A 57,671-nucleotide genomic window follows, 5' to 3' on the forward strand; every position below is an offset into this window, starting at 1 on the left:
GTCTTCGACAACGGCCGCTGGAAGCTCTCCAAGGAGACCGTCTGCCCGCTGCTGAGCCAGACCGACGTGCAGTCGCCGCTGTGCGTGTCGCCGTCGAGCAAGGCCAAGAGCGCGACCTCGAGCAAGAAGGCCGCGGGCTGATTCCGGTCAGCCGCTGACCGGAGCACACCCATTCGCCCTCGCCAGGCGCGGAGTCATTCCGACTTCCGCCAGGCGAGGGTGAATTCGTTCTGCTGCAGGATGGGCCGGTTGGGGTCGTCGCCGGTCAGTTCGCGGCCGCCCTTCATCGTGAGGTCGCCCGAGACCGGCAGCAGCGAGCGGAGATCGACCGTCAACGAGCCCGAGCCGCTCATCGAGAACTTCGCGATGTGCAGCTTCGCGTCGGACCCCGGGATAGAGAAGACCGAGTCGACCGGTGTCTCGTCGACCCGCACGTCGAGTTTGAGGATGTCGCCTTCGCGAGCGGTCAGTGTCACGGTCATGGTCTGGGTGACCGTCGCGGCCGCGGACACCGTCCGCACCGACTGCCATCGGGCACCCGGGGCCACCGGGGTGGTCGGCACCGGCACCGCGTAGTCGAGCGCCCCGACGAGCGACTGCTCCAGCGCGCTGCGTGCGGGTGACTCGGACGATTCGTCTGGCTTGAGGCGCAGCCGGGTGGGCACCAGGCCCGGGGCGTACGAGATGCCGCCCGTGGATCCGTCGAGCGCGCCGAGCAGGCCGTCGAGAGCGGTGTCCTTGCTGGTGGGCGTTCCGATGGAGAACTCGAGACTGCTCGGATCGTCGCACACGGCGCGCGCGGTGATCGGAGTGACGAGTTGCTGCTCGGTCTTCTGCACCTGATTGGTGTTCTCCGTGCGCGAGGTCGGTGCCACGCTCGCCTCGAGCGACGAGGTCTCCAGCGTGACCCGCTGGGCGGCATCGGTCCTCGGCGAGACGGTGAGCGGCTGCGCCGGACCCTCGCCGGGGGAGAGGACGGTCACCTCGGCGTCGGGCACGGTGATCGACCGCGCGCCGTCGGACTTGCTGGCCGGCGTCGTGGCACACGGACCGTCGCCGGAGGCGTCGTTCGACGACGAACACGCCGCGGCGCCGGACGCCAGAACGACCGCCGCGGCGGCCATGCCGACGGCGCGGCGGGCAGTGGTGGAACGCGGGGAAACCGGAGACGAGACAGTCACCCGAGCCAGAGTAGTGCGGGCCGCGGGCCGTCCCGACGAGGCGGGGTGCGACGCCGCCGCGGCCGATGTGGAGAATTGAGGTCATGAACCAACCTGCGGCGCAGCGCGCCGGAGACCCGGCGCGCCGCCGCGGAGTCGGGCTGATCCCCGTTCTCATCGCGGTGGCGGTCGCCGCGTACCTGATCGACGTCCTCAGCAAGGTGCTGGTGGTTGCGAAGATGGAACCCGGTGAGACGGTGTCGGTGATCGGCGACTTCCTCACCTTTCACCTGGTCCGCAACAGCGGCGCGGCGTTCTCCATGGCCACCGGCTACACGTGGGTGCTGACCTTCGTCGCGCTGGCCGTCGTCGTGGTGATCGCGCGCTACGCCAAGCGGCTCGGTTCGCTGGGCTGGGTGATCGGCCTGGGCCTGGTGCTGGGCGGGGCGCTGGGCAATCTCACCGACCGGATGTTCCGCGATCCGGCGCCGCTGCGCGGCCATGTGGTCGACTTCATTCAGGTGGGCAGTTGGTGGCCCACCTTCAACATGGCCGATTCGGCGGTCGTCTGCGGTGCGGTTCTGTTGGTCGTGCTGACCCTGCTCGGTTACGACTACGACGGATCCCGCACCGGATGGGCGGCTCGGCACGGCAGTGAGAAGCACCCGGCGGAGTCGGGCGAGGACGAGGAGGAGCACGATGCGTGACTCGCGGGCGATGCCGGTCCCCGACGGTCTCCACGGGATGCGCGTGGACGCGGGCGTGGCGCGCGTGCTCGGTCTCTCGCGCACGGTGGTCGCGACGCTCGCCGACGCCGGCGACATCACCGTCGACGGCGTCCCGGTGGGCAAGTCCCACAAGCTGGCGGCCGGATCGTGGCTCGACGTGCTGCTTCCCGAGCCGGAGCAGCCGCTCACGGTGGAGCCGACACCGGTCGAAGACCTCGAGGTGCTCTACCACGACTCCGACATCATCGTCGTCGACAAGCCCGCGGGCGTCGCGGCGCATCCGTCGCTCGGCTGGTCGGGGCCGACCGTCATCGGAGCGCTGGCGGCGGCCGGCTTCCGCATCTCCACCTCGGGTGCGCACGAGCGCCAGGGCATCGTGCACCGCCTCGACGCGGGCACCTCGGGGGTGATGGTGGTGGCCGCGTCCGAACGCGCGTACACGCTGATGAAGCGGGCGTTCAAGGAACGCACCGTCGAGAAGCGGTACCACGCGCTGGTGCAGGGGCACCTCGATCCGCCGTCCGGGACGATCGACGCGCCGATCGGTCGACATCCCGGGTCCGATTGGCGTTTCGCCGTCACCGCGGGCGGTCGTGAATCCGTGACGCATTACGACACCCTGGAGATGTTCGCCTCGGCGTCGTTGCTCGACGTTCATCTGGAGACCGGACGCACGCACCAGATCCGTGTGCACTTCTCGGCGATGCACCATCCGTGCTGCGGCGACCCCACCTACGGCGCCGATCCCCGGCTCGCGGGCCGGCTGGGGCTCGAACGGCAGTGGCTGCACGCCCGGATGCTGGCCTTCGCGCACCCCGCCGACGGTCGTCGCGTGGAGTTCACCTCGGAGTACCCGGCCGATCTGCAGCACGCCCTGGACGTTCTCCGGGAGCCGTGAGACGAGGAGGTGATCGGCCCTCGCGCGGGGCCGCTCGTCTCATCCGTCACAGGTCCGCGTGCCACGGCGGAAGTGTCAGAGGTCTTCTCTACAGTGGAGTGGTCTCAAGTTGGTTCGATCGCCTCAAGGAGTCGCCGCGTGTCCGGGTCGTTCGTTCATCTTCACAATCACACCGAGTACTCGATGCTCGACGGTGCCGCGAAGATGTCCCCGTTGTTCGCCGAGGCCGAGCGCCTGGGCATGACGGCGATCGGGATGACCGACCACGGCAACATGTTCGGTGCGAGCGAGTTCTACAACACCGCGCGCAAGCACGGCATCAAGCCGATCATCGGCATCGAGGCGTACATCGCACCGGAGTCTCGTTTCAACACCAAGCGGATCCAGTGGGGCACGCGCGACCAGAAGTCCGACGACGTCTCCGGTTCGGGTGCGTACACGCATATGACGATGGTCGCCGAGAACGCCACCGGGCTGCGGAACCTCTTCAAACTGTCGTCGCTGGCGTCGATCGAGGGACAGCTCGGCAAGTGGGCGCGTATGGACGCCGAGATCATCGCCGAGCACGCCGAAGGGATCATCGCGACCACCGGCTGCCCGTCCGGTGAGGTGCAGACGCGGCTGCGGCTGGGCCACGAGGCCGAGGCGCTCGAGGCGGCGGGCAAGTGGCAGGAGATCTTCGGCAAGGAGAACTTCTACCTCGAGCTGATGGAGCACGGCCTCGAGATCGAGCAGCGCGTGCGGTCGGGGCTCCTCGACATCGGCCGCAAGCTCGGCATCAAGCCGCTGGTCACCAACGACTGTCACTACGTCACCCGCGATCACGCCAAGGCGCACGAGGCGCTGCTGTGCCTCCAGACGGGCAAGACGCTGTCGGACCCGACACGGTTCAAGTTCGACGGCGACGGCTACTACCTCAAGTCGGCGGAGGAGATGCGAGCGCTGTGGGACGACGTCGTCCCCGGCGGCTGCGATTCGACGCTCGAGATCGGCGAACGCGTGCAGTCGTACGAGGAGGTCTACGCGCACCACGACCGGATGCCGATCTTCCCGGTGCCGGACGGCTACACGCAGGAGACGTGGCTGGCGCGCGAAGTGATGGCCGGTCTGGACCGCCGGTTCGACGGCAATCCGCCCGCGGACTACATCTCGCGCGCCGAGTACGAACTGTCGGTCATCAACCAGATGGGTTTCCCGGCCTACTTCCTCGTCGTCGGCGACCTCATCCGGCACGCCCTGGAGGTCGGGATCCGCGTCGGGCCGGGACGAGGCAGCGCCGCGGGATCGCTGGTGGCCTACGCCCTCGGCATCACGAATATCGATCCCATTCCGCACGGTCTGCTGTTCGAGCGGTTCCTCAACCCCGAGCGTGTGTCGATGCCCGACATCGACATCGACTTCGACGACCGTCGCCGCGGTGAGATGATCACCTACGCCTCCCAGAAGTGGGGCCACGACAAAGTGGCTCAGGTCATCACCTTCGGCACGATCAAGACCAAGGCCGCGATCAAGGACTCGGCCCGCGTCCAATTCGGTCAGCCGGGCTTCGCGATCGCAGACCGGATCACCAAGGCGCTCCCGCCGCCGATCATGGCCAAGGACATCCCGGTCTGGGGCATCACCGATCCCGAGCACGAGCGGTACTCGGAGGCCACCGAGGTCCGCACGCTGATCGAGACCGATCCGGACGTCAAGCGGATCTACGACACCGCCCTCGGCCTGGAGGGGCTGGTCCGCAACGCGGGCGTGCACGCCTGCGCGGTGATCATGTCGAGCGAACCGCTCACCGACGCGATCCCGGTCTGGAAGCGCGCGCAGGACGGCGCCATCATCACCGGTTGGGACTATCCCTCGTGCGAGGCCATCGGTCTGCTCAAGATGGACTTCCTCGGGCTGCGCAACCTGACCGTCATCGGTGACGCGATCGAGAACATCAAGACCAACCGCGGCATCGACCTCGATCTCGACAAGCTGCCGCTCGAGGATCCGAAGACCTACGAGCTGCTGGCGCGGGGCGACACGCTCGGCGTCTTCCAGCTCGACGGCGCGGCCATGCGCGAACTGCTGAAGATGATGCAGCCCACCGGCTTCGAAGACATCGTCGCCGTGTTGGCGCTGTACCGCCCGGGGCCGATGGGTGTGAACGCGCACACCGACTACGCCAAGCGGAAGAACGGTCTGCAGGACGTCAAGCCGATCCATCCCGAGTTGGAGGAGCCGCTCAAGGAGATCCTGGCGGAGACCTACGGCCTGATCGTCTACCAGGAGCAGATCATGCAGATCGCTCAGAAGGTGGCGGGCTACTCGCTCGGACAGGCCGACCTGCTCCGTCGCGCGATGGGAAAGAAGAAGAAGGAGATCCTCGACGAGGCCTACGACGGTTTCGCGGAGGGGATGAAGAACAACGGCTTCTCACAGGGGGCGATCACCGCGCTGTGGGACACGGTTCTGCCGTTCGCCGGCTACGCCTTCAACAAATCGCACGCCGCCGGCTACGGGCTGGTCTCGTTCTGGACCGCCTATCTCAAGGCCAACTACCCGGCCGAGTACATGGCGGGGCTGCTGACGTCGGTCGGCGACGACAAGGACAAGGCGGCGATCTACCTCGCGGACTGTCGCAAGATGGGCATCACGGTGCTGCCACCCGACGTCAACGAGTCGCGTGCCGACTTCGCCGCGGTGGGGGAGGACATCCGATTCGGTCTGGCCGCGATCCGCAACGTCGGGTCCGGAGTGGTCTCCTCGATCATCTCGGCGCGCGAGGAGAAGGGCACCTACACCAGCTTCTCGGACTACCTGGGCAAGATCGACGTGCAGGCGTGCAGCAAGAAGGTCACCGAGTCGCTGATCAAAGCCGGCGGTTTCGATTCGCTCGGTCACGACCGCAAGGGCCTGTTCCTCGTTCACTCCGAAGCGATCGACGCCGTGCTGTCGACCAAGAAGGCCGAAGCGGTCGGCCAGTTCGACCTCTTCGGCGGTGTCGGAGACGACGACGGCGGTGCCTCGGACGTGTTCGCGGTCAAGGTGCCGGAGGACGAGTGGGAGACCAAGCACAAGCTCGCTCTCGAACGAGACATGCTGGGCCTGTACGTGTCCGGCCATCCACTGGCAGGACTGGAGCACGCGATCGCGGCGCAGACCGACACCTCGATCACCGCGCTCCTCGAAGGGTCGGTGGCCGACGGCGCGCAGATCACCATCGGCGGCATCATCTCCTCGGTGACCCGACGGGTGAACAAGAAGGGCGAGCCGTGGGCGGCGGTCCAGCTCGAGGACATGGTGGGCGGCGTCGAGGTGTACTTCTTCCCGCGCGCGTACGTCGCGTACGGGATGGACCTGGTGCCCGACAACATCGTCCTGGTCAAGGCCCGTGTCAACAAGCGTGACGATTCGACGATGATCAGCGCCAACGACCTCGCGATTCCGGACCTGTCAGCGGTCGGCACCACCAAGCCGCTGAATCTCACGCTGTCGGCCCGCGTCTGCACGCCCGACCGGGTCAGCGCGCTCAAACAGATCCTCGTGCGTCATCCGGGGACCTCCGACGTTCATGTGACGCTGGTCAGCGACCGGAAGCAGACGCAGTTGCGGTTGATGGACTCACTGCGCGTGGCGCCGTCGTCGGCCCTGATGGGGGATTTGAAGGCACTCCTGGGCCCGAGCTGTCTGACCTGAGCAGGGCAGGCACGAGACCGAGATTCGGTTCACCGAATCTCAACTCGTCGACTGAGCTACACTGTGGATATGACCACGCTGATCCGACAGGCACCTCAGCCCGCAACTGTGCATCGCGCCGTGCAGGTCCCGGTGTTCGGGGTGCCGTGGCCGCTGTACAAGCTGGCCGCTGTGGTCGCCGGCGTGGTCGTCGCCGCGCTCGTGTTCACCTTCACCGGCTCCGGGACGGCGTCGATGTGGGCCAGTGCAGTCGCGGTTATCACGGTGTGGTGGGGCGGCTATGTGCTGCTTCGTGAACGGTGGGACGATGGAGAGCGTGACTTCATCGCCGAACACCGCTCCCGCCGCTGATTCGACCCTCACCCCGGCGAGCATTGAGGCTGCGGCACGTCGTCTGGACGGCGTCGTACGCCGGACACCGCTGGAGGACTGCCCCCGCCTGAGTGACGCCACCGGTGCGCGGGTGCACCTCAAGCGCGAGGATCTGCAGACCGTCCGCTCCTACAAGATCCGCGGCGCCTACAACGTCATGGCGCAGCTGAGCGCAGATGAACTGGCCGCAGGCGTCGTCGCGGCGAGCGCGGGCAATCACGCACAGGGCGTCGCGTTCGCGTGCGCCACCATGCAGGTCAAGGGTCGGATCTACGTACCGACGACCACTCCCAAGCAGAAGTGCGACCGGATTCTGTGGCATGGCCGAGGGTTCGTCGAGCTCATTCCGGTCGGTGAGACCTACGACGCCGCGGCGGCCGCGGCCCAGAGCGACGTGATCCGCACGGGCGCCACGTGGATCCATGCCTTCGACGACCCGCGCACGGCGGCCGGGCAGGGCACGATCGGCAAGGAGATCCTCGAGCAGCTCGGAGCCGATCCCGACGTCGTCGTGTTGCCGGTCGGCGGTGCGGGCTGCATGGCCGGAATCGTCACCTACCTGCGTGCGGCGTGCCCCGACGTCGCGATCGTCGGCGTCGAGCCGCGCGGTGCCGTGTCGCTCGCGGCCGCGCTGGTCAACGGTGCACCGTACACGCTGCCGACCGTCGACTCCTTCGTCGACGGGGCGGCGGTGCAGCGCATCGGCGGCCTGGGGCACGGCGTGATGGCGGCCGCCGGGGCCCGGGTGGTGAACCACCCCGTGCTCGCCGACGTCACCTCGCACCCGCGGGTGCCGGTGATCGAGGCCTCGGAGATCGACCTCGCGCCGGGCAGCGTCACCATCACGAATGTGAGCGAGGGGGCGATCTGCTCGACGATGCTCGAGCTGTACCAGAACGAGGGGATCATCGCCGAGCCCGCGGGCGCGCTCGCGGCGACCGCGGTGCGCGAACTCGATCTTCCCGCCGGTGCCACCGTGGTCGCACTCGTCTCGGGCGGCAACAACGACGTCTCCCGCTACGGCGAGATCATCGAGCGGTCGTTGGTGCACCGCGGTCTCAAGCACTACTTCCTGGTGAACTTCCCGCAGGAGCCGGGCGCGCTGCGCCGCTTCCTCGACGACGTCCTCGGTCCCGACGACGACATCACTCTGTTCGAGTACGTCAAGCGGAACAACCGCGAGACCGGGGCGGCGTTGGTCGGCGTGGAACTCGGCGACCCGTCGGATCTGTCCGGGTTGCAGGACCGGATGAAGCGCTCCCGGCTGGACGTCGAACAGCTCGAGCCGGACACTCCGGCGTACCGCTACCTGACGTAGGCGGACCCAGCGCGACGGCGGTCGCTCCCGGCAACGGCGGGAGCGGCCGCCGTCGTCGTCTCGACCACCCGAGCACCCGGTTACCGGCGTCGTGGGAGGGTCACCTGCCTATTTCCTACATAGGTGAAGTTATGTGTGGCGCCTGGCACACTTTCCCGAAATCGCTGTGTATATTACGACCGAACACCCCCTCGGGGGTCGGGCCGGCGGGGGGGACGCGGCGACTGTCGACTCCCCACCGCACCCGCAGAGGCGAAGAGGGCGAAGGCAGGGGATTGAGCACAGACACGGTGGACGCGCACCCACGTGCTGCTGCGCGTCGTTGGTCCGACAGCGGCGCCCGCAAATGGTTCGACGAGCACATCAAGAAGTCCTTCGAGACCTTCGGCCGTCAGCTCGCGATGTTCGTCGAAGTGTTCAAGGTCCTCATCGAAGACATCGTCAAGAAGCGCTTCCCTTTCGGCGAGTTCATCCGGCAGTGCGCGTTCATGGCCTCCACGTCGGTCTTCCCGACGCTGCTCGTGGCGATCCCGATCGGCGTCATCGTCTCGATCCAGGTCTCGAACATCGCCGGCCAGATCGGCGCCACGTCGTTCTCCGGCGCCGCGACCGGCCTCGGCGTCATCCGGCAGGGCGCGCCGCTGGTGACTTCGCTGCTGCTGGCGGGTGCGGTCGGCTCGGCCATCGCTGCCGACCTCGGCTCGCGCACGATCCGCGAGGAGATCGACGCCATGCGGGTGATGGGAGTCAACCCGATCCAGCGTCTGATCTCGCCCCGGCTGCTCGCCACGATGGTGGTCTCGTTCCTGCTCTGCGGCTTCGTCTGCTTCGTCGGCTTCATCACCGGCTACCTGTTCAACGTCTACTTCCAGGGCGGGACGCCCGGCAGCTACACGGGGACGTTCGCTTCCTTCGCCGGCGTGCCCGATCTGTTGTTCGCCCTGGTGAAAGCCGTGATCTTCGGCGCCATCGTGGCGATCGTCGCCTGCGACCGCGGCCTCACCACCAGCGGCGGCCCGGCCGGTGTCGCGAACTCGGTGAATGCGGCGGTCGTCAACTCGGTGATCCTGCTGTTCACCGTCAACGTGGTGCTCACCCAGGTGTTCGCACTCGTCGTGCCGGCGAAGGTGGTGTGAGATGGCCGCGTCACGCTACGTACCGCCGCTGCTCAAACCGCTCGGCTGGCTGCGGAAGCTGTGGGAGGCGCCGCGCGACGGCATCGTCGCGATGGGGCACCTGATCACCTTCCTCGTGAAGTCGATCGGACTGGCGCCCATCACCTTCACGCACTACCGGAAAGAGGTCTGGCGACTGCTCTCCGACGTGGCGTGGGGCAACGGCGCGATCGTCGTCGGCGGCGGAACCGTCGGCGTCATGGTGATCCTCGGCGTGATGGGCGGCGCGACCGTCGGCATCGAGGGCTACACGGCGCTCAACCTGCTCGGCATGTCGCCGATCACCGGCGGACTCTCGGCGTTCGCGACCACCCGTGAGATCGCTCCGCTGCTGGCCGCGACGGCGTTCACCGCACAGTCGGGCTGCCGGTTCACGGCGCAGCTCGGGTCGATGCGGATCAGCGAGGAGATCGACGCGCTCGAATCGATCGCGATCCGGCCGCTGCCTTATCTGGTGACGACCCGGATGGCCGCGGCGGTCCTGTCGATCATCCCGCTGTACGCGATCTCGCTGGCCGCCAACTACATCGCCTGCCAGTTCATGTTCCAGATCCAGTCGGGACAGGGATCGGGCACCTACCTGCACTACTTCGACGAATTCATCCTGTCGCGCGATGTGGTCTTCTCGTTCCTCAAAGTCATAGTCTTCGTCCTGCTCACAACCTTCATCCAGTGCTACTACGGATACTTCGCGTCGGGCGGTCCGGAAGGCGTGGGCGTCGCGGCCGGGCATGCGATCCGGCTGTCGATCATCACGATCGTCTTCGCGAACCTGATCCTCACGCTGGTGTTCTGGGGCACCTCGGCCGGCATCAAGATATCGGGGTGACGGATGCGAATCGATACTGGTGGGCGCGATCCGTCGCTCAAGACGTACTTCCTGCGGGGACTGGCGTTCCTCGCCGTGGCGGTGGTCGTGTTCGCACTGCTGCTGGCCCGGTACGAGGGCAAGTTCGACGACCGCACCGAGGTCACCGCGGAGCTGACCGACGTCGGCGACGGACTGGTTCCCGGCGCCGACGTCCGCTACAACGGCTTCATCGTGGGGTCGGTCGATTCGATCACCCTGGTCGGCAGCGGTGACAACCCGACGAAGGACGTCGCGTTGATCCTGAACCCGGACCAGGCGTCCGGCATCCCGGCGAACACCACCGCGCGCACCGTTCCGTCGAACCTCTTCGGCGTGAACTCGGTGGAGCTGATCGCGCCGGCGAATCCCGCCTCGGAGTCGATCAGCGGCGGCGACGTGGTGAAGGCCGACACCTCCGAGCCGACCATCCGGCTGCAGGACGCGCAGAACGAGCTCCGCTCGCTGCTGCGGAGTGTCCCGCCCGAAGATCTCGGCATGGTGCTCGGCACCATCGCCGACGCGCTGCAGGGCGGCGGCGCGACCTTCTCCACCTTCGTCGGTGTCCTCGACACCTACTGGAAGACCATCAACGCGCAGTTCCCGCCGGGCGCACCGTCCGGTTTCGAGAACTTCGACCGGGCGATCCGCGGTCTGGCGCAGTCGACCCCGCAACTGCTCGACGCGCTCGGCAAGTCGGTGGTTCCGGCGATGACGATCGCGCAGAACGCCGACCAGCTGACCGCACTGCTGTCGGCCGGCCAGGGGATGCTCGACCAAGTGCACACCCTCTTCGCCAAGAACGGCGACGGCGGCAAGCGGATCGTGCGTGATCTGAACACGATGCTCGGAGCGATCACACTGGAACCGAACTCACTGCCCGAGGCGCTGCAGCAGCTCTACGTCCTGGCGGGCAGGGTGCTCGGAGTCTTCACCGGCGTGAACGGCCACGTTCAGCTGAACCTCGGCGTCAGCTTCAGTGCGTTCGCGCAGTACACGCGCCAGAACTGCCCGGTGTACGACGGCGGCCCCTACGGGACGGCCCGTGGTCCGGGATGCGTCGGCCCCGGGACCGGCACGGGCCCGACCATGTCGGGACCGTTGACGGTGTACCCGCCGGGAATGAAGCGGGCCGCCGCCCAGAAGCCGGTCAGCGCTGTGACGACCGGAAAGGACGAGAAGACGCTCAAGGGCGCGCTCGGACGGAAGCCGACCTCGGCCGACAGCCTCATGCTCGGCCCGCTGGTCTCGGCCGTGACACCGCAGGAGGGAGGCCGGTGAGCGCCGCTAAATCGACCATCCGCAAGCCGCTGATCGGATTCACCCTGTTCGCGATCGTCGCGCTGGCGATGACGTATCTGATCTGGTCCACGCTCGAGCGCTCGGTGAGCGGGCCGACCAGCGGGTACACGACCACGTTCAACGACGCGTCCGGGCTCGCGGAGGGCGACGACGTCAGAATGGCGGGCGTGCGCGTCGGGCGCGTGGAGAGCATCGACCTCGACGACGGCAGGGCCCTCGTCAGGTTCGAGGTCCAGCACGATCAGAAGGTGTACGCGAACACCCGGGCCGCGATCCGTTACCAGAACCTGATCGGTCAGCGGTACCTGGCGCTTTCGCTGGACGGTCCGACACCGCAGGCTCAGCTGAGCGAGGGCTCGGCGCTGCGTCTGCCGGGCGAGGACTCGTTCGACGTCACCAAACTCCTCGCCGGATTCCAGCCGGTCTTCGACACGCTGACACCCGAACAGGTCAACACGCTGTCGGAGAGCCTGATCCAGGCCTTCCAGGGCGACGAGGTGTCTCTCTCTCGCACGATCGCCGAGATCGGGCAGGTGGCGAGCGACATGGCCGACCGCGACCAGGTGCTCGGCGCGATCATCACGAACATGGGGGTGGTGATGCGCGAACTGGCCTCACAGGGCGACCAGGTGCAGACCCTCCTCGACAGCACCGGAAAGCTGATCGAGGGTCTCAACGGCAACTCTCAGCAGTTCGGCAAGGCGATCGATCAGCTCGGCCAGACCACCACCGGTTTCGCCCAGGTGTTCGCGCAGAACCGCGCGACCCTCAAGTCGGCCGGCACCGCCGCCGACGACGCCACCGGCAAACTGATCGCCAACGGCGCCAAGATGGACCGGCTCGCGGTCGAGCTGCCGATCTTCCTCGGACACTTCCCGAATGTGATGATGCAGGGCAACTACTTGAACATCTACGCGTGTGACCTCGACATCTCCATCGGCGACGTCCTGTTCCCGCCCGGCCTGATCAACAAGATCGGTGGCACCAACCACTCGGTGGTGTGCCGATGAAGAAGCGTCTCGCCCGGTCGTTCCACGGCAACCGCCGGCTGTGGTACGGGATCCTCGGTGTCGTCGTCATCGCGATCGTCCTGGTCGCCGTGGTCGGGCTGAGTTCGGCCGGACTCGGTAAGCGGACGTACACCGCAGACTTCGAACAGGCGGGCGGAATCCGTCCCGGTGACAAAGTCCGCGTGGCGGGCATCGACGTCGGCGAAGTGTCGAAGACCGAACTGGCCGGAGACCACGTCGAGGTCGCCATGAAGGTCGACAAGGACGTCGAGGTCAAGGACGACGGCTCCGCCGAGATCAAGATGTCGACGCTGTTGGGGCAGCGGTACGTCGACATCGTGCTCGGGCAAAGCGACAAGGCGACGCCGAACGACCGGATCCAGCACACGTACGTGCCCTACGACCTCCAGCAGACCCTGGCCAAGGGCACCCCGGTGCTTGCGGGCATCGAACCGAATGACCTCACCAACAGCATCCGCACGCTGAGCACGCAGCTGGCGGGTGCGCCCGCGATCATGGGACCCACACTCGATGCGCTGACCCGGATGTCGAACGTGCTCAACAATCGGCACGATCAGATCAACCAGCTGCTCAAAGACACCGATGCGGTCACCAAGCAGGTCGTCGACAGTCAGTTCGCGCTGTCGATCATCGTCGGCCAGGGCGCCCAACTGGCGAACAAGATCGTGGCTCGCGAACAACTCGTGACCCGGATGCTCGACGGCGTGGCCGCCCTCACCGATCAGGCGTCGGCGGTGGCCGCGGAGAACGGCGACCAGTTCGCACCGGTGATGGCGAACCTCAACACGATTGCGAACGGACTCGAGAAGAACCGCGACAACCTGCGCAAGCTGCTTGACGTCCTGCCGGTCACCGCCCGGTTGACCACGAATCTCACCGGTGACGGGCCCTATGCGAACGGCTACCTGCCGTGGGGCCTGTTCCCCGACAACTGGCTCTGCGCGGCGCGGGTGGTGGACGGATGCTGAGGATGTCCCGGATCAAGAGCGCGATGGCCGCGGTGGCGCTGGTCGCGGTGACGGCGACGACCGTCAGCGGCTGCTCGCTGATGCCCGCCACCTGGACCGCGGCGCTGGGCCAGGCCAACACCGTCACAGCCTATTTCGACGACGTGTCGGGAATCTTCACCGGCAACGACGTCGCGGTTCTCGGAATGCCGGTCGGTCGCATCACCTCCGTGGAGCCCCAGGGCACTCGGGTGAAGGTCACGATGACCGTCGACAACAGCGTCGACGTGCCCGCCGATGTGACGGCGGCGATCGTCAACACCTCGATCGTGACCACGCGGCACATCGAGCTGTCGCCCACCTACACCAAGGGACCCAAGCTCGGCGACGGCGACGTGATCCGCCACACCGAGGCGCCGGTGGAGATCGGCACGCTGTTCGATTCGATCGACAAGATCGTCAAGGCCATGTCGGGAGACCGGCCCGGCGAGGGGCCGATCGCCGACTTCGTCGACGTGACTTCGGGAATCGCCTCCGGCAACGGCGAGAAGCTGCGGCAGGCGCTCGATGCGCTCTCGAAGGCGGGCAAGCTCGGCGCGGACAACGGTGACGCATTGATGTCGATCATCAAGTCGCTGAGCACGCTCACCACGGCGCTCACCGACAACTATCCGAAGATGCAGCAGTTCTCGTCGTCGATGACGCAGGTCTCGGACATGCTGGGCGACCAGTCGGTCGGCCTCGTCGCGTCGCTGCACGACCTGAACAAGACCCTGCAGAACACCTCCGAGTTCCTCGCCGCCAACTCGGGTGCGATCAGCGGTGCGACCGGCAGGATGGCGTCGCTGGCGGCCAATCTGTCGGACTTCTCCCGCGAGGTGGTGGAGACGATCGATGTGGCGCCCCTGCTGTTCCAGAACCTCTCGAACTCGATCTCGGCCGAACAGGGTGCGTGGCGGACCTCGGTCTTCCTTGACAAGTCGCTGCTCGACAACCAGATGCTCAACAAGTTCTGCAATGCGATCAACCTGAACCAGAAGGGCTGCGACACCGGTCAGCTGAAGGACTTCGGCCCCGACCTGGGCATCTATTCCGGACTGTTGGAGCTGAGCAAGAAATGACCAGGATTCGCAAGGCCGGTCTCGCGGCGGTCTCACTCGTCACCACGGTCAGCCTCACCGCATGCGGCGCCGTCCCCGGCGTCACGGTGGAGCAGATCCCGCTGCCCGCCCCGGGCGGGATCAGCGACTCGATCACCGTCCACACCTCGTTCGAGAACGCACTCAACCTGCCGAACAAGGCCAAGGTCCGTCTCGGCGGCCTGGATGTGGGCGAGGTGGAGTCCATCGTCGCGAAGAACTACCGCGCCGAGGTCACGATGAAGGTGGCGAAGGACACCGAACTGCCGATCGGCACCGGAGCCGAACTGCGTCAGGCGACACCGCTCGGCGACGTCTTCGTCGCGCTGCAGCCGCCGGCGGACACCTCGAAGGGGATGGTGCGCGACGGCGGCACCCTGGCCGGCCCCACCTCGGCGGCGGCGACGGTGGAGGACCTGCTCGTGAGTCTGACGGGTCTGGTCGACTCGGGTTCGGTGAGCTCCCTGCAGCGGATCTTCACCGAGCTCAGCACCGCCATCGGCGGCAATGCTCCCGAACTGCACGGCGCCATCGAGGGATTCACGACCGCGATCGACAAGTTCAACAAGAACTCGGCGGCGGTCGACCAATCGATGGCCGTCACAGCGCGGTGGTCGAAGGAACTGGCGAACGGCCGCAACCAGATCGCCGCCGCGATCAACAAGCTCCCCGCGGCGATCAACACGGTCAACGACCAACTCGGCATGATCCTGACGACCCTCGACAAGACGAACAAGGTGACCGCCGCGACCAACGATTTCCTGAACACCGAGCAGGCCGACTTCGGCGAGATGCTCGGCCACCTCAACACCACGCTGGTGGCGCTGGAGAATGCGGCGCCGATCTTCGGGCCGCTCGCCGACCGCATGGCCGAGCTGAACCCGAAGTGGGTCAAGTCGACGTCCGGAAGTGCGGCGGCGGTCTCGGCCAAGGTGTACTGGCTGACGCCGGGCGCCGGATTCGATTCGGCGTCGCGGTTGCCCGAAGGCGCGGACGTCACCAACGGCATGCACAGTCTGGAACAGACACTCGCCCGCATCATCGCTCGTCTCACCGGAACGAAGGGATGCTGCTCATGATGCGATGGCTGCGCAAACGCAAGATCATGATCGGCAACCTGGGGCTGGTCGTGGTGATGCTGGTGGGTCTGGCGTTCCTCGCCTTCAACAGTCTCAGTTGGCGTCCGTGGCAGAGCACGTATCAGGTCATGGTGCATTTCCCGGTCTCCGGCGGCCTGCAGGACACCAGCAAGGTGATGCTGCGCGGCGCCCAGATCGGCGAGGTCCGTTCCATTCAGGTCACGCCCAAGAGCGTCGACGTGACTCTCGATCTGCGCGACGACTACAAGATCAACAAGGGAGCGACGTTCTCCGCACTCGGCCTGTCGGCAGCGGGCGAGCAGTACGTGAACATCACCCCGACCACCGATGACGGCCCGTACTTGCAGGACGGAGATGTGATCCAGGTGGGCCAGACGCACGTGACGGCGGCCTTCCCGGGGATGCTGCAGTCGACGCTCGACGTCATCAGCCAGATCGATGCGCCGAAACTCACCGCGACGCTCAAGGAACTCGAGATCGCACTCAACGACCGCGGGCCCAACCAGCTCAAGTCGGTCTTCAACTCCGGAGGCGTGATCTTCGCCGATCTGGCGAAGGTGCTGCCGGAGACCACCACCCTGATCAAGAACTCCGGAACGATCCTCAAGACCACGGCGCAGGTCCAACCGGATCTCGGACGCCTCGCCGGCGGGCTCGACTCGCTCTTCGACGCGACGGTCGCGGCCGACAAGGAACTGCGGACGCTCCTGGGGAACGGACCGGAACAGTTCACGAGCCTCGCCGGATCGCTGGCGACGATCACCGATCCGCTCAGCGACGTTCTGACCCAGTTCCTCGACGTCGCGCGACAGGGTGCACTGCGCGCGCCGGCGCTGGCGACCCTGTTCCCCGCGATCCGGGACGGGTCCATTCAGGCACAGAAGATGTTCCACGACGGCGCCTGGTGGGCGCTGGCATCGGTGTATCCGCGGCCGTCGTGCAACTACCAGATCGCTCCGGTGCGTCCGACCAAGATCCTCGAACTCACCGTGCCGAAGAATCTGTACTGTGTCACCGAGGATCCGACCATGCAGGTCCGCGGGGCGGCGAACGCACCGCGACCGAAGGGCGACGACACGGCGGGTCCGCCTCCGGACTACGATCCGAACGCCCGCACGGTACCGCTCGACAAGTGATGAAGGATTTATGAGTTCAGACGACTCGAAAGACATCTCGGACGCCCGGCCCGACGACGCAGATGCCGACGACACCGCCGTTGCCATGGACGCCTCGGAGTCCGGCAATGCGGCCAAGCGCGCCGAGCGGAAGGCGGGCAGGGAGAAGGCCGACAGCGTCTCGGTGACGATCTCGATGCGCCGGGTGAAGCAGGCGATCGTCGGACTGCTCGTCGTCGCCGTGATCGCCGTGATCGCGGTCGGCGGATGGCAGTTGTACGAGAAGGACCAAAAACTCGCGGCGTTCGACGACAGCAAGGCCGCCGCGTCGAACTTCGTCGGCACGTACTTCCAGGCGATGAGCGGTCCCAATGCGGACGCCAAGTCGCTGCGCGACGCGGTGGGCCCGCTCAGCACCGGTGAGTTCAAGAAGCGACTGGACTCGGACGCGGTCGTCAGCACCGAGTTCATGAAGGAGAACAAGGTCGAGAACATCAAGACCACGGTGACCTCCTCGATGGTCGAGTCCTTCAGTGCCGATCAGGCGACGGTGGTCCTCGGTGTGGACGTGACGGGCACCAGCGCCATCAGCACCACCGGAGGCAAGAATGCGATCCTGCTCCAGCTGAACATGAAGAAGGTCGACGGCGACTGGCTCGTGAGCGCGATCGAGGCAGGTCCCGGAGTCACCGTCGGCTCTCAGCAGGCGCAGCAGCAGATCCCGACACCCGCCCCGACGCAGACGCCCGCGCCGGTCCCCGGCGGATAGCCACCCGGATAGCCGTCCCGCGGCGGCTCAATCCGCCGGTTCGAGGACGGCCAGCGGACCGTCGCCCAGGAGGACGTCCGCACCGACGGTTCCGGTGAACACCGCGCCGGTGACGGCATCGCGCCAGGTTCCGGCGGGCAGTTCCACCTGGGCGGCAGCTCTGGTCTCGGCGCCGGTGAACATCAGGGCCAGCCGAACCGCGACGAGGACCACCTGCGGTTCGCCGTCGCGGCCGCGCGCGAAGCTGACGATGTGCGAGGCGCAGACCCCGCGCGCGGGGACGTCGATGAAGTCGCTGCCCGGGGCGAAGGCACCCGGATGCCTGCGCCGGACCGCCAGAGCGGTCCGCACGGCCTGGAGCTTCGGATGGTCGAGGCGCTGACCGTAATCGACAGGCCGCCGGTTGTCGGGGTCGGTCAGCGAATGGTCCCACCACTCGGTGCCCTGGTACACGTCGCCGACACCGGGCAGCAGGAGCGACAGGGCCTTGCGCGAGATCGACTCGGCGCGGCCGGCGTCGGCGATGAGTGCGACGAACGCGGCGATCAGCTCCGCCGCGAAACCGTGCTGCAGACTCGTCAGCCACTGCTGAACGGCCGACTCGGCAGCGTCGTCCACGTCGGTCCACGACGACACGATGCCGTTCTCCCGCATGGACTTGCGCGCGAACTCCGCGAGTCGACGGGCCAGGTCGGCGTCCGGCCGGCCCTCGTCGGGCCACACGCCGACCACGTTCTGTAGGAGGAAGTAGCACATCACCGGGTCCGGCGGCGGTGCGATCCGCTGCAGCTCGTCGACCAGGATCCGCCACCGTTGGGGCGTCTGTGCGATCACCGCGATCCGGGCGCGGACGTCCTCGCTGCGTTTGGTGTCGTGCGTCGACAGTGCAGTCAGCGCCCGCGGCCAGTGGGCCGCACGCTCGGTCATCCGCGCATGGAAGTCGTTGCGGTTCACGGCCGGGACCCGCGGATTGCATCCGAGTTCCTGCGTGGAGACCAGCCGTGCGGTGCGGTGGAACCCGATGTCCTCGGTGGCCTTGCCGTAGACCGCGACCGCGGCTTCGCCGAGTCGGGCGACCGCTTCCGGAGCGTAGTCCGGGTCGTGGAAGGCGTCACGGAGGACGTCGAACCCCGGTGACAGGATCGGACTGGCGTCCCGCAGCCGTTCGATGTCGGCCAACACCGTGCTTCGCAGCGAGGGGTAGTCGGGACGGGCGACCGACGCGGAGCAGATCATCAGGGCGGCGGCCTGCTGCACGAGGTGGGCGCGAACGTGCGGCGCACGCCGGCAGAGCAGATCGCCGACGCGCTGGAGTCGGTCGGGGAACAGGTCCACGAGCACGGTCTGGCGAAGTGCGCGCGCCAGAGCGCCGAGTTCGCCGCCGCCCGGGACGCCGGAGACGGATTTGAAGGTCTCGTCGAGTTCCACCATCCCCGTCGGTGCGGTGAAGCGGGCTTCGATCAGCCGGAGCTGGTCGTATCCGGTGGTGCCGTCGACGGGGAGGGCGGGGTCGAGCCGCTCGCCGATCGCGAGCCCCTTCTCTATGTAGAGGAGCCGATGGTCGCCGAGATCGGCGCGCAGCCGCCGGAGGTAACCGGCGGGATCGCGCAGCCCGTCCACGTGGTCGACGCGGACGCCGTCCACCAAGTCGTCGGCGATCAGTTCCCGGAGCCACGAGTGCGTCGCGTCGTAGACTTCCGGAACCTCCTGCCGCAGTGCGGCGAGCCCGTTGACGGCCAGGAACCGGCGGTAGCCGATGCGGCGGCTGTCGTGCCGGACGAGGCGGTACCGCTGGCGGGCGTGCACCGCGTGCGGGTCGTCGCCGGGTGACGCGGTCCCCGGGGCGGTGGGTACGGCGAGCGTGCCGAGGACCAGCCGTCCGCGCTCGTCGAGTCGCAGATCGGCGAGGTCCTCGTCGCGGCCGAGGTAGGGCAGGTTGACGATCCCGCCTGCGGCCTCGGTGTCGAGATCGAAGTACTCGGCGTACCGGGAGTCCAGGCCGTTCACCAGCACGTCCGACCACCAGGGATTGTGATCGGGGTCCGCGATTCCGACGTGGTTGGGGACGATGTCGAGGATGACGCCGAGTCCGAGGGCCCGGGCGTGCTCGCGAAGCAGCCGGTAGCCGTCGGGCCCGCCGAGAACACCGGAGATCCGCCCTGGCGGGCACCAGTCGTAGCCGTGCCGCGATCCGGGCATCGCCTCCAGGACGGGGGAGAGGTAGAGGTGACTGACACCGAGTTCGCACAGATGAGGCAGGATCCCGGCCACCTCGGCGAACGTGAAGTCAGGCGTGAGCTGGATGCGATAGGTGGCCACCGGGTCGGCGGGGGTGCCGGCCATACCTGTCCTCCGATCGCCTGCACTGGCCCCGGAGGTGAGGCGTCAGTGGATCTCCGGGCCGGTCCACGGCAGTGCCGCGGAGAGCTGACGCGACAGTTCCCGGGTGAGGCTCCGGACGTAGGTCGCGCTCAAGTGGTGATAGTCCTTGTACACGATGATGTTACCGACCACGGCGGGGCAGAAGTCGGCGGTGCAGAGCCCGTCGGAGAGGTCGAGCCGATGGAACAGCGGGTTGCGCGCGGCGTAGTCGGTCGCCGGATCGACCGGATGCAGTGCGCTGGTCCGCACCGTGCCGCACGAGCGCGCGGTGCCGCCTGCGGCGAGGCACTCGGGTGTGTTGATCGGCCCGCGGTCGTTGTGCGGCCACGGATCGTCGCGGATTCCGACGACGGGGATCCCGGCGCCGGTCAGTTCGTCGAAGATCCCGATGTACCCCTGCGGGACGTGATCGGCGGCGCCCGACGGGTCCGGCCGCGTCGAGTTCGTGAACACCGCGTCGGGGCGAGTCCGTTCGAGGTCGGCCATCACGTTGAGAATCCAGGTGCGGCACTCGGGATACGGCGTGCCCTCCAGCTTCGTCGGGTTCTCGTCGGACGTCAGCGGGCAGCCCATTTTGAGATAGGTGAGGACCTTGAATCCGTTGGCCTTGCCGATCGCGTCGAGGGCACCGATCCACATCTCGGCGTGCGAGCCGCCGGCGAGGGCGAGGGTCCTGGTGCCGTGCGGGTCGCCGTAGACGCCGATCGCGGGCTCGGTCGCGGCGAAGTCGCTCATGAATCCGTCCGGGCCGGTCTGCGGAAGGTCGTCGGCCACCGCGAGCGGCGTCGGCTGCGGGTCGAGTGCTGGAACGGGCGCGTTCTCGAGCAGGGCGCGGGCACCCGGATACAGGGCGGGGTCGAGGTTCGCGGTGTCGACGGTGACCGTCGCCATGTGACGGTCCCACGCCCGAATGGCTCCGGCAGTCCCGGCGGACATCGCGACCAGCATGACGGTCAGGATCGCGGCGTAGGTGATCCGCGGGTGCGCCGGCCACCGGATGTGCGCCATCGACGAGCGGCCGCCGCCGCGCAGCGGATCCTCCACGTACCGTTTCATCAGCCACGCTAGTCCCAGGGAGACGGCGAGGATGCCCGCGCCTTCGAGGACGTTCGCGTGCTGCGTTCCGCGCCAGGTGAGATAGAAGATCAGCAGCGGCCAGTGGATCAGATACAGCGAGTACGACAGTCCGCCGAGCCACACGGCGGGCCGGCTCGCGAGCATCCGGTTCGCGGCCGGCGCCGGGCGGTCGGAGGCCTGACCGGCCCAGATGACGAGGAGCGTGGCCCCCACCGGAACCCAGGCGAGCGCTCCCGGGTATTCGGCGACACCGTCGATCCACCAACCGCAGGTGGCGATCAACACCAGCGCTGCGACGGTGACCGCGCTGCGGATGCGGTCGGCGATGGGCCACCGCGGCATCCAGATCGCCAGGAGCCCGCCCACCAGCGGCTCCCACAGGCGCGAGCGCGTGTCGTAGTAGTTGAAGGGCTGATCGACGTGCAGCCGGTGCTGCGCCCAGACGAACGAGGCGACGGCGACGGCGGCGACGACGACCGCGAAGACACCGCGGATGACGCCTGCGCGGGTCAGCATCTCGTAGCGGCGGCCCGCCACCTTGATCAGTCCGGCGATGGCGAGCAGGACGATCAGGGCGCCGACGAAGAACTGGCCCTGCATGGACATGGACCAGAGGTGCTGCAGCGGGCTGTTCGCTGAGCTCGCGGCGAGGTAGTCCTGAGAGTTCTTCGCGAGGTAGTAGTTCTGGTAGTAGAGCGCGCTCGCGAAGGTCTCACGGCCGATGTTGAGCCAGCGGGTCTGTGCGATCACCAGGACTGTCAGGATCACGACCCCGATGAGCACCGTGTACAGCGCGGGCAGGAGTCGTTTGAGCAGACGCTGGAACCGCGGCCAGGGGTTGATCGTCTCCGCGAGCCCGAAGCTGACCGACTGGCTGTGAATGGTGTGCCGCAGGAGCGAGCCGATGAAGAAGTAGCCCGAGAGAGTGAGGAACACGTCGACGCCGCCGGAGACCCGGCCGAACCAGACGTGGAAGCATGCGACCAGGGCGATGGCGATGCCGCGGAGACCGTCGAGGTCTGAACGATAGGCGGGCACCGTCGGGGCCGTTGCCGTGGCAGGGCGATCGGTGGACGCGGGCACTGTCGTTGGTTTCTCTCTCCGGGCACGGGCCTCCCGGGCGGGTGGCCGCCTCAGTAATCTACGTGCCCGCCTGCGCCGGACGAAATCTCGGCCTGCGGCGGGTGCGGTGCGCGGGTCAGTGCGTCTGTGCGGCGCTGCGGGCCCGGGCGCCGTCGAGGATCACCTCGAGCGCGTCGTCGAACTCCGCGTCGAAGACCCGGCCGGACGGTCCGGTGACGCCGAGCCGCTCCATCTGTGTCCGGGTCTGCTCCTCGATCGTCAGACCGATGGTCAGCTGGCAGATGGCCGTCGCCAGACCCGACTGGGCCTGGCGGTCGAGGCCGCCGCGGGCGGCGATGTCGGCGATCACCGTCTCGATGCCGCGGTCGGCCAGTCCCGACGCCCAAGCCGAGGAGACCACCTCGGCGCTGTCCGGGACGGCGAGCAGCGCCTGGCGCATGTCCGTCGCCAACCGGTGCAGATCGGCGAGCCAGTCGATGTCCTCGGACGCCCCGGGAACGGTCGAGAGGATGTCTTCGGCGAGCGCGGCGAGCATCGACTGCTTGTTCGGGAAGTGCCAGTACAGCGCGTTCGGCCGGACGCCGAGATCTGATGCCAGCCGCCGCATCGTGAGATCGGCGAGGCTGTGCTCGGCGAGGATGGCCCGCGCCGCAGCGAGAATGTCCGATCTCGTGTTGCTCACACCGCCACCCTATCCTGACCTGCCCTGTACGTCGTACAGGCGTCTCCTGTACATCGTTCAGGACGTCCTGTACGGTGTCCAGGAATCGAGGAATCCGTGTGGGATGTGCAACGAACAGGAGGCCGGTATGGACCAGACCACCATCGCGCAGATCGATGCGAAGCACGTCTGGCACCCGTACGGCGGCTTCCCGTCCAGTACGCGGCCGCTGGTGGTGCGGGACTGCGCGGGCGTGCACATCCGGCTCGCCGACGGCACCGAACTGATCGACGGGATGAGCTCGTGGTGGTCGGCCGTTCACGGCTACCGTCACCCGCGACTCGACGCGGCGCTCGCCGAACAGGCCCGTCGTATGTCGCACGTGATGTTCGGCGGGCTCACACATGAGCCCGCGGCGAGACTGGCCCAGACGCTGGTGAGCCTGACTCCCGATCCGCTCCAGAAGGTCTTCTTCGCCGACTCCGGTTCGGTGTCGGTGGAGGTCGCGGTGAAGATGGCGGTGCAGTACTGGCGCAGTCGCGGGCGCAGCGAGAAGCACCGCCTGCTGACCTGGCGGGGCGGCTACCACGGCGACACCTTCGCGCCCATGAGCGTCTGCGATCCCGAGGGCGGCATGCACTCGATGTGGCGCGGAGTGATCGCCGAGCAGGTCTTCGTCCCCGCGCCTCCGGACGCGCGTGCGGGTGCGTCCGCCGACGAGGCCTACCTGACCATGTTCGACGCGCAACTCGAACTGCATCGCGATCGACTGGCCGCAGTGATCGTCGAACCGGTGGTCCAGGGTGCCGGCGGGATGCGGTTCCACTCGCCGTCGCTGATCGCGGGGCTGCGGCGACTGTGCGATCGCCACGACGTGCTGCTGATCTGCGACGAGATCGCCACCGGCTTCGGCCGGACCGGCACCCTTTTCGCGGTCGACGCCGCGGCCGTCAGCCCCGACATCGTGTGCGTGGGGAAGGCGCTGACCGGCGGCTACCTGACGCTGGCCGCCACCCTCACCACCGATGAGATCGCCGCGACCATCAGCCGCGGCGAGGCGGGAGGTCTGGCACACGGACCGACCTTCATGGCCAACCCACTGGCCTGCGCGGTCGCCTGTGCGTCCCTGGAGGTACTCGCCGAATCGGACTGGCGGACGCGCGTGCCGCAGATCGGCCGCCGGCTCAGCGCGGGGCTGGCGTCGTTGACCGAGGTGGCAGGCGTCGCCGACGTACGCACACTGGGGGCGATCGCGGTGATCGAGCTCGATCGCGAGGTCGACGTCGCTGCGGCCACCGACGCGGCGATCGCGCGCGGAGTGTGGGTGCGGCCGTTCCGAAACCTGATCTACGCCATGCCGCCGTACATCATCACCGATGCACAGATCGACGTGCTGACAGCAGGCATGACCGCGGCGGCGAGGGCGTCGGTGGAGGCGTCGGTGGAAGCAGACACCCGCGAGGACGAGGAGTTGGCATCATGAGCGCACCGTGGCTGGCGGACATCGCCGCGCGGACCCTGAACGCAGGACTGCACCGGGAACCCGTGGTGCGCCAGGCCGGAGCGACCGAGATCAACCTCGCGTCCAACGACTACCTCGGGCTGTCGAGCCATCCGGACGTGATCGCCGGGGCACACGCCGCACTCGACCGGTGGGGTGCGGGCTCCACCGCCTCCCGTCTGGTCGCGGGAACCACGCAGGCGCACATCGACTTCGAGAACGACCTCGCTGAGTTCCTGGGTTTCGAAGCCGCTCTGGCCTTCTCGTCCGGGTATCTGGCCAACGTCGGCGCGATCACCGCGCTCGTGGGCCGGGGTGATCTCATCGTGAGCGACACCGGAGCGCACGCCTCGCTGATCGACGGATGCCGGCTGTCGCGGGCGCGCGTGGAAGTGGTGCCGCGCGGCGACGCCGATGCCGTGGAGCGAGTGCTCGCCGCACGGTCGGAGGAACGCGCGCTGGTCGTGACGGATTCGATCTACAGCATCGACGGCCGGATCGCTCCGCTCCGCGAGTACTACGACACGGCCACTCGGCACGGCGCGATCATGCTCGCCGACGAGGCGCATGCGCTGGGCGTGCGCGGCCCCGGCGGGCGGGGAGTCGCGGCCGAACAGGGACTGTCCGGCGCTCCCGGTCTGGTGATCACGACGGTCGGGTCTAAGTCGCTCGGTGCACAGGGCGGCATCGTTCTCGGCACGCATCTGCTCCGCGAGCATCTCATCGACCATGCCCGGACCTTCATCTTCGACACCGGTCTCAACCCGGCCGCCGTCGGGGCGGCGCATGCGGCGCTGCGCATTCTGCGCGGCGATCCGCAGATGCCCGACCGGCTCCGCGCCGGAGTGCGCCGGCTCGCCGCCGCCTGCGGTGGCGGGATCCCCGACGCCGCAGTGGTGTCGCTGATCGTGGGCGACCCGGTGGCCGCGGTCGACGCCGCCTCGCTGTGCCGGGAGCAGGGCGTCTTCGTCGGATGCTTTCGACCGCCGTCGGTGCCCGAGGGCACTTCGCGGTTGCGCCTGACCGTCCGCGCCGACCTCGATGACGCCGACCTCGACTACGTGGCCTCGGTCGTGACCGGCGCGCTGCGCCGGGTGGTGGAGGCCGCATGACCGCGCGGATCATGGTCGTCACCGGCACGTCGACGGATGTCGGCAAGACGGTCGCGGTCGCCGCGCTGGCGGCCGCCGCCCAGGCCGCCGGACTCCGCGTCGGCGTGTGCAAGGCCGCGCAGACGGGGGTCGCGCCCGGCGAACCGGGCGACCTCGACGAGGTGCGCCGCCTCGCCGGAGAGATCCCGGTGCGCGAGCCGGCACGGTATCCCGAGCCGCTGGCCCCCGAGACCGCCGCTGCGCGGGCCGGGATGGAGCCGGTGACACTCGATGCGATCGCCTCGGCGACCGAGGAACTCGCCGCCGTCACCGATCTGGTGCTGGTGGAAGGTGCGGGCGGCGTGCTGGTGCGGCTCGGGCCGGACTTGACCGTGCTCGACGTCGCCCGGCGACTCGGCGCGGAGATGCTGGTGGTCGCGGACCCGGGGCTCGGAACGCTCAACCACACCGAACTCACCGCGCGGGCGATCGCCGCAGCCGGGGTGACACTGCGCGGTCTGGTGATCGGTTCCTGGCCGGACGAACCGGATCTCGCGATGCGGTGCAACCTCGCCGATCTTCCACGGCTGACGGGAGCGCCGATCGTCGCGACCGTCCCCGCAGGGGTCGGGCGGTCGCCGGCCGACGACTTCCGCGTCGCCGCACCGACGTGGGTCGACGCCTCGCTGTTCCGCGTGGACGCGACCTGTTCATGACGCCGAGAACGTGCCGCACAGCGCCGGCCGAGGGAGATACGCCCTCACCCGGTGCGTCACCGGCACGTTCCTAGAACTTCACACCCATTCACGAAGGAGATCTCCCCATGACCACGACCGCCGACACGTCAGCCCCGGCAGCCGCGGACACCGCCGACATCCTCGCCGTCGCGCGCGAGCAGGTCCTGGAGCGCGGCGAGGGACTGAGTCAGGACCAGGTCCTGCGCGTCCTGCAGCTCGACGACGACCGCCTCACCGAACTGTTGCAGCTCGCACACGATGTGCGGCTGCGGTGGTGCGGTCCCGAGGTGGAAGTGGAGGGCATCATCTCGCTCAAGACCGGCGGCTGCCCGGAGGACTGCCACTTCTGCAGTCAGTCGGGACTGTTCGCCTCTCCGGTCCGCAGCGCCTGGATCGACATCCCGTCGCTCGTGGAGGCGGCCAAGCAGACGGCCAAGACCGGAGCGACGGAGTTCTGCATCGTCGCCGCCGTGCGTGGACCGGACAAGCGACTGATGACTCAGGTCGCCGCGGGCATCGAGGCCATCCGCAACGAGGTCGACATCCAGATCGCCTGCAGCCTGGGCATGCTCACGCAGGAGCAGGTCGACGAGCTCGCAGCGATGGGTGTCCACCGTTACAACCACAATCTGGAGACCGCGCGCAGCCACTTCCCGAAGGTCGTCACCACGCACACGTGGGAAGAGCGCTGGGGCACCCTGAGGATGGTGCGTGAGGCGGGCATGGAGGTCTGCTGCGGCGGCATCCTCGGCATGGGGGAGACACTCGAGCAGCGCGCGGAGTTCGCCGCCGATCTCGCGGCGCTCGAGCCCGACGAGGTGCCGCTGAACTTCCTGAACCCGCGCCCGGGCACGCCCTTCGGCGACCTGGAGGTACTGCCGGCCTCGGAGGCGCTGAAGTCGGTGGCCGCGTTCCGGCTCGCGCTGCCCCGCACCATCCTGCGGTTCGCGGGCGGCCGCGAGATCACCCTCGGCGATCTCGGAGCCAAGCAGGGCATCCTCGGCGGCATCAACGCCGTCATCGTGGGTAACTACCTGACCACTCTCGGCCGGCCCGCGGAGGACGATCTCGATCTGCTCGACGACCTGAGCATGCCCATCAAAGCCCTCAATGACACGCTGTGACTCGCGCCGGTAGCCTCGAAGGTCGTGGCCCGTCCGCCGCGGCCATCAGATTCCAGGAGGCGTCGACCATGACGAGCGTGATCCCCGGTCCGCTGCAGCAGCCGCTGCGCTTCGGCGTGTACACCGGTATCGAGCTCGAACTGCAGGCCGCGGACGAGGTCCCCACAGCGGCGCGACTCGGCCTGGAGCCGCCGCGCTTCTGCGGCCAGTGCGGCCGCCGGATGGTGGTGCAGGTGCGGCCGGACGGTTGGGATGCACGGTGCTCCAGGCACGGAACGGTCGACTCCTCGGAGATGGGACAGCGATGAACGCGCGCCGGGTGGTCGCGGTCGTACTCGCGCTGTTCGCCGCGGCGGTGGCGGTCGGAGGACTGTGGGTGCTGTTGGCACCCGCCCCCGACGTCGTCGTCGAGCACGGCGGGCAGATGCGTTTCGCGACCGAGGCCGACCCGGCGAAGCTCTTCGACGGGGTGGCGATCTTCTCCTTCCTCTGCCTCGGACTGGGTGTGCTGATCGGACTCGCCACCTGGTTCGGGCTGCGCACGTCGAGGGGTATCGGCGGATTCGCGTTCGTGGTGCTGATGTCCATCGCCACGTCGGCGCTCGCGCTGAACCTGGCCGACCGTTTCGGCCGGATGTCGCACGGCGAGATCGAGCGGTCCGTACCGGGTTCCTACTCCGGGACGGTGAACCTCTGGCTCGACGGCGATGTCGGTCCGGCCTGGGTGCTGCTGCTGTGTGCGCCGACGGCCGGCGCGCTGGTCTATCTCGTATGCGTCCTCTCGAGCGCGCACGCCGATCTCGGCGTGGGCGACCTGCCTGCAGACGAGTTCGGTGAGATGCGTGAGCCCTTGCCGATCGGTGCGGTCGGATTATCCGACGGCGGCGAGGTCGTGCCGCCCTCGCAACCGGGAGACCCGAGCGGACGCTGAGGCGAGACGTGGGGAAGTGCGGTCCGTCACATGGGTGGGCGCAGCGCGGCGAATTCGTCGGTCACCCTGATCCGAGCGTCCGCGAACTCATACAGCGCGGGCGGACGGCCACCCGTCCGGCCGGTGTGGCCGACGGTTCCCGTCGCCACGACCACTCCGCGGCGTGAGAGGACCCGCAGCAGATTCGTCGAGTCGACCGGGTAGCCCAGCGCCGCTCCATAGATCTCGGAGAGTTCGGACATCGGGAACTGGCTCGGCGCCAGAGCGAACGCGATGTTGGTGTACGAGAGCTTGCCCGCCAGACGATGCCGTGCGAGGTCGATGACGTCGCGGTGGTCGTAGGCCAGTTCCGGCAACTCGTCGACGGCGAACCATGCGGCATCGGCGACGGTCTCGGCGGGGATATCGCTCGGCACCAGCGCCAGGAAAGTCGATGCGACGGTTCGCTGTTCGGGCACGCGGTCCGGGTCGGAGAACACCGACAGCTGTTCGAGGTGGGCCACCCGAGTGAGCCCGGCGCGGGCACCGAGCCATCTCAGCGCGGCCGCCCCCAGCGTCTCGCGCTCAACGATCGGTCCGCCGGGCAACGCCCATCCGGCCTGCTCGCACCGATGCAGCAGCACATGCAGCGCCGGGACGTCGACGTCGGTTTCGCGCACCTGGAAGACAGCGGTGAGCACCTCGACGCGCACGGTGGTTTCGGCCATGCGATCCAGATTAGGAGACGGTCGTTCCGCTGCGCATTCGGTCCCGGTGGACGGTCACGGGTGAGTGACCCAGGTGCTCCCGCCGCACATGATGAACAGTCCCGACGGATCCCGCGACACCCGATCGACGCTGCTGTCGCAGGGATCGCCGACATTGTGGACGCTTCCGTCGTCGTCTCCGTGCTGGAGCCAGTGCGGCGTCGGCCTACCGGAGTAGCCGCAGACCAGACTGCGGCCGGAGGCGTCTGTCTGGAAAGTGCGTACTTCCGAGTCCGAACACTCCGAACCCTCGACGACCGGCGGTGCCTCCTCCGTGACCGGCTCCTCGACAGCCGGCGGGTCGGGTCTCTCGGTCTGGGACGGCGGGGATTGCGTGACCGACACGGTGACGGTCGCCGGCGGAGCTGCGGCGTCGTTCGATCGCTGAGGGTCCATCAGGACGATCGTGACCGCGACCGCGACAGCCACCGCCAATAGAACCGCAACGGCCACGAGTATCCGCGTCACATGTCGTGTCGCCATCGATGCAGTCACCTCTTCGGCCTCGTCCCACGTGAATGGAAGCACCGTAGCCCACTGCACCGGCAGGCCTTGGCGTTCCCGCTGACAGCGCGCCCGAACGCTGTCACGACCGGGCGGGAATGCGTCGTCGATCACAGGTGTTACGATGACGAGGTGTTTTCGATCTATGGTCGAAAACCTCTGGCGCACAGCCCGCGCTCGAGACCACGCGATGGGAGAGCAGTCGTCATGACTACTGGAACCGTGATCACCCGGACCGAGACCGAACTCGGCATGCCCGACCCCCGCCACGGTATTCCGCCCGCCTACGGCGGCGTGGAGCCGACGGCCGAGTGGGCCGAGGAGATCAAGCGGCTGGCGAAGGCGCGCAACGCCTCGATCCTGGCTCACAATTACCAGCTGCCCGAGATTCAGGACATCGCCGACCATGTCGGCGATTCGCTCGCACTGTCGAGGATCGCCGCGGAGACCGATGCGGACGAGATCATCTTCTGCGGTGTGCACTTCATGGCCGAGACCGCCAAGATCCTGAGTCCAGAGAAGCGGGTACTGATCCCAGACGAGCGAGCGGGCTGCTCGCTCGCCGATTCGATCACCGCGGACGACCTGCGCGCTTGGAAGGCTGAGTTCCCGGACGCGGTCGTCGTCTCGTACGTCAACACCACCGCTGAGGTGAAGGGACTGACGGACATCTGCTGCACCTCGTCGAACGCGGTGGACGTGGTCGCGTCGATCGATCCGGACAAGGACGTGCTGTTCCTGCCGGACCAGTTCCTCGGTGCCCACGTGAAGCGTGAGACGGGGCGCGACAACATTCACATCTGGGCGGGCGAGTGCCACGTGCACGCCGGCATCAACGGCGATGAACTCACCGAACAGACCGAGAGTCACCCCGGCGCCGACCTGTTCATTCATCCCGAGTGCGGGTGCGCCACGTCGGCGCTCTATCTGTCGGGCGAGGGCGTCGTGCCGCAGGAGCGCGTCAAGATCCTCTCCACCGGCGGCATGATCGACGCCGCGCGAGCCACTCACGCCAAGCAGGTGCTGGTGGCGACCGAGGTCGGCATGCTGCACCAGCTGCGTCGTGCGGCGCCGGAGATCGACTTCCAGCCGGTCAACGATCGTGCAGCCTGCCCGTACATGAAGATGATCACCCCGGCGGCGCTGCTGCGATGCCTCACCGAGGGCAAGGACGAAGTCCACGTCGCTCCGGATGTGGCCGCCCGTGCACGGCGCTCGGTGGAGAGGATGATCGCGATCGGCAATCCCGGTAGCGGAGAATAGGCGGAGTGAACTCCTTCATCGGTCAGCAACAGGCAACCGGCGATCTGGATCTCGTCGTCGACGAGGAACTCATCGCTCTGATCCGCACGGCACTCCTGGAGGATCTTCGATACGGTCCCGACATCACCACGCTGGCGACCGTGCCACCGGAGACGGTCGCGGACGCGAAGATCGTCTCCCGCCAGCCCGGCGTGGTCGCCGGCCTGCCGGTGGTCCGGGCCGTGTTCGACGAGGTGATCGGGAGCGATAACTACGTAGTCACCGAGCAACTCGACGATGGCTCGCGCGTCGAACCCGGGTCGGTCGCTCTCGCGCTGCGTGCCCCGGCGACCTCGTTGTTGACCGCGGAGCGTACCGCCCTCAACCTGCTGTGCCATCTGTCCGGTATCGCCACGGCGACGGCTGCGTGGGTCGACGCCGTGGACGGCACGCGTGCACAGATCCGGGATTCGCGGAAGACGCTGCCCGGTATGCGCGCGCTGCAGAAGTATGCGGTCCGGGCGGGCGGCGGAGTGAACCATCGGATGGGTCTCGGTGATGCCGCGCTCATCAAAGACAATCACGTGGTCGCCGCGGGCGGTGTCGCGCAGGCGCTCGAAGCGGTCCGCGCTGCGGCGCCGGATGTTCCGGTGGAGGTGGAGGTCGATTCGCTGGAGCAGCTCGACGAGGTCCTCGAGCTCGCGCCCCAGCTGGTTCTGCTCGACAACTTCGAGCCGTGGCAGACGCAGATGGCGGTGCAGCGCCGAGACACGCGGTCGCCCGAGACGAAGCTCGAATCATCAGGCGGACTGGCACTGGACTCGGCGATGGACTACGCGAGGACCGGTGTGGACTACCTCGCCGTCGGGGCATTGACCCACTCGGTCACGGTCCTCGACTTCGGCTTGGACATGTGACCGACGGTGTTCGCGCACTCCTGTGCCCGGCCGGGTGTGTCCGGTCAGGCGGCCAGGAGTGTGTCGAGGTAGTTCTCGATCCGGGATTCGCTGGGTTCGGGCGGCGGCTGGGGTTGGTGGTCCGGGAGGAGTTCGGCGTGGTGGATTTGGTTGATCCGCCATCCGGGCGGTCTTGTCCCGTCCCTGGTGTTGCCGCTGGGTCGCCAGACGACGCGGCCGGCGTGGGGTCCGTCGATCAGGATCATCGTCTGCCATTGCCCGGGGCGGGGGCCGACGGAGCGATTGTGACGCCCGCATGCGGCGCCGAGGTGGTCGATGTCGGTGGGTCCGCCGTCGGCCCAGTCCGGGAAATGATGGGCCTGCGTCCGGGTGAACGGGGCGTCGCAGCCGGGGGCGGTGCAGCCGCGGTCGCGGGCGAAGAGCATCAATCGCTGTGCCCGCGACGCGAGCCGACGACCTCGTCCGAGGTAGAGGGCTTGTCCGGTGTGGGCGGAGAAGACGGCCAGGTGCGGGGTTGCGGTGGCGGCGACTTCGATCAACTCCGCGACCGGCACCCGGGTCCCGGTCGCGGTCAACGCGATCCCGGCCTGCTCGGCCAACTCGTGGTCGGTGACGGTGATGACCAGATCACCCGACCGCCGACCACCCCCAACACCAGTGCGGGAGGCGCGCAGCAGGGCCTGCAGACCGTCGTGGGTGCGCTGCCCGGGCGTGCGGGTATCGCGCTCGACGGCGGCGGCGAGGGCGGCCGGGTCGGCAGACTCAACGGTCCCCGACGGGGAGTCGGGGTCGTCGGGGTTGTTCATTCCCGGTGCGGCCCACGACGGCAGTGCGGCTTCCATTTCCGCGCGCAGGGCCGGGGTGAGGTAGCCGCGGACTTTGCTCATCAACCGCAGATCTTGGGGCAGGATCGTGAAGCCGCGCAGGCGTTTGCGGTCGCGTTCGTCGGTGACGGTCCCGTCCGGGTCCAGGTGCGCGAGCAGTCGGATGCCGGCGGTGCGGACACCGGCCGGACTCAACTCGCGCGCGACCCACGCCAACTGCACCTCGGCCCGCGCGCGTACTGATGCGTCGATGGCGGTGGGGATCTTGTCCATGATGGCGTCGATTTCGCGGACGTGGTCGGCACCGATCGCACCCTCGCCGACCGCGACCGCGGTCGCCGGCAGTACCGGTGGGTGGGTTTGTCCTTGCAGGTCGGTGAATCGTCCGATGCCAGCGGCGCTGAGGCGTCGGCGGCGGGCGGCACCGTCACCGAGCCGCAACCCCTGCGCCAAATACTGATGCACCGACAAATACCCCGCCTTGCGATACACGGCCCGGTCGGAGACCTCCACCAGCACCGCGGCGTCGACACCGTCGAGACGACGATGCGTGCGCTCGAGGGTCTCGACGGTTTCCAACAGGGCGTCTTCGGTCACCGCGGACAGCGGCAGCGACGCGAACTTGGTCGCCGCAGCCTCCAACAGGCGGGCGAGGGCGGCCGGATCGTCCGGCAGCACTTCTGACGTGACCATCGAACCCACCCCCTCCACCTGCACAGTGTCCGAGAACACTTCTGCTGTGCTTCTATGTTCGAATCATACCGCCGACCTCCGACAAGAACTGTGAGAGAAGCCGCAGACCTGTCGGGCAGCCCATGGACGAGCGCTATCGGGGCGAACAGTGGCGCCTGTCGCCGGGCCGCGAGACCGACCGCGAAAGTCTCGTGCGACCGTCCGTCCGCGGTCTGATAGCGGTGGCGGCCGAAACCGACCATCGACCCCCACATCACCGGCTCGGTACCGGTCATCTCCCGAAACAGTCGGACCACGAGCCGGGCGTCGTCCCGCCGCCGCTGGTCCGTGACAGCAGCGAGATACGCATCCACCGAGTCGTCACCGGGGGCCGTCTTCGTCATGGGTCGAGCCTAGATGTCCGTACGTTCGGGCATCATCGGTGGAATGACGCCGACCGTGTACGCCTCGACCGCCTCCGAACTGGACCCGATCACGTTCTACGGTCTGCTGCGACTGCGCGAGGAGGTCTTCGTCGTCGAACAGGACTGCGCCTACCACGAGTTGGACGGCCGGGATGTGGAGCCCACCACTCTCCACCTCTGGTGCGCGGACCCCGTGGACGGAAGTCCGGTCGCCACTGTGCGCGTGCTGCTGGACCGACTTCCCGACGGCGAGACCCGGCACCGGATCGGCCGGGCCTGCGTGCGGCCCGAACTCCGAGGCACCGGGTTGATGCGGGCCCTCCTGGATCGGGCCGTCGCCTACATCGCCGACCGCCCGAGTGTTCTCGACGCTCAGGCCCACCTCGCGGGCCTGTATTCACGGTGGGGATACGTCCCCGACGGACCGGAGTTCGTCGAGGACGGGATTCCGCACGTGCCGATGCGGCGCGACCCCGCGCGGCGGCCGGGCCCGACGAGAAGGTCGACCGCCGAACGGGCCTGAATCGCATGCGGAGTGTTCAGTCGCCTTCGGCTCCGAGGCCGGTGCGCAAACGGTTTGCACCGACCGCATATCCTGGACAGTGCCCTCAAGTCCTCGAAAGCGGAGTGGAGAACACATGCTCACCCGAACCGACCTGCGAGGCAGCACCCCGACGCTGAGCCAACTGCGTCGTGCGCTGCCGCGCGGCGGAACCGACGTCAACGCCGTGCTGCCCACGGTCACTCCCGTCGTCGAAGCGGTCGCTGAGCATGGTGCCACCGCGGCCCTCGACTACACCGAGAAGTTCGACAGGGTCCGCCCGGCGTCAGTCCGCGTCCCGGCGGAGGTGATCGCCAAGGCGCGGGCCGACCTCGACGGCGCGGTCGCCGATGCCCTGGAGGAGTCGATCCGTCGCGCTCGCCTGGTGCACGCAGACCAGCGACGCCAGACCTCGGTCACCCAGGTGGTGCCCGGCGGAACCGTCGCTGAGAAGTGGATCCCGGTGCGCCGCGTGGGTCTGTACGTTCCCGGAGGCAACGCCGTCTACCCGTCCAGCGTGATCATGAACGTGGTCCCGGCTCAGGAGGCGGGTGTCGGCTCACTCGTCGTCGCGTCTCCGGCCCAGGCCGACTTCGGCGGATGGCCGCACCCGACCGTCCTCGCCGCGTGCGCCCTGCTCGGGGTCGACGAGGTGTGGGCCGTCGGTGGTGCGCAGGGCATCGCGCTTCTGGCCTACGGCGGTGACGACACCGACGGCCGCGTCCTGGACCCGGTCGATCTCATCACCGGTCCCGGCAACATCTACGTCACCGCGGCCAAGCGCCTCGTGCGCGGCGTGGTCGGCATCGACTCCGAGGCCGGTCCCACCGAGATCGCGATTCTGGCCGACGACTCCGCCGATCCCGCGGTCGTCGCCTCCGATCTCATCAGCCAGGCCGAGCACGACGTCCTCGCGGCGGCGGTGCTCGTCACCGACAGCGAGGCGCTCGCCGATGCGGTCGACGAGGCCGTGGAACTCGCGGCGACGGCCACGAAGCACTCCGAGCGCGTCAAGACCGCGCTGGCCGGTCCGCAGTCCGGGGTGGTCCTGGTGGACGACATCGACGCCGGGCTGGCTGTCGTCGACGCGTACGCGGCCGAGCACCTGGAGATCCAGACGCGTGACGCGCAGGCCGTGGCCGACAGAGTGACCAGCGCCGGCGCGATCTTCGTCGGTACCTATTCGCCGGTGAGCCTCGGTGATTACAGCGCGGGCTCCAACCACGTTCTGCCGACGTCCGGCTCGGCCAAGTACGCCTCCGGCCTGTCGGTGCAGACGTTCCTGCGCGGAGTGCATGTGATCGACTACGACCGCGACGCGCTCGCGGAGATCGCCGACCGCGTCGTGACGCTGGCGAACGCCGAAGACCTTCCCGCGCACGGCGAGGCGGTCCAGGCCAGGTTCGGGGGAGCACGGTGACCGGTCCGGGCCGGTCCGTCGGTCTCGCCGACCTCCCGTTGCGCGACTCGCTGCGCGGGAAGTCGCCGTACGGAGCACCGCAGCTTCAGGTTCCGGTGGTGCTGAACACCAACGAGAACCCGCACCCGCCGAGTCGTGCGCTGATCGACGACGTCGCGAAGGCGGTCGCCGCCGCGGCCGAGGATCTGCACCGATACCCGGATCGGGATGCGGTGGGCCTGCGTTCGGACCTCGCCGCGTACCTCAGCGCGGCCACGGGCGTGGAACTGTCGGTCGACAACGTGTGGGCGGCCAACGGCTCCAACGAGATCCTCCAGCAGATCCTGCAGGCCTTCGGTGGGCCCGGGCGCACGGCGATGGGCTTCGTGCCGTCGTACTCGATGCACCCGATCATCGCCGACGGCACGCAGACGCAGTGGGGCCCCGCTCATCGCGCGGACGACTTCTCTCTGGACGTGGAGCAGGCCGTCGCAGCGATCGCCGAGCACCGGCCCGACATCGTCTTCGTGACCTCGCCGAACAATCCGACCGGCGGGAGCGTCGCGATCGCCGATCTGCGGCGTCTCCTCGACGCGGCCCCCGGCATCGTGATCGTCGACGAGGCCTACGGCGAGTTCTCGTCGCAGCCGAGCGCGGTCTCGCTGATCGACGAGTTCGGCAGCAAGCTGATCGTGTCGCGGACCATGAGCAAGGCGTTCGCCTTCGCGGGCGGCCGGCTCGGCTATCTGGCCGCGGCGCCGGCCATGATCGAGGCGCTGCTTCTGGTGCGCTTGCCGTACCACCTGTCGGTGCTGACGCAGGCCGCCGCGCGGGCGGCCCTGCAGCACTCGTCGGAAACGCTCGGTGCGGTCGCCGCGATCGCCGCCGAACGCGACCGCGTGGCCGCCGCGCTCACGGGTATGGGATACGCGGTGACGCCGTCGGATGCGAACTTCATCCTCTTCGGCGAGTTCGCGGACGCTCCCGCCACCTGGCAGCGCTACCTCGACCGCGGTGTCCTGATCAGGGATGTCGGCATCCCCGGGCACCTGCGTGCGACCATTGGACTACCAGCCGAGAACGACGCCTTCCTGGCCGTCAGCGCGGAACTGGCCGATACCGACCGAAAGCAGCAGTAGCAGCAGTGACAACAGCGCAGCACGAACCCCGGATCGCCCGCGTCGAGCGCACCACGCGCGAGTCGTCGATCACCGTCGAGATCAACCTCGACGGCACCGGCAGGACCGACATCGACACCTCGGTGCCGTTCTTCGACCACATGCTCACCGCGTTCGGTGCGCATGGCAGCTTCGACCTCACCGTGCACGCGAAGGGCGACATCGAGATCGAGGCGCACCACACGGTGGAGGACACCTGCATCGTGCTGGGACAGGCCATCGGGCAGGCTCTCGGCGACAAGAAGGGCATCCGCCGGTTCGGCGACGCCTGGATCCCGATGGATGAGACGCTCGCCCAGGCCATCGTGGACGTCTCGGGCCGACCGTACTGCGTGCACACCGGCGAACCCGATCACATGCTGACCGCCGTGATCGGCGGCTATTCCGGCGGCGACAAGCCGGTCGTGTCGTACGCGACCGTCCTCAACCGTCATGCGTTCGAATCGATCGCGCTCAACGCCCGCATTGCCCTGCACGTCCGCGTGCTGTACGGCCGCGACCAGCACCACATCACCGAGGCCGAGTTCAAGGCCGTCGCGCGAGCACTGCGCGAGGCTGTCGAACCGGATCCGCGGACCTCGGGCATCCCGTCGACGAAGGGCGCCCTGTGAGTTCACCGCGCGTCGCGCTCCTCGACTACGGTTCGGGCAACCTGCGCTCGGCGCAGCGAGCGCTGGAGCGAGCCGGAGCGCAGGTCGAGATCACGTCCGACTTCGAGACCGCGATCGGTGCCGACGGACTGGTGGTGCCCGGCGTCGGTGCGTTCGCGGCCTGCATGGCCGGGTTGAAGGCGGTCCGGGGCGATCGGATCATCGGACGCCGGCTGGCGGGCGGGCGGCCGGTGCTCGGAATCTGCGTGGGGATGCAGATCCTGTTCAGTCACGGCGTCGAGTTCGGCGTCGACACGCAGGGCTGCGGCGAGTGGCCGGGTTCGGTGACCAGACTGCCGGCGGAGGTGCTCCCGCACATGGGCTGGAACACCGTCGACGCACCGGACGACTCGGTGCTCTTCGACGGTATCGACGACGACGCACGCTTCTACTTCGTTCACTCCTACGCCGCGCAGACGTGGGAGATGGATTCGGCGGGTTCGCCGATACAGACGCCGAAACTCACCTGGTCCGAGCACGGTGGACGGTTCCTGTCCGCGGTCGAGAACGGTCCGCTCTCGGCCACGCAGTTCCATCCCGAGAAGTCCGGTGACGTCGGCGCCGAGCTGCTGCGGAACTGGATCGGGGGGATCGCGTAAGTGAAAGAGACAAGCGAAGCGGCACAGCAGTTCTCGTTCGCGAGACTGGTGTTCTATTCGCTCGGTGCGGGCGTGCTGGTGCTCGCGGTGATGCTGCCGATCGTGCTGTCGCTGGCGCGACCGTACCCGACCGCCGCGCTGTGCGTCGCCCTCGCCGCCATCGTGCTGATGGTGGTCGCGATCGCCCTCGTCTCGCGCCGGATGCTGGCCGGCGTGCAGCGGGAGATCGACGCCCGCCGGGCGGAGTTGGAACGCAGGCGAACACAGGAGAAGTGACCGGCTCCGACGGCACCGGACGGTGGACGCTCGCGCCCGGACACCCGCGACACGGCGCCTCCACAGCACCCCCACAAACATGTCGACCCCGCGACACGACAACGTGCGGCCGGCACCGTACACACCGAAAGCGAAACTGAACTGATGGGCATCCTCGAACTCCTCCCGGCCGTCGACGTGGTCGACGGTCAGGCGGTTCGCCTGGTCAAGGGCGAGGCCGGATCGGAGACCTCCTACGGCTCACCGCGCGACGCTGCGCTGGCCTGGCAGCGGGACGGCGCCCAGTGGCTGCATCTCGTAGATCTCGACGCGGCGTTCGGCCGCGGCGACAACCGTGAGCTGCTCGCCCAGGTGGCCGCCGCAGTGGACGTGAAGGTGGAGCTGTCCGGCGGCATCCGCGACGACGCCTCGCTCGCCGCCGCGCTGGCGACCGGGTGCACGCGGGTCAATCTCGGCACCGCCGCCATCGAGAACCCCGCCTGGTGCGCACGCGCGATCGCCGAGTACGGAGACAAGATCGCCGTGGGACTCGACGTGACGCGCAACGGCTCCTCGTACACGGTGCGCGGCCGCGGCTGGGTCACCGAGGGCGGCGACCTGTGGGAGACCCTGGAGCGCCTGAACAACGACGGTTGTGCGCGGTACGTCGTCACCGACGTCAGCAAGGACGGCACGCTGAGCGGACCCAATCTGGAACTGCTGGAACAGGTGGCCCGCGCCACCGACTCGCCCGTCGTGGCCTCGGGCGGCATCTCGCAGATCGACGACCTGCTCGCGATCGCCGAGCTGACCGCGCTGGGCGTGGAGGGCGCCATCGTTGGCAAGGCCCTGTACGCGGGCCGCTTCACACTGCGCGAGGCGCTCGACGCCGTCGCGGGCGCCGGGAGCCGGTGAACCGGCCGTGACCGATGCCGTCGACGCACGCGACTACCCGCAGCTGCTGGCTGCCGGGGAATCGGTGCTCGACGAGGTCACCGGGCTGTTCGTCGACGGGCTGGGCTCGCCGGGCACGCACGCGAAGGGCCGTGGCGACTTCGCCACCGACGTCGATCTCGCGCTGGAGCGCAGCATCGCCGAGAAGCTCGAGCGACGGACGGGCATCGAGGTCCACGGCGAGGAGTTCGGCGGCCCGGCCCCCGACGACGGCGCGATGTGGATTCTCGATCCGATCGACGGGACCTTCAACTATTCGGTGGGGATGCCGATCGCCGCGATGCTGCTGGCGCTCGCCGTCGACGGTGTGCCGGTGCTCGGGCTCACCCGACTCCCGCTGGTCGGCCAGCGCTTCGCCGGTCATATCGGCGGTCCGCTGATCATCGACGGGGAGGCGGCCGAGCCCGTGCCCGACAGCCCGCTGGAATCGGCCGTCATCGGCTTCGGGTCGTTCAACGCGCGAGCGCGCGGCGAGGTCCCGGGCGCCGGGCGCGCTGAGTTGCAGCGCCGCCTCAGCTACCGTGCCGGCCGGCTGCGGATGACCGGCTCCACCGGCACCGACATCGCGTATGCGGCGGCCGGCGTGTTCGGCGGCGCGGTGTCGTTCAGCGCGAAGGCGTGGGACAACGCGGCCGGCGCGGCGCTGATGCGCGCCGCGGGAGGCGTCGTGACCGACCTCGCGGGCGACCCGTGGACCGTCCAGTCCACGTCGCTCGTCGCGGGCAATCGCCTGCTTCATGGACAATTGCTCGAGGTGATCGGCGAGGCGATGCCGGATCAGTTCGCCGACCGGGACCTCGGCAGTCGAGAACGAACCAACAGCAAGGAGACTCACCCGTGAGCGTGGCAGTCCGCGTCATCCCGTGTCTGGACGTCGACGACGGGCGAGTGGTGAAGGGCGTCAATTTCGAGAATCTGCGTGATGCCGGGGACCCGGTGGAACTCGCGGAGCGCTACGACGCCGAGGGCGCCGACGAGTTGACCTTCCTCGACGTCACGGCGTCCAGTGCGGGCCGCGGCACCATGCTCGACGTGGTGCGGCGCACCGCCGACGCGATCTTCATCCCGCTGACCGTCGGCGGCGGCATCCGCACCGTCGACGACGTCGACACCATGCTGCGCGCGGGCGCCGACAAGGTGAGCGTCAACACGGCCGCCATCGCACGGCCCGACGTGCTGAGCGAGATGAGCCGGAGGTTCGGTTCTCAGTGCATCGTGCTGTCGGTGGACGCGCGGACGGTGCCCGAGGGCGGCGAGGCGACGCCGTCTGGTTGGGAGGTCACCACTCACGGCGGTCGCCGGGGCACCGGCATCGACGCCGTCGAATGGGCTCGCCGCGGGCAGGAACTCGGCGTCGGTGAGATCCTGCTGAACTCGATGGACGCCGACGGCACCAAGGCCGGATTCGACATCGCGATGATCCGGGCCGTGCGCGACGCGGTCACCATCCCCATCATCGCCAGCGGCGGTGCGGGCGAGGTCGCCGACTTCGCACCGGCTGTCGAAGCCGGCGCGGACGCCGTTCTGGCCGCTTCGGTGTTCCATTTCGGCGACATGACGATCGGCGAAGTCAAGGACGCGATGCGCGCCGAGCACATCGTGGTGCGCTGAGACCGTCACCGGCCGCACACGTTCGAGAAGAGGGAGAATCATGGCGCTGCCCGCAGAGCTCGCAGCCACGTTGAAGCGAAACGACGACGGTCTGTTCGCCGCGATCGCGCAGGAACGGTCCACCGGCATCGTCTTGATGATGGCCTGGATGGACGACGAAGCCCTGGAGCGGACGCTCGCGACCCGCAAGGCCACCTACTACTCGCGGTCCCGCGGGGAGTACTGGGTCAAGGGCGAGACCAGCGGGCACACCCAGTACGTCCACGACATCCGGATCGACTGCGACGGCGACACCCTGCTGCTGACCGTCGACCAGACGGGTGCGGCCTGCCATACCGGCAATCACAGTTGCTTCGACACCGAGCCGCTGGAGTTCGGGGTGCCTGCCGAACCCGCGCGAACCGACGACCAGGAACGGTGACGCGATGCCGCTGATTCAGATATCCCAGACGCCGGGTCTCTCCGACCGCGTGAAGCGCGAGACGATCGCCGCGGTCACCGAGGCGTACGCAAAAGCGACGGGCAAGAATCCCGACTCGGTGTGGGTGACGATCACCGAAGTGCCGCGCCAGCACTGGGGCGTCGGCGGAGAGCCGCTGGGGTGACGGGCACGATGAGCACCGCAGACAACTCCGCGAGCACGACCCCGCTCGCCACCTTCCTCGATCTGGCCCGCGACCACCGAGTGGTCCCGGTGACCCGCAAGGTCCTCGCCGACTCAGAGACACCGCTGTCGGCGTTCCGGAAGCTGGCAGCCGAGCCGGGGGCCGGCGGCGGTCTCCGCGAAGGCACCTTCCTGCTCGAATCCGCGCCGAACGGCGCCTCGTGGTCGCGCTGGTCGTTCATCGGCGCGGGCACCCGTTCGGCCCTGACCGTCGCCGACGGGCAGGCGCACTGGTGGGGCGACGTCCCCGCGGGAGCTCCGGTGGGCGGCGATCCGGTTGCGGCGCTCGACGAGTCGTTGCGGCTGCTGCAGACCGATCCGCTCGACGGGATGCCCCCGCTGACCGGCGGCTTCGTCGGCTTCATGGCCTACGACTTCGTGCGCCGCCTGGAGCGGCTTCCGGAACAGACGGTCGACGACCTGCGGCTCCCCGACATGTTCTGGCTGCTGGTGGCCGATCTCGCCGCCTTCGACCACCACGAGGGCACGATCACCCTGATCGCGAACGCCGTGAACTGGGACGGCAGCGACGAGCGCGCCGAAGAGGCCTACCACGACGCCGTCGCGCGGCTGGATGCGATGACCCGGGCGCTGGCCGCCCCGGCTCCCTCCACCGTCTCGACCTTCGACAGGCCCGCGCCCGACTACCGCTCGCAGCGCTCGCTGGACGACTACCGCGAGATCGTCGAGGGTCTGGTCGGACAGATCGAGGCGGGTGAGGCGTTCCAGGTGGTGCCGTCGATGCGCTTCGAGATCGACACCGACGCCGATCCGCTCGACGTGTACCGCGTCCTGCGCGCGTCGAATCCGAGCCCGTACATGTACCTGCTTCGGATGCCGGGCGTCGACCGGGAGCCGTTCACGATCGTCGGATCCTCGCCCGAGGCACTGGTCACCGTCACCGATCGGGTGGCCACCACACACCCGATCGCGGGCACGCGCTGGCGCGGTGCCACCGAGGCGGAGGACCAGTTGCTCGCGAAGGGCCTGCTCGAGGACGAGAAGGAGAACTCCGAGCATCTGATGCTGGTCGACCTGGGCCGCAACGATCTGGGCCGGGTATGCGAGCCGGGCACCGTCCGCGTCACGGACTACCGCCGAGTGGAGCGCTACAGCCACGTGATGCACCTGGTGTCCACGGTCTCCGGAACTCTTCGCGACGACAAGCAGGCGCTCGATGCGGTGACCGCCTGCTTCCCGGCGGGAACCCTCACCGGGGCGCCGAAGGTCCGGGCGATGGAATTGATCGAGGCCAACGAGATCACCCGCCGCGGACTGTACGGGGGCGTCGTCGGATATCTCGATTTCGCAGGCAACGCCGACACCGCGATCGCGATCCGGACGGCACTGATGTCCGGCCGCACCGCCTACGTCCAGGCCGGCGGCGGAGTCGTCGCCGACAGCGACGCCGAGTACGAGTTCAACGAGGCGCGCAACAAGGCGTCGGCGGTGCTCGCCGCAGTAGCCGCCGCCGGCACCATGCGCCCGGTGGCGGGGGAGGAGACCCCATGAGCAATCCGCAGACCCCCGAGCAGCAGACCCCCGAGGAGCCGGCCACGGCTGCGCGGCCCGTCAACCGGCGGTGGCAGGCGATCGCCTCGGTGCTGATCCTGCTGGCCGCACTCGGCCTCTGGGCTGCGTCCCGGATGCAGTGGGCCACGATCCTCGTGGCACCGGATCTGGGACCGGCCCGCGAGTTCACGGTGCACGGCTCGGACTGGAGTCCGTGGCTCACACCGGTGGCGATCGCGATGGCCGCCGCCGTCATCGCGCAGTTCGCGTTGCGCGGCTGGGCCCTGCGCATCGTCGCGATCCTGGTGGCGATCGGCGGCGGTGTCGCCGTCATTCCGGCCATCTCCCTGCTCACCGAGGGCGAGGACAATCTCTACATCGTGCAGATGGTCGACGTCCCGGCGCGAGCCGTGGTGGACGGCATTCCCACCGAGTCCACCCCCGGATACCTGGTGATCGCCTCGGCGATCTGTGCGGTGCTCGGCGCGGTTGCGATGGCCCGAACGGCCAACCAGGGCGGCATGTCGTCGAAGTACTCGGCGCCCGCCGCCCGCCGCGACGAACTCGAACGGCAGATCTTCACCGAGCGCGAGCGGGCCGCGGCAGCGGGCGAACCAGCCGCTCCCGCGCCCAACGAGCGATTGCTGTGGGACTCGCTCGACGAGGGGATCGACCCCACCGACGACCCGGCGGATCACTCCGCCGACGACGCCGGTCCCACCCGCTGAGGACCGGCGGTCGCGGGCCTGTTCGCGACGTGGATCACGGGTGAAGCGACCCCAGCCTCCCGGTCTCCCGCGGTGGTGCTTACTCTTGATGCACGCAGTGAAAGGGGCCGATAGTCGTGAGCAACCAGTCAGTGCTCGATTCGATCATCGAGGGAGTCAAGGCTGACGTCGCCGCGCGCGAATCGGTCCTCGATCTCGCCGCAGTCAAGAAGGCCGCGGCAGCGGCGCTGGCGCCGCGAGATGCGATGGCGGCGCTGAGTCAGACCGATATCGCGGTCATCGCCGAAGTGAAGCGGTCGAGTCCCTCCAAGGGCCGGCTCGCGAACATCCCCGACCCGGCCGATCTGGCGAAGGCGTACGAGGACGGCGGCGCTCGCATCGTCAGCGTCCTCACCGAGGAACGCCGCTTCGGCGGGTCGCTCGCCGACCTCGACGCGGTGCGTGCGGCGATCGACATCCCGATCCTCCGCAAGGACTTCATCGTCGGGCCGTATCAGATCCACGAGGCGCGCGCACACGGAGCGGACGTCATCCTGCTGATCGTCGCCGCCTTGGAGCAGCAGGTCCTCGCCTCGCTCCTCGACCGCACGGAGTCGCTGGGCATGACGGCCCTCGTCGAGGTGCACACCGAGGAGGAGGCCGACCGCGCGCTGGAGGCCGGGGCCAAGGTCGTCGGCGTCAACGCCCGCAACCTGAAGACTCTGGAAGTGGACCGCGACTGCTTCGCGCGCATCGCCCCCGGGCTCCCGTCGAGCACCATCAAGGTGGCCGAGTCCGGCGTGCGCGGGCCCGCGGACCTGCTGGCTTACGCAGGGGCCGGCGCTGACGCGATCCTGGTCGGCGAAGGCGTCGTGACCAGTGGCGATCCGCGGCTCGCGGTGGCCGACCTGGTGACGGCGGGCTCGCACCCGTCGTGCCCCAAACCGTCGCGCTGACGGCCGGCGAACAGCACTGACGACCCCGCCCCCGCTGTTCTCGGCGGGGCTCGGGGCGAGCGGTAAATCCAGTTGCCGCCGGGATCGAACGATGAGGATACTGAAGACGTGACAGACAATCCCGAAGCCGCCCAGCGCATGTCGACTGGCACGGCGTTCCCCAAGGCCAGCGACGGCGTCTCCGACGTCCACCCGATCGGCCCCGACGATCGAGGCCACTGGGGCGACTTCGGCGGACGCCACGTCCCCGAGGCGCTGATGGCGGTGATCGAGGAGGTCACCGCGACCTACGAGAAGCTGCGCGTCGACACCGACTTCCTCAACGAACTCGACCGGCTGCAACGCGACTACACCGGTCGTCCGTCACCGCTGTACGAGGCCGAGCGGCTGCGTGAGGACGCGGGCGGCGCACGTCTGTTCCTCAAGCGGGAGGATCTGAACCACACCGGCTCGCACAAGATCAACAACGTCCTCGGCCAGGCGCTCCTGGCGAAGAAGATGGGCAAGACCCGCGTCATCGCCGAGACCGGCGCCGGCCAGCACGGAGTGGCGACAGCGACGGCCTGCGCCCTGCTCGGCCTGGAATGCCTGGTCTACATGGGACGCGTCGACACCGAGCGGCAGGGACTCAACGTCGCCCGCATGCGTCTTCTCGGCGCCACCGTGGTCGCCGTCGAGACCGGTTCGGCGACGCTGAAGGACGCGATCAACGAGGCCTTGCGCGACTGGGTGACCAATGCCGACACCACGTACTACTGCTTCGGCACGGCCGCCGGCCCGCATCCGTTCCCGATGATCGTCCGCGACCTCCAGCGGATCATCGGCCTGGAGTCGCGGGTGCAGATCCTCGAGAAGATCGGGCGCCTGCCCGACGCGGTCACCGCCTGCGTCGGCGGTGGATCGAACGCGATCGGCATGTTCCATCCGTTCATCGACGACGAGGGCGTCCGCATGGTCGGATTCGAGGCCGGCGGCGACGGCGTCGAGACCGGACGGCACGCCGCGACCTTCGCGGGCGGATCTCCCGGCGCCTTCCAGGGCGCCTACTCGTACCTCCTGCAGGACGAGGACGGGCAGACCATCGAGTCCCACTCCATCTCGGCGGGACTCGACTACCCCGGCGTCGGGCCGGAGCACGCGCATCTGCAGCAGATCGGACGGGCCGAGTACCGGCCGATCAACGACGATGAGGCCATGGAGGCGCTCGCACTGCTCTCGCGCAAAGAGGGCATCATCCCGGCCATCGAGTCTGCCCACGCCGTCGCCGGTGCTCTCCGCCTCGGCCGGGAACTCGGTGAAGGCGCGGTCATCATCGTGAGCCTCTCGGGCCGCGGCGACAAGGACGTGGAGACAGCGGCCCGCTGGTTCGATCTCTTCGAGAAGCCGCCGTCGGAGACCGAGTACGCCGCCCGCCTCGCCGCAGCCGCAAAGGAGAACGCTCGATGAGCAAGCCCGCCCCCGACTCCCGGCTGGGAGCCACGTTCGCGGCGTGCAAGGCGGACAACCGTCCGGCGCTGATCGGCTACACGCCGGTCGGCTACCCGACCGTGGCCGACTCGTTGACGACGTTGCGGACCATGGTCGAGGCCGGATGCGACATCGTGGAGATCGGCATCCCGTACTCCGACCCGGTCATGGACGGCCCGACCGTCGCGCAGGCGGCACAGAAGGCACTGGAGAACGGCTGCCGTGTCCGCGACGTCTTCGCCGCCGCCGAGACCGTCGCCTCGGCCGGCGCACAGCCCGTGGTCATGACCTACTGGAACCTGGTCCTCAAGTACGGCGTCGACGCCTTCGCCCGCGATCTCGCCGCTGCGGGCGGCGTCGGACTGATCACGCCGAACCTCATCCCCGACGAGGGGGCCGAATGGCACGCGGCGTCGGACGCACACGATCTCGACCGGATCTACCTGGTGGCGCCGTCGTCCACTCCCGAGCGTCTGGCGATGACGCTCGACAACTGCCGCGGCTTCGTCTACGCGGCCTCGACCATGGGCGTCACCGGCGCACGCGACACGGTCTCCAATGCGGCGCCCGAACTGTGCGCGCGGGTCCGCGAGTACTCCGACATCCCGATCGGTGTCGGACTCGGCGTCCGCGACGGCGATCAGGCAGCGGAGATCGGGGCCTACGCCGACGGCGTGATCGTCGGCTCGGCCATCGTCGCGGCCGTGGAGAAGGGCCAGGACGCCGTCGCCGCAGTGGTGTCGGATCTGGCCGCGGGCGTCCGCCGCGCCCGAAGCTGACCGACTCGGAGCGCGTTCACGGGCGTCGAGCCCAGGCGGTCACAGACGGTGAGACGGTTGCACGATACTGTGGCACCCGTGACTGACGGAACCGTCCTCGCTTACATTCCGAGCCCGCCGCAGGGGGTGTGGTACCTCGGCCCCGTGCCGATCCGCGCTTACGCCCTGTTCATCATCGTCGGCATCGTCGTCGCGGTCTGGTGGGGCAGTCGCCGCTGGCGGGCCCGCGGCGGTCAGCCCGGTGAGGTGGTCGACGTCGCACTGTGGGCGGTGCCCTTCGGGCTGATCGGCGGCCGGCTGTATCACGTGCTCACCGACTGGAGCACGTATTTCGGCGCCGGAGGAAAAGGCCTCGGTGCGGTCTTCCGCATCTGGGACGGCGGCCTCGGCATCTGGGGCGCGGTCGCGCTCGGCGCTGTCGGTGCATGGCTCGGAGCCCGGACCATGGGTATCAGGCTTCCGCCGTTCGGGGACGCGATCGCGCCGGCGATCCTGCTGGCGCAGGCCATCGGCCGGCTCGGCAACTACTTCAACCAGGAGCTGTTCGGTCGGCCCACCACCGTGCCGTGGGGCCTGGAGATCTACGACCGCTCCGACTCCAGCGGAGTGATCTCGTACAAGCTGATCGACGGCGTCTCCACCGGGAACGTGTACGCGGTGGTGCATCCGACCTTCCTGTACGAACTCCTGTGGAATGTCTTCTTCGTGGTCGTGCTGGTGCTCGTCGACCGGCGGTTCCGCATCGGGCACGGCCGGCTCTTCGCGCTGTACGTCGCGGGCTACTGCGTCGGCCGGTTCGTCGTCGAGCTGATGCGCGACGACTACGCCACGCACATCTTCGGCGTCCGCGTGAACGTCTTCACCGCGGCGATCGTGTTCCTGTGCGCGGCCCTCTACTTCGTCATGGCGCCCAAGGGCCGCGAGCAGGGTCTGTCGATGTACTGGCCGCGCAAGGCGGAGGAACTCGCGGCCGAGGGCGCCGTCGGATACGTGCCGCCCGAGATGGACGACGAGGCGGCCGACGAGGATCGGGCGGTCTACGACGACGAGACGCTCCATGACGAGGCCGTCGACGACGAGACGCTCTATGACGATCAGGCGGTCTACGAGGACGAGGTGGTCGACGAGGGCCCGGCGGACTATGACGCCGAGGCCGGGACTCACGACGAGGCCGCATCGGAGGTTCCGGAGGCCGCTGAACCGGAGTTCGAGGTGGCGGCCACCTCCGACGCTCTCTTCGCTCCGGAGGCGGACTCCGCGGAGGCTGCTGTCGGCGCGGACGAGACCGATACCGAGACAGTCGAAATCGCGGCCGGGGCCGCCGAGACCGATGAGACCGAGACCGATGCCGCCGAGACCTGTGCCGCCGAGACCTGTGCCGCCGAGACCGATGAGACCGACGCCGCCGGGTCCGAGCCGGAGGGCACGGTGGTCCCGGGCGTCGAACCGTCGATCGCCGAATCCACGGTGGAGCAGGGGTACACGATCGTTCCCGCGGACGACGAGGAGCTCTCGGGCATCACGATCATCGAGCAGAATCCGGGCGGTTCGGCGGGGTCCATCGAGATCCGCCGCAGTGACGACGCACCCGAGCGCGACGCACCCGAGGCCCGCGGGGTCACTGAGGCCCCCGAGGCGCCCGAAGAGGTCGATCAGACCGCCGATGACACAGCCGACGAGACCGTCGAGACCGACGGGGAACGACCGGCCGAAGGCGACGAACGGAGCGGTCCCGACACCTCGAAGGACAAGTGAGTCGGTCGTCACCGGTGTCCGGCTGAGACCGAGGCGACACGCTGTGGCGCGACCGCTAGCCTTAAGGGGTGACTCGTCGAACAAAAATCGTCTGTACCCTCGGCCCCGCCACCAATACCCTCGAACGCATCACCGAACTCGTCGAGTGCGGCATGGATGTCGCCCGACTGAACTTCAGCCACGGCGCGCACGCCGACCACCGCAGCGTCTACGACAACGTTCGCGGAGCGAGCCTCGCCACCGGTAAGCCCGTCGGCATCCTGGCGGATCTGCAGGGCCCCAAGATCCGGCTCGGCAAGTTCGCCGACAACGGCCGGCCCAACGGCGCCGTGGACTGGAACGACGGCGAGCAGGTGCGGATCACCGTCGACGACGTGATCGGCGACCACGATCGGGTGTCGACCACGTACTCCCAGCTCGCCCAGGACGCCGAGCCGGGAGACCGTCTGCTGGTGGACGACGGGAAGGTCGGCCTGGTGGTCGACCGGGTCGACGGGAACGACGTCGTGTGCACCGTCACCGAGGGCGGCACCGTCAGTAACAACAAGGGCCTGTCGATGCCGGGCATGAAGATCTCGGTGCCCGCCCTGTCGGAGAAGGACATCGCCGATCTGGAGTTCGCCCTGGAACTCGGCGTCGACCTGATCGCCCTGTCCTTCGTGCGCAGCCCCGCTGACATCGAGTTGGTGCGCGAGGTCATGGACCGCGTCGGCCGTCGCGTTCCAGTGGTCGCCAAGCTGGAGAAGCCCGAAGCCATCGAGAACCTCGAGGCCGTGGTGCTGGCGTTCGACGCGATCATGGTCGCCCGCGGCGACCTGGGCGTCGAGATGCCGCTGGAGGAGGTGCCTCTGGTGCAGAAGCGGGCCATCCAGATGGCGCGTGAGAACGCGAAGCCGGTGATCGTCGCGACGCAGATGCTCGACTCGATGATCGAGAACTCCCGGCCCACGCGTGCCGAGGCCTCGGATGTGGCCAATGCCGTGCTGGACGGCGCGGACGCCGTGATGCTCTCCGGCGAGACCTCGGTCGGCAAGTACCCCTTCGAGACGGTGCGCACCATGAGCCGCATCGTGTCGGCGGTCGAAGGCGGCACGCGCGACGTCCCGCCGCTCAAGCACGTCCCGCGCACCCGCCGCGGCATCGTGACCTACGCGGCTCGCGACATCGCGGAGCGACTCAACGCCATCGCCATCATCGCTTTCACCGAGTCGGGTGACACCGTCCGCCGGGTGGCGCGACTGCACTCGCGGGTTCCGCTGATCGCGTTCACCGCGACCGAGGCCACGCACAATCAGATGGCGGTCAGCTGGGGCGTCGACTCGTACCTCGTGCCGCGGATGCAGCACACCGACGACATGATCGACCAGGTCGACGACGTCCTCACCGAGAACGGGCGGCTCAAGAAGGGCGACACGGTCGTCATCATCGCCGGAGCTCCGGCTTCGGTGATCGGGTCGACCAACTTCGTCCACGTCCATCGCATCGGCGAGCAGGACCACTGATCCGCGACCAGCGGTGCGGCGCCGCCCGTCGAGTCGACGGGGCGGCGGGCGGCCCGCATTGCTGGCATAGGGTTGTGGCATGACCAACCCGAACACCGACGCTGCGGCGACGACGTCCGCCGATCTGGCCGAGCTGCTCGAACTCCTCGATCTGGAGCGCGTCGACGACGACCTGTTCATCGGGCAGCACGGCGATCAAGTGATGGCCCGCACCTTCGGCGGGCAGTTGCTCGGGCAGGGCGTGGTGGCGGCCGGCCGGACCCTGGTGAAGGGTGCGCCGCCGGTCCACGCACTGCATGCGCACTTCATCCGCGGTGGCGACGTCACCGAGCCGATCGAGTATCACGTCGACCGTTACCGCGACGGACGGGCCTTCGCGAACCGGCAGGTGACTGCCAAGCAGGGTGACGAGGTGGTCTTCACGATGCTGGTGGCCTTCCAGGACAACTCCGCGGGTCTCGAGCACGCCGTGGAGATCCCCGAAGTGCCGTATCCGGAGGAGTTGCCGCCGCTCGACGAGCATTTCAAGGGGTACGAAGAGACCATCGAGGCGTTCGTGAACGCACTGCACCCGGTGGACATCCGGTTCGCCAACGATCCGGCCTGGGTGATGAAGGGGACCGGCGAGAAGCTGACCCACAACCGCGCCTGGATGAAGGCCGACGGTGTGCTGCCGGACGATCCGCTCATGCATGTCGCGACGATGGCGTACTCGTCGGACACCACGGTCCTCGACTCGATCATCACCACCCACGGACTGTCGTGGGGACACGACCGGCTGTTCGCGGCGACCGTCAACCATTCGATGTGGTTCCATCACGACTTCCGGTTCGACGAGTGGATGCTGTACGCGACGGAGTCCCCGGTCGCGGCCGGCTCGCGCGGGCTGGGCTCGGGCCGATTCTTCAAGCGCGACGGCACGCTCGCGACCTCTGTGGTGCAGGAGGCGCTCATCAAGTACTTCCCGCCGCGCGACTGAGGCCCGAGAATGACCGAGAGCATCCCGAATCCGGAGCCCGCCCTTCCGTCCGGCGGGCAGGCTCCGTCCGAATTGCGCTTCTTCCTGCCGCCGGGCCCGCCGCTGTCGCCCAAACGGTGGCAGCGCCGATGGAAGATCGGCATCCGCGTGGGCAGCGCCGTCGCCGCAGTGGTGCTGATCGCCTTCGCCGCACTCGCCATCGGCTCGGGCGTGGTGTCGAGTTCGCGCTACACCGCCACCGGTGCCGTCGAGGTGGACTGCACCACGCGGAACATGCCGCGGCTCCCCGCCGTGGGCTTCGGCTCCCTCGTGCAGATCTTCGATGCTCAGTCGGGCGAACGCTACGGCCAGTCGACGCTCGACCGATTCCGCGCACTCCCGAGCGGTATCTGCCTTGCCGGATTCGAGATCCGCGACGTCCGGGTCGCCTCGCTCTACACGGTCGAGATCGGGAGGCTGTACCGCACTCTCGTGTCGGAGGAGGCACTCAAGGACGGTGCGCTGCTTTCGTAGCCGCTCGCACCAGACCGGCGTCGGTCATCTCCAGATCCGACGCGGCACCTCCACCCGGGCCGGCGACGCCCCGATCCCGCACCGAGCGTTTCGCGGACAGGTGCACCGCGTGCACGCCGGTGCCCCGGATGGCAGGGATGGCCTCCGCCGTGACGCCCCCGCCCGCCATCACTTCGACACCGGTGTCGGCGGCCACGAGCGCACGCAGCACATCGAGTCCGTCGCCGGCGCGAGCAGCACCTCCCGAGGTGAGGACGCGATCGACGCCGAGACCGGCGAGCACGGTGAGGGCGGCGATCGGATCGGCGGCGGCGTCGATGGCGCGGTGGAAAGTCACGTCGATGCGCCGGCCGGCCCGCTGCTCGGCGTCACGCGCCGCCGCGAGGAGTCGTCCGGTCGCGCCGGCGTCGACCGTCCCGTCGGCGTGCAGCGCGCCGATCACGACGCCTCGCGCACCGAGCCGGACGGCGAGCCGGACGGCTGCGGCCACGTCGGCCGCGAGGACATCGACTTCGGCGTCCGAGTAGACGAATCCTCCCGGCCGGGTGCGGATCAGGGCGTGCACGTCGATCCCGACCGCACACACCGCGTCGAGAAGTCCCGCGGACGGCGTCAGTCCGCCGGTGACTCCCAGCGCCGTGCACAGTTCGACGCGATCGGCGCCGTTCGCCCGTGCCGTCGCGGCGCCCTCGGCATCCTGCACCGCGATCTCCACTGCCGGCCGCACGGCGAGCTCAGCCGAGGGGACGCGAGAGCGGGACGTTGACCCAGCTGGGCTTCGCCGGATCGATCTCGATGTACTGCGGCCGCAGCTGCGACGACCACAGACCCGGGCCGAGCGGCAGCGACTTCGGGAAGTTGAGCGAGTAGAGGTCCACCCGCAGTCGATCTCCGGGCTTCAGCGCGGCCTGCGTCGCCGACATCGGGATGTCGACGTCGAGGATCTGGCCCGGCCGGACCTTGGCGTAGTGGTCGAGCGAGAGGTACAGGACCGGGTCGGTGAGGTCTCCGTTCGGTGCGTATCCGCTTCGGCTCGGGTCCACCGCGCGCAACGACACCATCAGCTGTCCCATGGACACCACGCGTGACCGGCCGTCGGGGGAGACGACGTTGAGCGTCGCGTGCCAGTAGCCGTCGGGCGCGTTCAGCCGTTGCCGCAGATGGACGACGGGGGTGCCGCTGATCCGGGTCAGAGCGGTCGCGGGCCGGCCGGTGAAGGTCTGCGCCGCCGTCTCCGAGAGCCGGGTGTCGTTGCCGCAGAAGTCGAACAGTGCGGTCACGCCGGCGGTCGACTGAGCGGAGTCGCGGTCGCAGAGTGTCGAGAGTCCGGGCTTGACCTCGCGCGTGGCGCGCTTCGCGGGCCTGCTCGCACTGAGTGACCCGTCGCCTGCGACCGGTGTGTTCACCGAATGCGACGGTGTGCCGCGCAGGTATTGGCGCTGGTACGTGTGTCCGGGCAGCGGGAACGACGGGCCCTGCAGGAACCCGCCGTTCGGTTCCGACGCCAAGGTGGCCTGGGGGTACCGGTCGATGCCGTTGTCGATGCCCTTGAGCCACTTGTCGTACCAGGCTCGCGCGAGGACGTCGAGGCGCGGTGGGTATCCGGGCCGGCCGAAGTTCGAACTCGACGTCACGTGGTAGCCGTCGTCCATGATGAGCTTCTTCTTCGCATCCGGCAGTTGCGAGAGGCCCCGGAGCATCCGGGATTCGGAGTTGGTGAACAGGTCGTTCCACCCGCCGATCGTGAAGGAGGGCGTCGTGATCGCGCCGACATCCGTGTACAGCGAGTCGCGCCGAGCTGTACCGGCCGTCATCATGCTGCGCGTCTGGGGGCTGAAGCCGTTGACGTCACGCGTCACGAGCGCGTCGATCAGCAGGTCGAAGTACGTCAGCGGGTCCTTGACGCGGTCGGCGAGCCACTTCCAGTCGAAGGTTCCGTTCAGCATCGAGGCGATGTTGGGAATCATCTTGGTCCCGTTCACGATCGCCAGCCAGAAGCTCAGGAATCCGACGCCCAGACCGCCGCCGGGCGCGATGATGTCACGCACCAGATCCGCACCGGGGACGACGGGGAAGATCGCGCCCAGCTTGCCCGGCGCGTCGGCGGCGGCCTGCAACTGGTTGATCCCCGAGTACGAGACCCCGGCCATGCCGGTCTTCCCGTTCGACCATCGCTGCTTGGACGCCCAGTCCAGCACCTCGACGGTGTCGCGGCGCTCGCGATCGCCGAAGACCTGCCAGGTGCCCTGCGAGAAGCCGGTGCCGCGCACGTCTACGACGAGCATGTTGTAGCCGCTCTTGATGAGCTTGGGATCGTACGAGAAGGTCTGGATCAGGCCGCCGCGCAGCGCGCCGACCAGTTCGTTGTATCCCGACAGCACCGTGCCCTGGAGATTGATCCCGTTCAGCAGGTCGATCAGCTGCGGGGCCAGGACCGGATAGTTCATCACCTCGCTCGCGAGCGCCGACACCATCTTGGTGTAGGGCGTCATGTTGACGATGGTCGGCAGCTTCTCTCGCACCGGCGCGCCGGACCGGTCCGTGGGACGGATCAGGTTGCCCCGCAGCACCGTCCCGTCCGACATGCGGATCGGCACGTCCGGGGTCACTCGGTACCCCGAGTACTTCTGGGGGCCGTCCTGCGTGCGTGTCCATCGGGCGCCGAGCGTCCCGAAGACCGCGGCGTCCGACGGGCCGGTGCCTATCGGCAGCGCCACCAGCGGCAGGGCGATGAGCAGTGCGAGGGCAGCGGTCACGATCCGGCCGCGTAGTGATGACTTCACCTGGTGTTTCCTCCCCGAGCAAGCAGAGTCGAACCGGACACGCCTTCATCGTTCTGTGACCTGACTCTCAGGTAACAATAAGTCGGAGGTGAAGGAAAGGGAAGAGTCGTGTGGGGCGCGTCGCCCGCCACCGCGCCGCGGCATGGGGCGGATGCGCGATCCGGACCAGAGCATGAGTACACTTGCATCTCGCACCACCACCGGCCCCGGTGGCGAAATTGGCAGACGCGCCGCACTCAAAATGCGGTCTCTAACGAGGTGCCGGTTCGAGTCCGGCCCGGGGCACGTATGGATTCTGCGTTCGGCGCAGATGCGTGACCGCCGTCAGCGATCGGAGCGAAGCGATGAACGACCCCGACAAGCCGGCGAGCAGAGTCGTTGTCGCCGAGGATGATTCGCTGATCCGCATGGATCTGATCGAGATGCTGCGCGACGAGGGATACGACGTCGTCGGGGAGGCCCCGAACGGTCAGGTCGCCGTCGATCTGGCCGAGCAGCTCCGTCCCGACGTCGTCATCATGGATGTGAAGATGCCGGTCCGCGACGGCATCGACGCGGCCAGCGAGATCGCGCGCAAGAGGATCGCACCCGTCGTCATGCTGACGGCGTTCAGCCAGCGTGAGTTCGTCGAACGTGCCCGCGACGCCGGCGCGATGGCGTACCTGGTCAAGCCGTTCAACCAGGCCGACCTCGTCCCCGCGATCGAGGTGGCGCTCAGCCGGTATCGTGAGCTCAAGGTGCTCGAGGCTGAGATCGCCGACATGTCAGGCCGTTTCGAGGCCCGGAAACTCATCGAGCGGGCGAAGGGTCTGCTCATGGACAAGCAGGGAATGACCGAGCCGGAGGCCTTCCGCTGGATTCAGCGGAACGCGATGGACAAGCGCGCCACGATGAAGGCCGTCGCCGAGATCGTGGTCGACACGCTCGGCGACGGGACCGACCAGCCGCGGTCGTAGCGGGCTGCCGCGACTGTCCGACCCACGCCCTAGACTCGTCTGCGTGAGTGCAGCGCAGACAACGAACAAGTCGGGTGCGGGGACCAGAGCCGCGGGCAAGGCGGGCGGCAGGCCGACGCTGATGCTTCTGGACGGTCACTCGCTGGCCTACCGGGCGTTCTTCGCGTTGCCCGCCGAGAACTTCAAGACGAACACCGGCCAGAGCACCAACGCGGTCTACGGCTTCACGTCGATGCTGATCAATCTGCTGCGCGACGAGGAGCCGAGCCACATCGCCGCCGCGTTCGACGTCTCCCGGCAGACCTTCCGGTCGGAGATGTTCCCCGAGTACAAGGCGCAGCGGAGTTCGTCGCCCGACGAATTCCGGGGCCAGGTCGACCTCACCAAGGACGTCCTCGACGCGATGGGCATCCCGGTGATGGCGATCGAGGGGTACGAGGCCGACGACATCATCGCCACGCTCGCGACGGCCGCCGACCGCCAGGGGTACCGGGTCCTCGTCGTCACCGGCGACCGCGACTCACTGCAGCTGGTCAACGAGAACATCACCGTGCTGTATCCGAAGCGCGGGGTGTCGGAGCTCACCCGTTTCACCCCCGAAGAGGTGGAGAAGAAGTACGGCCTCACGCCGTCGCAGTATCCGGACTTCGCCGCGCTCCGAGGCGACCCCAGCGACAACCTCCCGGGCATCCCGGGGGTCGGGGAGAAGACGGCGGCCAAATGGATCCGCGAATACGGCTCGTTCGAGGAACTGGTGAACCGGGCCGATGAGGTGCAGGGCAAGGTGGGTGATTCACTGCGCGCCAATCTGGCCGGCGTCATCATGAACCGCAGGCTGACCGAACTGGTCCGCGACATGGAGTTGCCCGCCGGCCCCGACGACCTGGCCCTGCACGGCTGGGACCGGGACCGGATCCACCGGCTCTTCGACGATCTCGAGTTCAAGGTCTTGCGCGACCGGCTGTTCTCCACCCTGACCTCGGTGGAGCCCGAGGCGGAGTCGGGCTTCGACCTGCGGGGGACGCGACTGGGCTCGGGTGAGGTGGCCGGGTGGCTGGCCGAACACACCGCGTCGGGGCGCAGCGGACTCGCGGTGACCGGTCGGCGCGCGGTGGTCGGCAGCGACGTCGAGTCGCTCGCTATCGCCGGGTCCGACGGAGAGGCCGCGTTCATCGATCCCACCTCGCTGAGTGTGGACGACGATGCGGCGCTGGCGGATTGGCTGGCCGACGAGACCCGGCCCAAGGCCGTGCACGAGGTGAAGTGGGCCCTGCACGCGCTCCGCGGACGCGGGTGGACGCTGGCCGGAGTCACCTCCGACACCGCTCTCGCCGCGTATCTGGTGCGGCCGGGACAGCGGACCTTCAACCTCGACGACCTCGTGCTCCGGTACCTGCGACGCGAGCTCAAGGCGGACGACGCCCAGACCGACGACGGTCAGCTCTCACTGCTCGACGACGACGCCGACGCGCAGCGCGCGGCAGATCAACTGATGCTGTCGGCCCAGGCTGTCGCTGAACTCGCCGACACGCTGGACACGGAACTGGAGCGGATCGAGGGCTCGGCGCTGCTGCGAGAGATGGAACTTCCGCTCGCGTTCGTTCTCGCCGAACTGGAGTGCGCGGGCATCGCCGTCGACGTCGAACACCTGGACGCGCTCGAGCGCGGGTTCGCGCAGCGGGTGCGCGACGCGGCCGAGGCGGCGTACGAGGTGATCGGCGAGCAGGTGAACCTCGGGTCGCCCAAACAGCTGCAGGCGATCCTCTTCGACAAGCTCGACATGCCGAAGACGAAGAAGACCAAGACCGGCTACACCACCGACGCGGACGCTCTCACGTCGTTGTACGAGAAGACCGAGCATCCGTTCCTGAAGCATCTGCTCGAGCATCGCGACGCCACCCGGCTGCGGGTGACGGTGGAGGGCCTCCAGAAGACCGTCGCGGACGATCAGCGCGTCCACACCACGTTCAATCAGACCGTGGCGGCGACGGGTCGGCTGTCCTCGACGGACCCGAACCTGCAGAACATCCCGGTGCGCACCGATGCGGGCCGCCAGATCCGGCATGCCTTCGTGGTGGCGCCGGGCCCGGTGCCGATCGGGGCCGCGCCCGTGGAGTTCGAGAGCCTGATGACGGCCGATTACTCGCAGATCGAGATGCGGATCATGGCGCACCTCTCGGAGGACGAGGGACTGATCGAGGCCTTCAACACCGGTGAGGACCTGCACAACTTCGTCGGTTCGCGTGCCTTCGGGGTTCCGGTGGACCAGGTGGACCCGCAGATGCGTTCACGGGTCAAGGCGATGTCGTACGGCCTGGCCTACGGGTTGTCGGCATACGGTCTGGCCGCTCAGCTCGGGATCAGCCGCGAAGAGGCGAAGCAGCAGATGGAGCAGTACTTCGATCGCTTCGGCGGCGT

54 protein-coding genes and 1 tRNA gene (2 of these 55 running past the window's edge) are annotated in these 57,671 nt (G+C 68.4%); 46 read left to right on the forward strand and 9 right to left on the reverse strand.

What is annotated here, in order from left to right; all coding sequences use genetic code 11:
• Positions 1–141 carry the 3' portion of a hypothetical protein gene (locus ACE11G_RS07120; protein ID WP_006895344.1) on the forward strand. It extends 441 nt beyond the left edge of the window, so the window shows 141 of its 582 coding nt (coding positions 442–582); its start codon lies beyond the left edge, outside the window; the stop codon is at positions 139–141.
• Positions 142–194: 53 nt separating this feature from the next.
• Here ACE11G_RS07120 and ACE11G_RS07125 read toward each other — a convergent pair whose 3' ends face one another.
• Entirely contained in the window at positions 195–1,181 is a 987-nt protein-coding gene (locus ACE11G_RS07125) for a hypothetical protein (RefSeq protein ID WP_278123998.1), read from the reverse strand.
• A gap of 83 nt (positions 1,182–1,264) precedes the next feature.
• Here ACE11G_RS07125 and lspA point away from each other — a divergent pair, with 83 nt between their 5' ends.
• The 14 genes from lspA (at position 1,265) to ACE11G_RS07195 (ending at position 17,576) form a co-directional block, all read left to right on the forward strand.
• Positions 1,265–1,867, forward strand: a complete 603-nt coding sequence (gene lspA, locus ACE11G_RS07130) for a signal peptidase II (protein WP_278123996.1) — start codon at positions 1,265–1,267, stop codon at positions 1,865–1,867.
• Positions 1,860–2,786 carry an RluA family pseudouridine synthase gene (locus tag ACE11G_RS07135; protein WP_278123994.1) on the forward strand — a complete coding sequence of 309 codons (927 nt, stop codon included), beginning with the start codon at positions 1,860–1,862 and terminating at the stop codon, positions 2,784–2,786. The genes lspA and ACE11G_RS07135 overlap by 8 nt, the downstream gene beginning before the upstream one ends.
• Positions 2,787–2,924: 138 nt before the next feature.
• The gene (gene dnaE / locus ACE11G_RS07140) at positions 2,925–6,461 is read left to right on the forward strand and encodes a DNA polymerase III subunit alpha (protein WP_375003977.1); all 3,537 of its coding nucleotides are present in this window, start codon (positions 2,925–2,927) and stop codon (positions 6,459–6,461) included.
• 69 nt (positions 6,462–6,530) lie between these two features.
• Entirely contained in the window at positions 6,531–6,812 is a 282-nt protein-coding gene (locus ACE11G_RS07145; RefSeq protein WP_375003978.1) for a hypothetical protein, read from the forward strand.
• Entirely contained in the window at positions 6,769–8,151 is a 1,383-nt protein-coding gene (gene ilvA / locus ACE11G_RS07150; RefSeq protein WP_375003979.1) for a threonine ammonia-lyase IlvA, read from the forward strand. Before ACE11G_RS07145 ends, ilvA begins: the two co-directional genes overlap by 44 nt.
• Positions 8,152–8,441: 290 nt before the next feature.
• A complete protein-coding gene (locus ACE11G_RS07155) occupies positions 8,442–9,287 on the forward strand; it encodes an ABC transporter permease (protein WP_006895350.1) in 846 nt (281 codons plus the stop codon).
• Between the two features lies 1 nt (position 9,288).
• Positions 9,289–10,155 (forward strand): ABC transporter permease, encoded by an 867-nt coding sequence (locus ACE11G_RS07160; RefSeq protein WP_006895351.1) that lies wholly within the window; start codon positions 9,289–9,291, stop codon positions 10,153–10,155.
• Positions 10,156–10,158: 3 nt separating this feature from the next.
• Positions 10,159–11,454, forward strand: coding sequence for an MlaD family protein (locus ACE11G_RS07165; RefSeq protein ID WP_006895352.1), 1,296 nt, complete (start codon positions 10,159–10,161; stop codon positions 11,452–11,454).
• Complete coding sequence (locus tag ACE11G_RS07170) at positions 11,451–12,485, forward strand: MlaD family protein (RefSeq protein ID WP_006895353.1); 1,035 nt, start codon at positions 11,451–11,453, stop codon at positions 12,483–12,485. The genes ACE11G_RS07165 and ACE11G_RS07170 overlap by 4 nt, the downstream gene beginning before the upstream one ends.
• A complete protein-coding gene (locus tag ACE11G_RS07175; protein ID WP_006895354.1) occupies positions 12,482–13,474 on the forward strand; it encodes an MCE family protein in 993 nt (330 codons plus the stop codon). The genes ACE11G_RS07170 and ACE11G_RS07175 overlap by 4 nt, the downstream gene beginning before the upstream one ends.
• The gene (locus ACE11G_RS07180) at positions 13,468–14,574 is read left to right on the forward strand and encodes an MCE family protein (protein ID WP_039866954.1); all 1,107 of its coding nucleotides are present in this window, start codon (positions 13,468–13,470) and stop codon (positions 14,572–14,574) included. Before ACE11G_RS07175 ends, ACE11G_RS07180 begins: the two co-directional genes overlap by 7 nt.
• A complete protein-coding gene (locus ACE11G_RS07185) occupies positions 14,571–15,671 on the forward strand; it encodes an MlaD family protein (protein WP_006895356.1) in 1,101 nt (366 codons plus the stop codon). Before ACE11G_RS07180 ends, ACE11G_RS07185 begins: the two co-directional genes overlap by 4 nt.
• Complete coding sequence (locus tag ACE11G_RS07190; protein WP_039866956.1) at positions 15,659–16,828, forward strand: MlaD family protein; 1,170 nt, start codon at positions 15,659–15,661, stop codon at positions 16,826–16,828. The genes ACE11G_RS07185 and ACE11G_RS07190 overlap by 13 nt, the downstream gene beginning before the upstream one ends.
• Positions 16,829–16,838: 10 nt before the next feature.
• Positions 16,839–17,576: a hypothetical protein gene (locus ACE11G_RS07195; protein ID WP_039866959.1), complete on the forward strand. Its 738-nt coding sequence runs from the start codon at positions 16,839–16,841 to the stop codon at positions 17,574–17,576.
• A gap of 27 nt (positions 17,577–17,603) precedes the next feature.
• Here the strand turns inward: ACE11G_RS07195 and treY are convergent, their stop codons facing one another.
• The 3 genes from treY to ACE11G_RS07210 form a co-directional block, all read right to left on the reverse strand.
• Complete coding sequence (treY, locus tag ACE11G_RS07200; protein ID WP_062366740.1) at positions 17,604–19,919, reverse strand: malto-oligosyltrehalose synthase; 2,316 nt, start codon at positions 19,917–19,919, stop codon at positions 17,604–17,606.
• Positions 19,920–19,961: 42 nt separating this feature from the next.
• A complete protein-coding gene (locus ACE11G_RS07205) occupies positions 19,962–22,118 on the reverse strand; it encodes an acyltransferase family protein (RefSeq protein ID WP_006895360.1) in 2,157 nt (718 codons plus the stop codon).
• Positions 22,119–22,233: 115 nt separating this feature from the next.
• Positions 22,234–22,800: a TetR family transcriptional regulator gene (locus ACE11G_RS07210; RefSeq protein ID WP_006895361.1), complete on the reverse strand. Its 567-nt coding sequence runs from the start codon at positions 22,798–22,800 to the stop codon at positions 22,234–22,236.
• 127 nt (positions 22,801–22,927) lie between these two features.
• Between ACE11G_RS07210 and ACE11G_RS07215 the strand changes: the two genes are divergently transcribed.
• The 6 genes from ACE11G_RS07215 to ACE11G_RS07240 all read left to right on the forward strand — a co-directional run bounded on the left by ACE11G_RS07215 (position 22,928) and on the right by ACE11G_RS07240 (position 28,163).
• A complete protein-coding gene (locus ACE11G_RS07215) occupies positions 22,928–24,262 on the forward strand; it encodes an adenosylmethionine--8-amino-7-oxononanoate transaminase (protein WP_006895362.1) in 1,335 nt (444 codons plus the stop codon).
• Entirely contained in the window at positions 24,259–25,392 is a 1,134-nt protein-coding gene (locus ACE11G_RS07220; protein WP_375003980.1) for an 8-amino-7-oxononanoate synthase, read from the forward strand. Before ACE11G_RS07215 ends, ACE11G_RS07220 begins: the two co-directional genes overlap by 4 nt.
• Positions 25,389–26,087, forward strand: a complete 699-nt coding sequence (gene bioD / locus ACE11G_RS07225) for a dethiobiotin synthase (protein WP_222111699.1) — start codon at positions 25,389–25,391, stop codon at positions 26,085–26,087. Before ACE11G_RS07220 ends, bioD begins: the two co-directional genes overlap by 4 nt.
• A 107-nt stretch (positions 26,088–26,194) precedes the next feature.
• Complete coding sequence (bioB, locus tag ACE11G_RS07230) at positions 26,195–27,232, forward strand: biotin synthase BioB (protein ID WP_045540277.1); 1,038 nt, start codon at positions 26,195–26,197, stop codon at positions 27,230–27,232.
• Positions 27,233–27,300: 68 nt separating this feature from the next.
• Positions 27,301–27,540: a hypothetical protein gene (locus ACE11G_RS07235; RefSeq protein WP_045540275.1), complete on the forward strand. Its 240-nt coding sequence runs from the start codon at positions 27,301–27,303 to the stop codon at positions 27,538–27,540.
• Positions 27,537–28,163, forward strand: coding sequence for a DUF2567 domain-containing protein (locus ACE11G_RS07240; protein WP_045540273.1), 627 nt, complete (start codon positions 27,537–27,539; stop codon positions 28,161–28,163). The genes ACE11G_RS07235 and ACE11G_RS07240 overlap by 4 nt, the downstream gene beginning before the upstream one ends.
• A 26-nt stretch (positions 28,164–28,189) precedes the next feature.
• Here ACE11G_RS07240 and ACE11G_RS07245 read toward each other — a convergent pair whose 3' ends face one another.
• On the reverse strand, positions 28,190–28,870 hold the full coding sequence (locus tag ACE11G_RS07245) for an NUDIX domain-containing protein (protein ID WP_045540271.1): 681 nt from the start codon (positions 28,868–28,870) through the stop codon (positions 28,190–28,192).
• A 54-nt stretch (positions 28,871–28,924) separates the two neighbouring features.
• A complete protein-coding gene (locus tag ACE11G_RS07250) occupies positions 28,925–29,581 on the reverse strand; it encodes a hypothetical protein (RefSeq protein WP_231650325.1) in 657 nt (218 codons plus the stop codon).
• 84 nt (positions 29,582–29,665) lie between these two features.
• On the opposite strand from ACE11G_RS07250, the gene nadA reads away from it, so the two are divergent.
• Both nadA and nadC read left to right on the forward strand, forming a co-directional pair.
• Positions 29,666–30,676: a quinolinate synthase NadA gene (nadA, locus tag ACE11G_RS07255; RefSeq protein WP_045540281.1), complete on the forward strand. Its 1,011-nt coding sequence runs from the start codon at positions 29,666–29,668 to the stop codon at positions 30,674–30,676.
• Positions 30,677–30,681: 5 nt separating this feature from the next.
• A complete protein-coding gene (nadC, locus tag ACE11G_RS07260; protein WP_045540269.1) occupies positions 30,682–31,572 on the forward strand; it encodes a carboxylating nicotinate-nucleotide diphosphorylase in 891 nt (296 codons plus the stop codon).
• Positions 31,573–31,616: 44 nt separating this feature from the next.
• Here nadC and ACE11G_RS07265 read toward each other — a convergent pair whose 3' ends face one another.
• Positions 31,617–33,089: a DUF222 domain-containing protein gene (locus tag ACE11G_RS07265; protein WP_375003981.1), complete on the reverse strand. Its 1,473-nt coding sequence runs from the start codon at positions 33,087–33,089 to the stop codon at positions 31,617–31,619.
• Between the two features lie 426 nt (positions 33,090–33,515).
• Between ACE11G_RS07265 and ACE11G_RS07270 the strand changes: the two genes are divergently transcribed.
• The 20 genes from ACE11G_RS07270 (at position 33,516) to ACE11G_RS07365 (ending at position 51,514) form a co-directional block, all read left to right on the forward strand.
• The gene (locus ACE11G_RS07270; protein ID WP_045538837.1) at positions 33,516–34,016 is read left to right on the forward strand and encodes a GNAT family N-acetyltransferase; all 501 of its coding nucleotides are present in this window, start codon (positions 33,516–33,518) and stop codon (positions 34,014–34,016) included.
• A gap of 115 nt (positions 34,017–34,131) precedes the next feature.
• Positions 34,132–35,454, forward strand: coding sequence for a histidinol dehydrogenase (gene hisD / locus ACE11G_RS07275; protein ID WP_375003982.1), 1,323 nt, complete (start codon positions 34,132–34,134; stop codon positions 35,452–35,454).
• Entirely contained in the window at positions 35,451–36,572 is a 1,122-nt protein-coding gene (locus tag ACE11G_RS07280) for a histidinol-phosphate transaminase (protein WP_375003983.1), read from the forward strand. Before hisD ends, ACE11G_RS07280 begins: the two co-directional genes overlap by 4 nt.
• Before the next feature lie 5 nt (positions 36,573–36,577).
• Positions 36,578–37,222: an imidazoleglycerol-phosphate dehydratase HisB gene (hisB, locus tag ACE11G_RS07285; protein ID WP_222111387.1), complete on the forward strand. Its 645-nt coding sequence runs from the start codon at positions 36,578–36,580 to the stop codon at positions 37,220–37,222.
• Positions 37,219–37,860: an imidazole glycerol phosphate synthase subunit HisH gene (gene hisH, locus ACE11G_RS07290; RefSeq protein WP_006895377.1), complete on the forward strand. Its 642-nt coding sequence runs from the start codon at positions 37,219–37,221 to the stop codon at positions 37,858–37,860. The genes hisB and hisH overlap by 4 nt, the downstream gene beginning before the upstream one ends.
• On the forward strand, positions 37,861–38,136 hold the full coding sequence (locus ACE11G_RS07295; protein ID WP_006895378.1) for a hypothetical protein: 276 nt from the start codon (positions 37,861–37,863) through the stop codon (positions 38,134–38,136).
• A 144-nt stretch (positions 38,137–38,280) separates the two neighbouring features.
• Positions 38,281–39,030, forward strand: a complete 750-nt coding sequence (gene priA, locus ACE11G_RS07300; protein ID WP_006895379.1) for a bifunctional 1-(5-phosphoribosyl)-5-((5-phosphoribosylamino)methylideneamino)imidazole-4-carboxamide isomerase/phosphoribosylanthranilate isomerase PriA — start codon at positions 38,281–38,283, stop codon at positions 39,028–39,030.
• Between the two features lie 7 nt (positions 39,031–39,037).
• Positions 39,038–39,910, forward strand: coding sequence for an inositol monophosphatase family protein (locus tag ACE11G_RS07305; RefSeq protein WP_006895380.1), 873 nt, complete (start codon positions 39,038–39,040; stop codon positions 39,908–39,910).
• Positions 39,907–40,680, forward strand: a complete 774-nt coding sequence (gene hisF, locus ACE11G_RS07310) for an imidazole glycerol phosphate synthase subunit HisF (protein WP_006895381.1) — start codon at positions 39,907–39,909, stop codon at positions 40,678–40,680. Before ACE11G_RS07305 ends, hisF begins: the two co-directional genes overlap by 4 nt.
• Before the next feature lie 40 nt (positions 40,681–40,720).
• Positions 40,721–41,101: a phosphoribosyl-AMP cyclohydrolase gene (gene hisI / locus ACE11G_RS07315; RefSeq protein ID WP_006895382.1), complete on the forward strand. Its 381-nt coding sequence runs from the start codon at positions 40,721–40,723 to the stop codon at positions 41,099–41,101.
• 4 nt (positions 41,102–41,105) lie between these two features.
• A complete protein-coding gene (locus ACE11G_RS07320; protein ID WP_006895384.1) occupies positions 41,106–41,285 on the forward strand; it encodes a 4-oxalocrotonate tautomerase family protein in 180 nt (59 codons plus the stop codon).
• An 8-nt stretch (positions 41,286–41,293) separates the two neighbouring features.
• Positions 41,294–42,856 carry an anthranilate synthase component I gene (locus ACE11G_RS07325; protein WP_156479452.1) on the forward strand — a complete coding sequence of 521 codons (1,563 nt, stop codon included), beginning with the start codon at positions 41,294–41,296 and terminating at the stop codon, positions 42,854–42,856.
• A complete protein-coding gene (locus tag ACE11G_RS07330; protein ID WP_006895387.1) occupies positions 42,853–43,584 on the forward strand; it encodes a TIGR02234 family membrane protein in 732 nt (243 codons plus the stop codon). The genes ACE11G_RS07325 and ACE11G_RS07330 overlap by 4 nt, the downstream gene beginning before the upstream one ends.
• 116 nt (positions 43,585–43,700) lie before the next feature.
• A complete protein-coding gene (trpC, locus tag ACE11G_RS07335) occupies positions 43,701–44,519 on the forward strand; it encodes an indole-3-glycerol phosphate synthase TrpC (RefSeq protein ID WP_375003984.1) in 819 nt (272 codons plus the stop codon).
• A 138-nt stretch (positions 44,520–44,657) separates the two neighbouring features.
• Positions 44,658–45,965, forward strand: coding sequence for a tryptophan synthase subunit beta (gene trpB / locus ACE11G_RS07340; RefSeq protein ID WP_260868701.1), 1,308 nt, complete (start codon positions 44,658–44,660; stop codon positions 45,963–45,965).
• Positions 45,962–46,765: a tryptophan synthase subunit alpha gene (trpA, locus tag ACE11G_RS07345; RefSeq protein WP_006895391.1), complete on the forward strand. Its 804-nt coding sequence runs from the start codon at positions 45,962–45,964 to the stop codon at positions 46,763–46,765. Before trpB ends, trpA begins: the two co-directional genes overlap by 4 nt.
• A gap of 78 nt (positions 46,766–46,843) precedes the next feature.
• A complete protein-coding gene (lgt, locus tag ACE11G_RS07350) occupies positions 46,844–48,520 on the forward strand; it encodes a prolipoprotein diacylglyceryl transferase (RefSeq protein ID WP_375003985.1) in 1,677 nt (558 codons plus the stop codon).
• Between the two features lie 68 nt (positions 48,521–48,588).
• Positions 48,589–50,022 carry a pyruvate kinase gene (gene pyk / locus ACE11G_RS07355; protein ID WP_375003986.1) on the forward strand — a complete coding sequence of 478 codons (1,434 nt, stop codon included), beginning with the start codon at positions 48,589–48,591 and terminating at the stop codon, positions 50,020–50,022.
• A 79-nt stretch (positions 50,023–50,101) separates the two neighbouring features.
• On the forward strand, positions 50,102–51,001 hold the full coding sequence (locus tag ACE11G_RS07360; protein WP_045538805.1) for an acyl-CoA thioesterase II: 900 nt from the start codon (positions 50,102–50,104) through the stop codon (positions 50,999–51,001).
• A gap of 9 nt (positions 51,002–51,010) precedes the next feature.
• Positions 51,011–51,514 carry a hypothetical protein gene (locus tag ACE11G_RS07365; protein ID WP_045538804.1) on the forward strand — a complete coding sequence of 168 codons (504 nt, stop codon included), beginning with the start codon at positions 51,011–51,013 and terminating at the stop codon, positions 51,512–51,514.
• Here the strand turns inward: ACE11G_RS07365 and ACE11G_RS07370 are convergent.
• Both ACE11G_RS07370 and ACE11G_RS07375 read right to left on the reverse strand, forming a co-directional pair.
• A complete protein-coding gene (locus tag ACE11G_RS07370) occupies positions 51,489–52,241 on the reverse strand; it encodes a copper homeostasis protein CutC (RefSeq protein ID WP_375003987.1) in 753 nt (250 codons plus the stop codon). The two genes, ACE11G_RS07365 and ACE11G_RS07370, sit on opposite strands and share 26 nt — an antisense overlap.
• Positions 52,242–52,248: 7 nt before the next feature.
• A complete protein-coding gene (locus tag ACE11G_RS07375; RefSeq protein WP_045536777.1) occupies positions 52,249–54,297 on the reverse strand; it encodes a CocE/NonD family hydrolase in 2,049 nt (682 codons plus the stop codon).
• A gap of 203 nt (positions 54,298–54,500) precedes the next feature.
• On the opposite strand from ACE11G_RS07375, the gene ACE11G_RS07380 reads away from it, so the two are divergent.
• The 3 genes from ACE11G_RS07380 to polA form a co-directional block, all read left to right on the forward strand.
• A tRNA-Leu gene (locus ACE11G_RS07380) sits at positions 54,501–54,582 on the forward strand.
• 59 nt (positions 54,583–54,641) lie between these two features.
• A complete protein-coding gene (locus ACE11G_RS07385; protein WP_006895403.1) occupies positions 54,642–55,253 on the forward strand; it encodes an ANTAR domain-containing response regulator in 612 nt (203 codons plus the stop codon).
• 121 nt (positions 55,254–55,374) lie between these two features.
• On the forward strand, positions 55,375–57,671 hold the 5' portion of the coding sequence (polA, locus tag ACE11G_RS07390) for a DNA polymerase I (protein WP_375004110.1). Its footprint extends 397 nt past the window's final position; only the first 2,297 of its 2,694 coding nucleotides appear in the window; it begins with the start codon at positions 55,375–55,377; the stop codon falls past the right edge of the window.

It is taken from the genome of Gordonia sp. PS3 (assembly GCF_041950545.1).
Taxonomy (GTDB): domain Bacteria; phylum Actinomycetota; class Actinomycetes; order Mycobacteriales; family Mycobacteriaceae; genus Gordonia; species Gordonia sihwensis.

Bases quoted from the DNA above. Each gene is read 5' to 3' on its own strand.
- ACE11G_RS07145 (WP_375003978.1), top strand. From the start codon at position 6,531: ATGACCACGCTGATCCGACAGGCACCTCAGCCCGCAACTGTGCATCGC.
- ACE11G_RS07240 (WP_045540273.1), top strand. From the start codon at position 27,537: ATGAACGCGCGCCGGGTGGTCGCGGTCGTACTCGCGCTGTTCGCCGCG.
- ACE11G_RS07135 (WP_278123994.1), top strand. From the start codon at position 1,860: ATGCGTGACTCGCGGGCGATGCCGGTCCCCGACGGTCTCCACGGGATG.
- ACE11G_RS07265 (WP_375003981.1), bottom strand. From the start codon at position 33,089: ATGGTCACGTCAGAAGTGCTGCCGGACGATCCGGCCGCCCTCGCCCGC.
- lspA (WP_278123996.1), top strand. From the start codon at position 1,265: ATGAACCAACCTGCGGCGCAGCGCGCCGGAGACCCGGCGCGCCGCCGC.
- hisD (WP_375003982.1), top strand. From the start codon at position 34,132: ATGCTCACCCGAACCGACCTGCGAGGCAGCACCCCGACGCTGAGCCAA.
- ACE11G_RS07185 (WP_006895356.1), top strand. From the start codon at position 14,571: ATGACCAGGATTCGCAAGGCCGGTCTCGCGGCGGTCTCACTCGTCACC.
- treY (WP_062366740.1), bottom strand. From the start codon at position 19,919: ATGGCCGGCACCCCCGCCGACCCGGTGGCCACCTATCGCATCCAGCTC.
- trpA (WP_006895391.1), top strand. From the start codon at position 45,962: ATGAGCAAGCCCGCCCCCGACTCCCGGCTGGGAGCCACGTTCGCGGCG.
- ACE11G_RS07190 (WP_039866956.1), top strand. From the start codon at position 15,659: ATGCTGCTCATGATGCGATGGCTGCGCAAACGCAAGATCATGATCGGC.
- ACE11G_RS07180 (WP_039866954.1), top strand. From the start codon at position 13,468: ATGCTGAGGATGTCCCGGATCAAGAGCGCGATGGCCGCGGTGGCGCTG.
- ACE11G_RS07385 (WP_006895403.1), top strand. From the start codon at position 54,642: ATGAACGACCCCGACAAGCCGGCGAGCAGAGTCGTTGTCGCCGAGGAT.
- ACE11G_RS07245 (WP_045540271.1), bottom strand. From the start codon at position 28,870: ATGGCCGAAACCACCGTGCGCGTCGAGGTGCTCACCGCTGTCTTCCAG.
- ACE11G_RS07235 (WP_045540275.1), top strand. From the start codon at position 27,301: ATGACGAGCGTGATCCCCGGTCCGCTGCAGCAGCCGCTGCGCTTCGGC.
- ACE11G_RS07220 (WP_375003980.1), top strand. From the start codon at position 24,259: ATGAGCGCACCGTGGCTGGCGGACATCGCCGCGCGGACCCTGAACGCA.
- ACE11G_RS07365 (WP_045538804.1), top strand. From the start codon at position 51,011: ATGACCGAGAGCATCCCGAATCCGGAGCCCGCCCTTCCGTCCGGCGGG.
- ACE11G_RS07360 (WP_045538805.1), top strand. From the start codon at position 50,102: ATGACCAACCCGAACACCGACGCTGCGGCGACGACGTCCGCCGATCTG.
- ilvA (WP_375003979.1), top strand. From the start codon at position 6,769: ATGGAGAGCGTGACTTCATCGCCGAACACCGCTCCCGCCGCTGATTCG.
- trpB (WP_260868701.1), top strand. From the start codon at position 44,658: ATGTCGACTGGCACGGCGTTCCCCAAGGCCAGCGACGGCGTCTCCGAC.
- ACE11G_RS07270 (WP_045538837.1), top strand. From the start codon at position 33,516: ATGACGCCGACCGTGTACGCCTCGACCGCCTCCGAACTGGACCCGATC.
- bioD (WP_222111699.1), top strand. From the start codon at position 25,389: ATGACCGCGCGGATCATGGTCGTCACCGGCACGTCGACGGATGTCGGC.
- ACE11G_RS07165 (WP_006895352.1), top strand. From the start codon at position 10,159: ATGCGAATCGATACTGGTGGGCGCGATCCGTCGCTCAAGACGTACTTC.
- nadA (WP_045540281.1), top strand. From the start codon at position 29,666: ATGCCCGACCCCCGCCACGGTATTCCGCCCGCCTACGGCGGCGTGGAG.
- ACE11G_RS07325 (WP_156479452.1), top strand. From the start codon at position 41,294: ATGAGCACCGCAGACAACTCCGCGAGCACGACCCCGCTCGCCACCTTC.
- ACE11G_RS07175 (WP_006895354.1), top strand. From the start codon at position 12,482: ATGAAGAAGCGTCTCGCCCGGTCGTTCCACGGCAACCGCCGGCTGTGG.
- ACE11G_RS07215 (WP_006895362.1), top strand. From the start codon at position 22,928: ATGGACCAGACCACCATCGCGCAGATCGATGCGAAGCACGTCTGGCAC.
- bioB (WP_045540277.1), top strand. From the start codon at position 26,195: ATGACCACGACCGCCGACACGTCAGCCCCGGCAGCCGCGGACACCGCC.
- priA (WP_006895379.1), top strand. From the start codon at position 38,281: ATGGGCATCCTCGAACTCCTCCCGGCCGTCGACGTGGTCGACGGTCAG.
- ACE11G_RS07160 (WP_006895351.1), top strand. From the start codon at position 9,289: ATGGCCGCGTCACGCTACGTACCGCCGCTGCTCAAACCGCTCGGCTGG.
- ACE11G_RS07195 (WP_039866959.1), top strand. From the start codon at position 16,839: ATGAGTTCAGACGACTCGAAAGACATCTCGGACGCCCGGCCCGACGAC.
- hisI (WP_006895382.1), top strand. From the start codon at position 40,721: ATGGCGCTGCCCGCAGAGCTCGCAGCCACGTTGAAGCGAAACGACGAC.
- ACE11G_RS07330 (WP_006895387.1), top strand. From the start codon at position 42,853: ATGAGCAATCCGCAGACCCCCGAGCAGCAGACCCCCGAGGAGCCGGCC.
- ACE11G_RS07320 (WP_006895384.1), top strand. From the start codon at position 41,106: ATGCCGCTGATTCAGATATCCCAGACGCCGGGTCTCTCCGACCGCGTG.